The sequence below is a fragment of the Pseudomonas sp. PME37.24/025 genome, assembly GCF_055556615.1.
In genome coordinates, this window is sequence record NZ_JBVHNK010000005.1 from 173,015 (window position 1) to 230,685 (window position 57,671).

General features: G+C 60.4%; 47 protein-coding genes and 1 pseudogene (2 of these 48 running past the window's edge). 19 read left to right on the plus strand and 29 right to left on the minus strand.

The genetic code is table 11. From position 1 onward, the window contains the following. The 4 genes from ACZ3HH_RS11195 to ACZ3HH_RS11210 all read right to left on the minus strand — a co-directional run. Positions 1-2,938: the 5' portion of an MdtB/MuxB family multidrug efflux RND transporter permease subunit gene (locus ACZ3HH_RS11195; RefSeq protein WP_465804567.1), read on the minus strand. 167 nt of this gene lie to the left of the window's left edge; 2,938 of the gene's 3,105 nt are visible here — the first part of the coding sequence; it begins with the start codon at positions 2,936-2,938; the stop codon falls past the left edge of the window. Continuing rightward, positions 2,935-4,251, minus strand: a complete 1,317-nt coding sequence (locus tag ACZ3HH_RS11200) for an MdtA/MuxA family multidrug efflux RND transporter periplasmic adaptor subunit (protein WP_465804569.1) — start codon at positions 4,249-4,251, stop codon at positions 2,935-2,937. The genes ACZ3HH_RS11195 and ACZ3HH_RS11200 overlap by 4 nt, the downstream gene beginning before the upstream one ends. A gap of 168 nt (positions 4,252-4,419) precedes the next feature. Further along, positions 4,420-4,920: a thiol peroxidase gene (gene tpx, locus ACZ3HH_RS11205; RefSeq protein ID WP_414908139.1), complete on the minus strand. Its 501-nt coding sequence runs from the start codon at positions 4,918-4,920 to the stop codon at positions 4,420-4,422. Between the two features lie 253 nt (positions 4,921-5,173). Then, on the minus strand, positions 5,174-5,617 hold the full coding sequence (locus ACZ3HH_RS11210) for an SRPBCC family protein (RefSeq protein WP_465804571.1): 444 nt from the start codon (positions 5,615-5,617) through the stop codon (positions 5,174-5,176). A 186-nt stretch (positions 5,618-5,803) separates the two neighbouring features. Between ACZ3HH_RS11210 and ACZ3HH_RS11215 the strand changes: the two genes are divergently transcribed. Next, entirely contained in the window at positions 5,804-6,229 is a 426-nt protein-coding gene (locus ACZ3HH_RS11215) for a YciI family protein (protein WP_201060324.1), read from the plus strand. A 183-nt stretch (positions 6,230-6,412) separates the two neighbouring features. Here ACZ3HH_RS11215 and ACZ3HH_RS11220 read toward each other — a convergent pair whose 3' ends face one another. From ACZ3HH_RS11220 to ACZ3HH_RS11230, 3 genes are all read right to left on the minus strand, one after another. Next, entirely contained in the window at positions 6,413-7,090 is a 678-nt protein-coding gene (locus ACZ3HH_RS11220; RefSeq protein WP_465804573.1) for a DUF3313 domain-containing protein, read from the minus strand. Positions 7,091-7,316: 226 nt separating this feature from the next. After that, a complete protein-coding gene (locus ACZ3HH_RS11225; RefSeq protein ID WP_465804575.1) occupies positions 7,317-7,811 on the minus strand; it encodes a DUF934 domain-containing protein in 495 nt (164 codons plus the stop codon). Then, entirely contained in the window at positions 7,808-9,481 is a 1,674-nt protein-coding gene (locus ACZ3HH_RS11230; protein ID WP_465804576.1) for a nitrite/sulfite reductase, read from the minus strand. The genes ACZ3HH_RS11225 and ACZ3HH_RS11230 overlap by 4 nt, the downstream gene beginning before the upstream one ends. Before the next feature lie 290 nt (positions 9,482-9,771). Here ACZ3HH_RS11230 and ACZ3HH_RS11235 point away from each other — a divergent pair. After that, positions 9,772-9,897: pseudogene (locus ACZ3HH_RS11235) on the plus strand (cbb3-type cytochrome c oxidase subunit 3); the annotation flags it as partial. A gap of 117 nt (positions 9,898-10,014) precedes the next feature. Here the strand turns inward: ACZ3HH_RS11235 and ACZ3HH_RS11240 are convergent. Beyond that, positions 10,015-10,509, minus strand: coding sequence for a hypothetical protein (locus ACZ3HH_RS11240; RefSeq protein WP_465804578.1), 495 nt, complete (start codon positions 10,507-10,509; stop codon positions 10,015-10,017). A 234-nt stretch (positions 10,510-10,743) separates the two neighbouring features. Here ACZ3HH_RS11240 and ACZ3HH_RS11245 point away from each other — a divergent pair, with 234 nt between their 5' ends. Beyond that, positions 10,744-11,436 carry an aspartate/glutamate racemase family protein gene (locus ACZ3HH_RS11245; RefSeq protein WP_465804579.1) on the plus strand — a complete coding sequence of 231 codons (693 nt, stop codon included), beginning with the start codon at positions 10,744-10,746 and terminating at the stop codon, positions 11,434-11,436. A gap of 158 nt (positions 11,437-11,594) precedes the next feature. On the opposite strand, the gene ACZ3HH_RS11250 is transcribed toward ACZ3HH_RS11245, so the two are convergent. The 3 genes from ACZ3HH_RS11250 to ACZ3HH_RS11260 form a co-directional block, all read right to left on the minus strand. After that, positions 11,595-12,122: a GNAT family N-acetyltransferase gene (locus ACZ3HH_RS11250; protein ID WP_465804581.1), complete on the minus strand. Its 528-nt coding sequence runs from the start codon at positions 12,120-12,122 to the stop codon at positions 11,595-11,597. 816 nt (positions 12,123-12,938) lie between these two features. Then, a complete protein-coding gene (locus ACZ3HH_RS11255; protein ID WP_465804583.1) occupies positions 12,939-13,919 on the minus strand; it encodes a LysR family transcriptional regulator in 981 nt (326 codons plus the stop codon). Positions 13,920-14,004: 85 nt separating this feature from the next. Continuing rightward, the gene (locus ACZ3HH_RS11260) at positions 14,005-14,445 is read right to left on the minus strand and encodes a carboxymuconolactone decarboxylase family protein (protein WP_465804585.1); all 441 of its coding nucleotides are present in this window, start codon (positions 14,443-14,445) and stop codon (positions 14,005-14,007) included. Between the two features lie 206 nt (positions 14,446-14,651). On the opposite strand from ACZ3HH_RS11260, the gene pdxR reads away from it, so the two are divergent. From pdxR to ACZ3HH_RS11275, 3 genes are all read left to right on the plus strand, one after another. Then, positions 14,652-16,085, plus strand: a complete 1,434-nt coding sequence (gene pdxR, locus ACZ3HH_RS11265) for a MocR-like pyridoxine biosynthesis transcription factor PdxR (protein WP_465804587.1) — start codon at positions 14,652-14,654, stop codon at positions 16,083-16,085. Between the two features lie 123 nt (positions 16,086-16,208). Further along, positions 16,209-16,502 carry an antibiotic biosynthesis monooxygenase family protein gene (locus ACZ3HH_RS11270; RefSeq protein ID WP_367371728.1) on the plus strand — a complete coding sequence of 98 codons (294 nt, stop codon included), beginning with the start codon at positions 16,209-16,211 and terminating at the stop codon, positions 16,500-16,502. Between the two features lie 280 nt (positions 16,503-16,782). Further along, positions 16,783-17,202: a cupin domain-containing protein gene (locus ACZ3HH_RS11275; RefSeq protein ID WP_465804589.1), complete on the plus strand. Its 420-nt coding sequence runs from the start codon at positions 16,783-16,785 to the stop codon at positions 17,200-17,202. 191 nt (positions 17,203-17,393) lie between these two features. Here ACZ3HH_RS11275 and ACZ3HH_RS11280 read toward each other — a convergent pair whose 3' ends face one another. After that, entirely contained in the window at positions 17,394-22,301 is a 4,908-nt protein-coding gene (locus ACZ3HH_RS11280; RefSeq protein WP_465804591.1) for an NAD-glutamate dehydrogenase, read from the minus strand. Positions 22,302-22,805: 504 nt separating this feature from the next. Here ACZ3HH_RS11280 and ACZ3HH_RS11285 point away from each other — a divergent pair. From ACZ3HH_RS11285 to ACZ3HH_RS11330, 10 genes are all read left to right on the plus strand, one after another. Further along, positions 22,806-23,159 (plus strand): hypothetical protein, encoded by a 354-nt coding sequence (locus tag ACZ3HH_RS11285; RefSeq protein ID WP_465804593.1) that lies wholly within the window; start codon positions 22,806-22,808, stop codon positions 23,157-23,159. A gap of 289 nt (positions 23,160-23,448) precedes the next feature. Next, entirely contained in the window at positions 23,449-24,408 is a 960-nt protein-coding gene (locus ACZ3HH_RS11290; protein ID WP_007901181.1) for an AAA family ATPase, read from the plus strand. A 5-nt stretch (positions 24,409-24,413) separates the two neighbouring features. Beyond that, on the plus strand, positions 24,414-25,358 hold the full coding sequence (locus ACZ3HH_RS11295; protein ID WP_258621965.1) for a DUF58 domain-containing protein: 945 nt from the start codon (positions 24,414-24,416) through the stop codon (positions 25,356-25,358). Next, positions 25,355-25,849, plus strand: a complete 495-nt coding sequence (locus tag ACZ3HH_RS11300; RefSeq protein ID WP_007901179.1) for a DUF4381 domain-containing protein — start codon at positions 25,355-25,357, stop codon at positions 25,847-25,849. Before ACZ3HH_RS11295 ends, ACZ3HH_RS11300 begins: the two co-directional genes overlap by 4 nt. Continuing rightward, the gene (locus ACZ3HH_RS11305) at positions 25,842-26,921 is read left to right on the plus strand and encodes a vWA domain-containing protein (protein WP_465804596.1); all 1,080 of its coding nucleotides are present in this window, start codon (positions 25,842-25,844) and stop codon (positions 26,919-26,921) included. Before ACZ3HH_RS11300 ends, ACZ3HH_RS11305 begins: the two co-directional genes overlap by 8 nt. Beyond that, on the plus strand, positions 26,918-28,654 hold the full coding sequence (locus ACZ3HH_RS11310; protein ID WP_465804598.1) for a tetratricopeptide repeat protein: 1,737 nt from the start codon (positions 26,918-26,920) through the stop codon (positions 28,652-28,654). The genes ACZ3HH_RS11305 and ACZ3HH_RS11310 overlap by 4 nt, the downstream gene beginning before the upstream one ends. Then, positions 28,651-30,291, plus strand: coding sequence for a BatD family protein (locus ACZ3HH_RS11315; protein ID WP_465804600.1), 1,641 nt, complete (start codon positions 28,651-28,653; stop codon positions 30,289-30,291). Before ACZ3HH_RS11310 ends, ACZ3HH_RS11315 begins: the two co-directional genes overlap by 4 nt. A gap of 260 nt (positions 30,292-30,551) precedes the next feature. Next, the gene (locus tag ACZ3HH_RS11320) at positions 30,552-31,796 is read left to right on the plus strand and encodes an exonuclease SbcCD subunit D C-terminal domain-containing protein (RefSeq protein WP_465804601.1); all 1,245 of its coding nucleotides are present in this window, start codon (positions 30,552-30,554) and stop codon (positions 31,794-31,796) included. Continuing rightward, positions 31,793-35,434 carry an AAA family ATPase gene (locus tag ACZ3HH_RS11325; RefSeq protein WP_465804603.1) on the plus strand — a complete coding sequence of 1,214 codons (3,642 nt, stop codon included), beginning with the start codon at positions 31,793-31,795 and terminating at the stop codon, positions 35,432-35,434. Before ACZ3HH_RS11320 ends, ACZ3HH_RS11325 begins: the two co-directional genes overlap by 4 nt. Then, complete coding sequence (locus ACZ3HH_RS11330) at positions 35,431-36,027, plus strand: glutathione S-transferase (protein WP_465804604.1); 597 nt, start codon at positions 35,431-35,433, stop codon at positions 36,025-36,027. The genes ACZ3HH_RS11325 and ACZ3HH_RS11330 overlap by 4 nt, the downstream gene beginning before the upstream one ends. 155 nt (positions 36,028-36,182) lie before the next feature. On the opposite strand, the gene ACZ3HH_RS11335 is transcribed toward ACZ3HH_RS11330, so the two are convergent. From ACZ3HH_RS11335 to ACZ3HH_RS11375, 9 genes are all read right to left on the minus strand, one after another. Beyond that, positions 36,183-36,440 (minus strand): hypothetical protein, encoded by a 258-nt coding sequence (locus ACZ3HH_RS11335; protein ID WP_465804606.1) that lies wholly within the window; start codon positions 36,438-36,440, stop codon positions 36,183-36,185. Then, on the minus strand, positions 36,437-36,649 hold the full coding sequence (locus ACZ3HH_RS11340; protein ID WP_465804608.1) for a hypothetical protein: 213 nt from the start codon (positions 36,647-36,649) through the stop codon (positions 36,437-36,439). Before ACZ3HH_RS11340 ends, ACZ3HH_RS11335 begins: the two co-directional genes overlap by 4 nt. A gap of 115 nt (positions 36,650-36,764) precedes the next feature. Then, complete coding sequence (locus ACZ3HH_RS11345; RefSeq protein WP_277397061.1) at positions 36,765-36,890, minus strand: hypothetical protein; 126 nt, start codon at positions 36,888-36,890, stop codon at positions 36,765-36,767. Positions 36,891-37,096: 206 nt separating this feature from the next. Then, positions 37,097-37,276: a hypothetical protein gene (locus tag ACZ3HH_RS11350; RefSeq protein ID WP_007941320.1), complete on the minus strand. Its 180-nt coding sequence runs from the start codon at positions 37,274-37,276 to the stop codon at positions 37,097-37,099. A gap of 155 nt (positions 37,277-37,431) precedes the next feature. After that, complete coding sequence (locus ACZ3HH_RS11355) at positions 37,432-38,601, minus strand: lactonase family protein (RefSeq protein WP_465804827.1); 1,170 nt, start codon at positions 38,599-38,601, stop codon at positions 37,432-37,434. Further along, positions 38,594-38,890, minus strand: coding sequence for a DUF5629 family protein (locus ACZ3HH_RS11360; protein ID WP_465804612.1), 297 nt, complete (start codon positions 38,888-38,890; stop codon positions 38,594-38,596). The genes ACZ3HH_RS11355 and ACZ3HH_RS11360 overlap by 8 nt, the downstream gene beginning before the upstream one ends. A 308-nt stretch (positions 38,891-39,198) precedes the next feature. Further along, on the minus strand, positions 39,199-40,779 hold the full coding sequence (locus tag ACZ3HH_RS11365; RefSeq protein ID WP_465804614.1) for an aldehyde dehydrogenase (NADP(+)): 1,581 nt from the start codon (positions 40,777-40,779) through the stop codon (positions 39,199-39,201). 10 nt (positions 40,780-40,789) lie between these two features. Further along, positions 40,790-41,782, minus strand: a complete 993-nt coding sequence (araD1, locus tag ACZ3HH_RS11370) for an AraD1 family protein (protein ID WP_465804616.1) — start codon at positions 41,780-41,782, stop codon at positions 40,790-40,792. 156 nt (positions 41,783-41,938) lie between these two features. Continuing rightward, positions 41,939-43,261: an MFS transporter gene (locus ACZ3HH_RS11375; protein ID WP_465804626.1), complete on the minus strand. Its 1,323-nt coding sequence runs from the start codon at positions 43,259-43,261 to the stop codon at positions 41,939-41,941. Between the two features lie 193 nt (positions 43,262-43,454). Here ACZ3HH_RS11375 and ACZ3HH_RS11380 point away from each other — a divergent pair, with 193 nt between their 5' ends. Continuing rightward, on the plus strand, positions 43,455-45,191 hold the full coding sequence (locus ACZ3HH_RS11380; RefSeq protein ID WP_465804628.1) for an IlvD/Edd family dehydratase: 1,737 nt from the start codon (positions 43,455-43,457) through the stop codon (positions 45,189-45,191). A gap of 250 nt (positions 45,192-45,441) precedes the next feature. After that, positions 45,442-46,161 carry a FadR/GntR family transcriptional regulator gene (locus ACZ3HH_RS11385; protein ID WP_032835696.1) on the plus strand — a complete coding sequence of 240 codons (720 nt, stop codon included), beginning with the start codon at positions 45,442-45,444 and terminating at the stop codon, positions 46,159-46,161. 175 nt (positions 46,162-46,336) lie between these two features. Here the strand turns inward: ACZ3HH_RS11385 and ACZ3HH_RS11390 are convergent, their stop codons facing one another. From ACZ3HH_RS11390 to ACZ3HH_RS11425, 8 genes are all read right to left on the minus strand, one after another. After that, positions 46,337-48,721: an efflux RND transporter permease subunit gene (locus ACZ3HH_RS11390; protein WP_460146198.1), complete on the minus strand. Its 2,385-nt coding sequence runs from the start codon at positions 48,719-48,721 to the stop codon at positions 46,337-46,339. Between the two features lie 28 nt (positions 48,722-48,749). Then, positions 48,750-49,817, minus strand: coding sequence for a WD40/YVTN/BNR-like repeat-containing protein (locus tag ACZ3HH_RS11395; protein WP_465804631.1), 1,068 nt, complete (start codon positions 49,815-49,817; stop codon positions 48,750-48,752). A 1,075-nt stretch (positions 49,818-50,892) separates the two neighbouring features. Next, positions 50,893-53,550: an aminopeptidase N gene (gene pepN / locus ACZ3HH_RS11400; RefSeq protein WP_465804633.1), complete on the minus strand. Its 2,658-nt coding sequence runs from the start codon at positions 53,548-53,550 to the stop codon at positions 50,893-50,895. 10 nt (positions 53,551-53,560) lie between these two features. Beyond that, entirely contained in the window at positions 53,561-54,391 is an 831-nt protein-coding gene (locus tag ACZ3HH_RS11405) for a DUF2797 domain-containing protein (protein ID WP_465804634.1), read from the minus strand. After that, on the minus strand, positions 54,388-54,648 hold the full coding sequence (locus tag ACZ3HH_RS11410) for a YeaC family protein (RefSeq protein WP_465804636.1): 261 nt from the start codon (positions 54,646-54,648) through the stop codon (positions 54,388-54,390). Before ACZ3HH_RS11410 ends, ACZ3HH_RS11405 begins: the two co-directional genes overlap by 4 nt. A 30-nt stretch (positions 54,649-54,678) precedes the next feature. Next, positions 54,679-55,551, minus strand: coding sequence for a rhomboid family intramembrane serine protease (locus ACZ3HH_RS11415; protein WP_465804637.1), 873 nt, complete (start codon positions 55,549-55,551; stop codon positions 54,679-54,681). Continuing rightward, complete coding sequence (locus tag ACZ3HH_RS11420; RefSeq protein WP_177319041.1) at positions 55,548-56,522, minus strand: metallophosphoesterase; 975 nt, start codon at positions 56,520-56,522, stop codon at positions 55,548-55,550. The genes ACZ3HH_RS11415 and ACZ3HH_RS11420 overlap by 4 nt, the downstream gene beginning before the upstream one ends. Continuing rightward, positions 56,519-57,409 carry an NAD(+) kinase gene (locus ACZ3HH_RS11425; protein WP_007906781.1) on the minus strand — a complete coding sequence of 297 codons (891 nt, stop codon included), beginning with the start codon at positions 57,407-57,409 and terminating at the stop codon, positions 56,519-56,521. Before ACZ3HH_RS11425 ends, ACZ3HH_RS11420 begins: the two co-directional genes overlap by 4 nt. A gap of 124 nt (positions 57,410-57,533) precedes the next feature. On the opposite strand from ACZ3HH_RS11425, the gene ACZ3HH_RS11430 reads away from it, so the two are divergent. Then, a protein-coding gene (locus ACZ3HH_RS11430) for a DUF1853 family protein (protein ID WP_465804640.1) crosses the window boundary here: on the plus strand, positions 57,534-57,671 show its beginning. 813 nt of this gene lie beyond the right edge of the window; the window shows 138 of its 951 coding nt (coding positions 1-138); its start codon is at positions 57,534-57,536; the stop codon falls past the right edge of the window.

The following is a 57,671-nucleotide window of genomic DNA, read 5'->3' on the forward strand; positions in this document are numbered from 1 at the left end:
AACCGGTGGCCAGCATCAACGGTACCGCGCCGAACAACGCCGCCAACGTGGTCATCAGAATCGGCCGGAAGCGCAGCAGCGCTGCCTGATAGATGGCGGTTTGCGGGTCCATGCCTTGGTTACGTTCCGCCTCGAGGGCGAAGTCGATCATCATGATCGCGTTCTTTTTCACGATACCGATCAGCAGGATGATGCCGATGATCGCGATCATCCCCAGGTCATTGCCGCTCAACAGCAACGCCAGCAAGGCGCCGACCGCCGCCGAGGGCAAGGTCGAGAGAATGGTGATCGGGTGAATGTAACTCTCGTAGAGCACGCCGAGCACGATGTACATGGTCACCACCGCCGCCAGAATCAGCAGCAAAGTGCTCGACAGCGACGCCTGGAACGCTTCGGCCGCGCCCTGGAACTGAGTCTGCACGCCAATCGGCATGCCGATGTCTTTCTGCACCTGATCGATGATCTGCACCGCATGCCCCAACGCCACGCCGGGCGCCAGGTTGAAGGACATCATCACCGCCGGGAACTGGCCGATGTGGGTGATCGCCAGTTGCGCCTGACGCTCCTCGACATGCGCCAGGCTGGCCAGGCGCACCTGACCGCCATCGGTGGTCTTGACGTGAATCTGGTTCAGCGCATCCGGGCCGATCTTCTCGCCGGACTGCGATTGCAGCACCACGCGGTATTGGCTGGCCTGGGTGTAAATGGTGGAAATCTGCCGCTGACCGAAAGCGTCATACAGCGCATCGGTGATATTCGACACCGATACGCCGACCCGCGACGCCGCATCACGGTCGATCACCAGATACACCTGCAAGCCCTTGTCCTGCAAATCGCTGGCGACGTCGGTCAACTCCGGCCGTTGCGCCAGGGCTTCCACCAGACGCCCGCTCCACAGGCTGAGCAACTCGGAATCCGGCGAGGACATGCTGAACTGGTACTGCGTGCGGCTGACACGATCTTCGATAGTCAAGTCTTGCACCGGCTGCATGAACAGGCGAATGCCGATCAGCTTGTCCAGCTCCGGTTGCAGGCGCGCGATCACTTCGGTGGCGCTCAGGTCGCGATTGCTGTGGGATTTGAGGTTGATCAGCAATCGGCCGCTGTTCAGCGTCGAGTTGTCACCGTCGACTCCGATGTAGGACGACAGGCTCTCGACCGCCGGATCGGCCAGAATCACCTTGGCCAGTGCCTGCTGACGCTCGCTCATCGCCGTAAAGGAAATCGACTGCGGTGCCTCGGAAATCCCCTGGATCACCCCGGTGTCCTGCACCGGGAAGAACCCCTTGGGCACCACCATGTACAGGAACACGGTCAATGCCAGCGTGCCGATGGCGACCATCAGGGTCAGCGGTTGGTGCTTGAGAACCCACTTTAACTTGCGCCCGTAAGCCGCGATCATCCAATCAATTGCGGCGCCACTGGAGCGGTAGAACCGGCCCTGCTCTGCTTCCTTGGGCTCACGCTTGAGCAGCCGCGCGCACATCATTGGCGTCAGGGTCAGGGAGACGACAAGGGAAATCAGGATCGCTACCGCCAGGGTGATCGCGAACTCACGGAACAAGCGCCCTACCACGTCGGCCATGAACAGCAGCGGAATCAGTACCGCAATCAGCGACAACGTCAGGGAAATCAGGGTGAAACCAATCTGCTTGGCGCCCTTGAGCGCCGCTTGCAGCGGACTGTCACCCTCTTCGATAAATCGGGAAATGTTCTCCAGCATGACGATCGCATCGTCCACCACGAAACCGGTGGCGATGGTCAGCGCCATCAGGGTCAGGTTATTGACCGAAAATCCTGCGAGGTACATCACGCCGAAGGTGCCAATCAACGACAGCGGCACGGCCACCGACGGAATGATCGTGGCGCTGGCCCGCCGCAGGAACAGGAACGTGACCATCACCACCAGCGCGATGGCGATCAGCAGTTCGTGTTGCACATCGGTGACCGAGGCGCGGATGGTCTGGGTGCGGTCGGTCAGCACAGTGACTTCGAGACCGGCCGGCAGGTTATCGGTGATGCTTGGCAGCAAGGCCTTGATCCGGTCGACCACTTCGATGACGTTGGCGCCGGGCTGGCGCTGGATGTTCAGCAGCACCGCCTGATTTTCATTGGCCCACGCTGCCAGGCGTTCGTTCTCGGCACCGTCGACGATCTCTGCCACGTCCTTGAGCCGCAACGGCGCGCCGTTGCTGTAGGCGAGGATCAGGTTGGCGTAGTCCTTGGGTGACGTCAGTTGGTCGTTGGCGTCGAGCATCGACACCCGGGTCGGGCCGTCGAAGTTGCCCTTGGGCTGATTGACGTTAGAGGCGCCGATCAGAGTGCGCACGTCCGACAGGTTCAGGCCGTTGGCCGCCAAGGCCTCCGGGTTGACCTTGATGCGCACCGCCTGACGCTGGCCGCCGGCAATGCTGACCATGCCGACGCCGCTGATCTGGGCAATTTTCTGCGCCATGCGCGTGTCGACCAAATCATTTAGTTTGGGCAACAGCATGGTTTTCGAGGTGATGGCGAGGGTCAGCACCGGGGTGTCCGCCGGGTTGACCTTGTTGTACACCGGCGGTGCCGGCAGGTCTTTGGGCAGCAAATTGGTCGCGGCGTTGATCGCGGCCTGCACCTGCTGCTCGGCGACGTCCATGTTGATGTCGAGGCTGAAACGCAGCGTCAGCACCGAGGCGCCGCCGGAACTGGTCGAGGCCATCTGGGTCAGGCCGGGCATCTGCCCGAACTGACGCTCCAGTGGCGCAGTCACGGCACTGGTCATGACATCCGGGCTGGCGCCGGGATAGAGCGTCATGACGCGAATGGTCGGGTAGTCCACCTGGGGCAATGCCGACACCGGCAGCAGCCGATAAGCGATCACGCCGGCCAGAATAATCGCCAGCATGCTCAGGGTCGTGGCGACCGGGCGAAGGATGAACAGCCGCGAGATGTTCATGCGCCGCCCTTTTTCGCCTTGTCGGTGGACGCCGGGTCAGCCGGGGTCGCCGCCGATTTGCCTTGCAGGTGTTCGGTCGGGGTTGTCGGCACATCCTTGCTGTCGTTGACGACCTCCACTTCGCTGCCTTCTTTCAGGCGGTCGGTGCCTTCCAGTACCACCCGATCGCCAGCGGCCAGGCCTTCGGTGATCACCGTGTTGTCACCGTCACTGGCGCCGACTTTCAACTGGCGGATGGTGACCTTCTTGTCGCCGTCCATGGCATAGACGAACGTGCCGTTGGTGCCGAACTGGATCGCCGCCGAGGGCGCAAGCACCACGCCTTTGAGGGTGTCGGCCAGCAAGTGGACGTTGACGAATTGATTAGGGAACAGCGCTTGATCACGGTTCTCGTAACGGGCCTTGAATTTCAGAGTGCCGGTGGTGACGTCAATCTGGTTGTCCAGGCTCTGCAACACGCCAGTGGCCTGCAATTGGGTATCGCCACGATCCCAGGCTTCGGCGGGCAGCTTGGCGCCGTTACGATAGCGGGTCAGTACGGTCTCCAGGCTGTTTTCCGGCAAGGTGAACGCCACGCTGATTGGTTGAGTCTGGGTGATGATCACCAGCGCCGTGGTGTCGTTTGCCGCCACAAGATTGCCGACATCCAGTTGACGCAGGCCCACGCGCCCGGCGATTGGGGCGCGAATTTTGGTGAATTCCAGATTGAGCTTGGCGTCGTTGACTGCTGCCTGATTGGTCTTGACCGTGCCCAGGTACTGGCCGACCAATGCTTCGGCCGTATCCAGGGTTTGCTTGGCGATACTGTCTTCGCGATACAGGCCGCGATAGCGCTCGACATCGACCTGAGCGTTTTTCAGTTGCGCCTGATTCTGCAGCAAGGTGCCTTCGGCCTGGAGCAAGGCGTTCTGGTAAGGACGCGGGTCGATCTCGGCGAGCAGGTCGCCCGCCTTGACCATTTGCCCTTCTTCGAATGAAATCTTGATCAATTCACCGCCAACGCGACTGCGCACGTTAATGGTGTTCAGCGCGGTCACGGTGCCCAGCGCCTTGTAATACAGCGGGAAATCGCCTTTAACCGCTGGCGCCACGCGCACCGGCACCGGCCCGCTCGCCCCACCGAACCCCGGACGCATCCCCCCCGACCGACCTGTATGCCCGGCAACGGCTTTCTGCCCTGCGCCCTCCTTCGGGCTGCTGCCTGCGGGCCAGAATTTCCAGCACAGGCCAGCGATGACCAACAGGACAAGCAGGCCGAACAGCCAGCGACGAGGATTGCGGGAAGCGGAGGATTGCATGGAATGATCAACCATTGGGCGCGTGAGCTTCTTTCTACGGGAGGCTGAACGATAAGCACTGGCGGATATTAAGCAAAGCGCCTTTACCGGCAATTTACCTTTGGCTTACGTAACAGGAGGTTAGGGGACACAAATGAAAACGGCCTGGGCAGGGCCAGGCCGTTAACAATTATCAAACTTCGCTTATTTCAGAACGGCGAGCGCTGCTTCGTAGTTCGGTTCTTGACCGATTTCGCTAACCAGTTCGCTGTGCAGGACCTTGTCGTTTTCGTCCAGCACCACGACGGCGCGGGCGGTCAGGCCTTTGAGTGGGCCATCGGCAATCGCCACGCCGTAGTTCTCGATGAACTCGGCACCGCGCAGGGTCGACAGGTTCTGCACGTTTTCCAGGCCTTCGGCGCCGCAGAAGCGGGCTTGGGCGAACGGCAGGTCAGCGGAGATGCACAATACGACGGTGTTGGCGACATCATTGGCCTGGGCGTTGAACTTGCGCACGGAGGTGGCGCAGGTCGGGGTGTCGATGCTTGGGAAGATGTTCAGCACTTTGCGCTTGCCGGCGAAGCTCGCCAGGGTCACATCAGACAGATTGCCGGCAACCAGGGAAAAGGCTGGCGCCTTGGAACCGGCTTGTGGCAATTGGCCATTGACTTGAACCGGGTTGCCTTTAAGAGTGACTTGAGCCATGAACGGAGTCCTTCTGAACGTTGATGTAAAGAGTTTTGACGAGGCCGAAGTTAACCACGAAATGGCCTGACGACCTATGCAAAAACACAAATTGTCATGAGTCGTGGGGAGGCAAACCTACAATCCCGCAAACGACACAAAACCCTGTGGGAGCGAGCTTGCTCGCGATTACGGTGTGTCAGCCAGCTCATTACTGAATGTCAAACCGCTATCGCGAGCAAGCTCGCTCCCACAGGACCTCATACAGGCTGACTCAGCCCAGCAAACGCAGCATATTGCGGTGCCGCGCTTCGAAAATCCGCCGCATGTAGGCATTGACCACCAGCCATTCCAACGGCGCGCCACCCATGGCCGCATAGGTCACACGGTCGGTGTACAGCGTACCGCCCTCACCCGCTGCCACCCGATGTTCATGACGAAAGGCAGCCATCGGGCCCTTGAGCATTTCATCGATGAAATGGTGCTCACCCACCTCGCGGATCACCACCGTCCAGTTCGACGGGATCAGGTTGAACATCCAGTGCCGAAAGCGAAACTGTCGACCGGCTTCGATGCGCAGGTTGTTCAGATCGATATCGCCCAGCGGCGTGACCCGTTCCGGGAAAATCTTCGGGAAATTGACGCCTTCCAGGCAGAAGTCGAGCACTTGCCGGGGCGTGCGGTTGGGGATCAGGGTGGTGAGTTCCAGAACGGGCATGAATGATGGCATCCCATCGGCCAGGGGATTCGCAGACTACCATCACGCTAAAATCCTACCTATCCCCCCTGCCGGGATACGGGGTAGCAGAAGGTTTGTAGCGATTTTCCTTTGGCCGCTTTGTCGATTTAGCTCATGGCCAATCGACTAGACAATGAGTCATTCAAATCCAGCGGAGACAAGACCATGCGATTCATGATCATTGTGAAAGCCAGCCCGGATTCCGAGGCCGGTGTGATGCCCAGCGAAGAACTGATGACCGCGATGGGCAATTTCAACGAGGAACTGGCCAAGGCCGGCATCCTCATCGATTGCGATGGCCTGCAGCCCAGCAGCAAAGGCGCCCGTGTGCGTTTCTCGGGTGACCAGCGCACGGTGATCGACGGCCCGTTCGCCGCAACCAAAGAGCTGATCGCCGGCTATTGGCTGTGGCAGGTGAAGTCGAAAGAGGAAGCGATCGAGTGGGTCAAGCGCTGCCCTAACCCGATGCCGGGTACAGAGGCCGAGATCGAGATTCGCCAAGTGTACGAGGCCGAAGACTTCGGTGCCGAATTCACACCGCAGTTGCGCGAGCAGGAAGAACGAGTGCGTGCGCAGGCGAAGAAGCACTGAAGCGCACCTGATGCACCTACGCGAGATATCGGGTTTGTGGGGGGGGGGTAGTGGTGGTACCGGGAGACCGCTTCTCGCGAGCAAGCCCGTCCCACATTTGATCTCTGGTGTACACAGAATATGTGACTACAACAGATCCAGTGTGGGTGCGGGCTTGCTCGCGAAGAGGCCCTCAGCCCCGCATTACTTGGACTTGGACTTGAGCTTCAGATACGACTGATGCATATCCGATGCCCAGCCATCGATCACGTTTTTCACGTCACCGGCCTTCATCACCTGATCTGAGCTTTCCAGCGGTTTGCCGATGCCCTTGCGCACCACCTGGGCCACGACTTTGTTGTTGCCGCCATCGAGAAAAACCGCTTCGGTGGCCAGATTGGTTTCCTGGTCGCGAATGCCGCTGGCTGTACTGACTGCCGCCGCCACCAGGGCGATCGGGATCACTTCATAAGGCTGGAGGCTTTCGGTCTTGCTGGTGACAGAGGTGATCGCCGCACGCACCACCATAACGCCAGGGCCGGGGCCGCTGGCCAATGGCAGGGATTTACCCACCTCGCGTTTGAGCGCTTGATCGTAGTAGCTGGTGATGCCGTTCAGCGTGGTCTGAGGGATTTTCACCGTCGGTTGCGGTTTGGGATAGAGCTGAGTCGGTTCGATGTAGACACTGGTGAATTTGTTGATATCGAGTTTGGGGTCCATCCAGCGCATCACCACGGCGCCCGATGGCGACTTGGCTTCCTTCAGCTGACTGTAGTCTTTGAGAAAACCGGAATACTGGTCTGGCTCAACGACTTTGCTGGAGCAGCCCACCACCCCGATAGAGGCGATGCACAGTGTGCTCATCATTAACGCAAGCTTCATGCTGTAACTCCTGTCAGAAGGCCGGGCAACAATATTGCATAGAGGAATTACAGGTATAGCCAATGCCCGGCACTTTGTTTTCAAAAAACACAATATTCATCTATTGCCACAGCACATCGTTGATATTCGAAGGGCCCCTTCGCGGGCAATCCACGCTCCCACAGGATTTTCGTCGCTCAAAACTCTTAACTTACTAGCATTGGGACAGGCCTCCTCGCCACAGGCTTCAGCGCCGTCTGAACAATGGCCGCGGCTCAATCACCGAGCGCCCATAAAGCACACTCATCCCCGCCAATCCCTTCAGTGCATCTTCGGCGGATTTGTCTTCGCGCACGGCAAAACTGTCGAAACCGCATTGGCGCATGTGGCTGAGTTGATCGCGCAGTACATCGCCAATCGCGCGTAATTCGCCTTGCCAACCGAAACGCGTACGCAACAGATAGGCTTGGCTGTAGGCGCGCCCGTCGCGAAAACTCGGGAAGTCCAGGGCAATCAACGGCAGGTCGGGCAACCATGGAGCGACGTTTGTCACTTCGTCGTTGGGACCCAGCCAGACGCCCTCGAGCGCTGATGTCCTGTCGGCATTCAGGGCCAGCCACTGGGGTAACGGCAGTATCAGCGGTCCGGCCGGCAATGCCTCCGTTGTTCCACGAATCAACTGCCACGGATCGTCTCGCACCCACTCGGCGCCGCTGTCTTGCAAACGCAGCAGATTGTTCATGCCGACACCTCCAGCATTTTCGGATACACCCGCTCCTTGAACGGCTCCAGACCGATGCGCGCCAAGGTATCGACGAACCGTTCCTCGCTTTCCCGGTAGCGAACGAACGTGGTAATGATCCGTTCAATGACACCGGGCACTTCGGTGGCGCTGAAGGATGGGCCAATGACTTTGCCCAACGCGCTGTTCTTGCCCTGGGCGCCGCCTAGAGTGATCTGGTACCACTCGCTGCCGTTTTTATCGACGCCTAGAATGCCGATATTGCCGATGTGGTGGTGGCCGCAGGCGTTCATGCAGCCAGAGATATTCAGGCTGATATCGCCCAGGTCATGCAGGTAATCCAGATCCTCGAAACGCGCCTGAATCGCTTGCGCGATGGGGATTGATTTGGCGTTGGCCAGCGCGCAAAAGTCGCCGCCGGGACAAGCGATGATGTCGGTCAGCAAGCCGATGTTGGCGCTCCCCAGGCCTTGCTCGCAGGCCAGGCACCACAATGCGTGAAGTCCAGCCTTGGGCACGTCCGGCAGAACGATGTTCTGTTCATGGGCGATACGAATTTCGCCGAAACCAAATTGCTCGGACCACTGGGCCACCGCGTCCATTTGCTCGGCGGTGACATCCCCCGGCGGCGCGGTGATGCCGGGCTTGGTCGACAGCACCACGCTGGCGTAACCCGCCACCTTGTGCGGCTGAACATTGCGCGCCACCCAACGGGCGAACGCCGGGTTCTCGGCCAGGCGTGTACCGAAGTCCAGATCAGTGCCGGCCAGTGAACGGTAATCGGGGGGCACGAAGGCACTGGCGACACGCTCATATTCAACGTCGGTCAACTGCGCCGGACCGTCCTTGAGGTACTCCCACTCCTCCTCCACTTCTCTGGCGAACGCTTCGATACCCAAAGCCTTGACCAGAATCTTGATCCGCGCCTTGTACTTGTTATCGCGCCGCCCGTGGCGGTTATAGACCCGCAGCACCGCCTCGACGTAGGACAGCAAGTGCTGCCACGGCAAGCCTTCGCGAATCTGCAAACCGAGGATCGGCGTGCGCCCCAAGCCGCCACCAACGATCACCCGCAAGAGCATTTGCCCGCTGTCATCGCGATAAAGATAAAGGCCGATGTCATGCATCATGATCGCCGCGCGGTCCTGCTTCGCCGAGCAGATGGCGATTTTGAACTTGCGTGGCAGGAACAGGAATTCCGGGTTGATGGTCGACCATTGCCGCAGGATCTCTGCCAATGGGCGCGGGTCCATCAACTCGTCCGCCGCGACGCCGGCGAAGGCTTCGGTGGTGATGTTGCGCACGCAGTTGCCGGAGGTCTGGATCGCGTGCATTTCCACCTCGGCCAGGCGTTCGAGGATGTCCGGCACCTGAGCCAGTTCGATCCAGTTGAACTGCATGTTCTGCCGGGTGGTGAAGTGGCCGTAGCCACGATCGTAGTCCCGCGCAATGCTCGCCAGAATGCGCATTTGCTTCGCACTCAGCGTGCCGTAGGGAATCGCCACGCGCAGCATGTAGGCATGCTTTTGCATGTACAGGCCGTTCTGCAGGCGCAGGGGCAGGAACTCTTCTTCGCTCAATTCTCCGGCCGTGAAACGTTCGACCTGATCGCGAAACTGCGCAACACGCTCGAACACCAGGGCTCGGTCATAGTCGTCGTACTGATACATGTGGCTGCCACCTCATCAGGATTATCGGGCTCTGTGGCTGATGCCAGTCAGTCAGGTGCAGAACCTGTGGCTCGTTTTCGAGGGGGCAACTATGCGACAGCAGCGCAGCACGTTACAGATTCAGCTAAACACTAAAAAACCGTATCAGGGCTCGGCCTACGGCCGCAGGCGCGCGCTGCATCTGATCCGCATAAACTCGGTTTTTCTGAGTCTGTTTTGTGCACATCGCCTCGATGTGGGTCAACGGCATTACCCAGGGTTTGATGTAGCGCGATCAACGACGACGGCACGATGCCAGCCTGATTCCGTTCGTCGATGACCCTGAGGTGGCTCGGCGCGTTGAACAGGCCACCGGCAAGAAAGTGAACGCAGTGGCGCCGGAAGAGGTGAAGCCGGGTTGGGGCACGATCAATGTGGGAGCGGGCTTGCTCGCGAAGGCGGTGTGTCAGGCAACATTGATGCCGACTGACACTCCCTCTTCGCGAGCAAGCCCGCTCCCACAGTGGTTATGTGTTGGTCACAAATAACACGCTTCAGCCGCGCTCGCGGGGAATCAGGCTCTGCAGCTGCTGCGCCAGGAAGTTCGCATCGAAGGCAAAGGTATCCGGGTCTTTCAAGCCATTGGTCTTGCGCCACTGCCAACTGCTGGAGGGCGGCAGGCACACCAGCGAAATGCTGCCATAACGCGCGGCGGTCAAGCCCATCACTGCCAGGGAAATCTGCCCACCCGCGCCCATCACGTCCGGCACGAACTCCACCGGTTTACCGGCAATCACAATGGACAGTTTCTCGGTCTTGAACGTCGACGTCTCCGCCGGCACGCTCGACCCGGACGCGACATACGCCTCGCGGCTCACTTCCAGCAGATTCGGCGTCAGAACCGGTGCCAGCCACTGCTGGATCTGATCGAACAACTCACCAATGCGCGTCGCCCACACGGCCGATTGCGACTCAAACAGTTGCTTCTTGTGCGCTTCGCTATCTGCATAGTGGCGAAGCATCTCGCCCAGTTGCTGTACATCGTCCATTGCGGTGTTCCTTTGGTTGAAGCGGTGCTGCGGACTTTGAGCATGGCAGATGCCGACCGCTCGCGTACAGAAAAGGTGCGAACGGCTACAGAGGCTCGGTAGATGAAAAAGCACCATGACACTTCACCGAAAGATGAACGGTACAGTTGATTTTCGCTGGTATCCGCCGTTGCACAAACGGAAACTCCCTTCAGGCCTGACCTATCAACACAGGCCATAGCCCGAGGAAATCCAATGCGCACCATCGGCCTTATCGGCGGCATGAGCTGGGAGTCCAGCGCCGAGTATTACCGTCTCATCAATCAGCAGGTACGTGATCGCCTCGGGCCGTTGCGCTCGGCGAAATTGCTGATGTACAGCGTCGACTTCGGCCCTGTCGAACAGGCTCAGCATGCCGGGCGCTGGGACGATGCGGCGGCGATTCTGGTGGATGCGGCCCAGCGTCTGCAGGCGGGTGGCGCCGAGTGCGTGGTGCTGTGTACCAACACCATGCACAAGGTGGCCGGGCAGATTCAGGCAGCCATCGATATTCCGTTCCTGCACATTGCCGACCCGGCCGGTCAGGCTGCACTGGACGCCGGTGCGCTGCGAGTGGGTTTGCTGGGCACCGCGTTCACCATGGAACAGGACTTTATCAAGGAGCGTCTGACGGCCAAGGGCCTGACGGTGCTGGTGCCGGACGCCGAGGAGCGCCAAGCCGTGCACCGAATCATCTATGACGAGTTGTGTGTCGGGGTAATCAGTGAGGCGTCACGCCAGGTCTATCAACGGGTGATCGAATCGCTGACCGAACGCGGCGCCCAGGCGATAATCCTCGGCTGTACCGAAATCGGCCTGCTGATCAAACCCGAGCACAGCGCCCTGCCCTTGCTCGACACCACCGAACTGCATGCGCGGGCGGCGGTGGCGTTCGCGTTGGGTGACTGACTCGGCTTTGGCCTGATGCCGGTAAGTCAAGGCGCAGAACCTGTGGGAGCGTGGCTTGCCCGCGAAGAATTCACCGCGGTTTTTCAGGTATTACGCGTCATCGTTCTTCGCGGGCAAGCCACGCTCCCACAGGATTTTCGTCGCTCAAATTTCGTGACTTACCGGCATTGGCCCTCGGGCGTGCGACGCAGGCGCGCCATGCTCAGGGTATCGACCAGCCGACCGTCACGCACGGCGTAATCGCGAAACAGGCCTTCGGTTTCAAAGCCGAATTTTTGGTAGAGGCCGATGGCTGCTTCGTTGTCGGCGTACACCGAGAGTTCGACCCGTTGCAGGTTCATCCAGTTGTCGGCGATGTCCAGCGCTGCTGCCAGCAGTTTCGAACCGACGCCCTTGCCCTGCCACGCCACGGCGACACCCATGCCGAAGCTGCCGGCGTGGCTGCGGCGGATTCGCGAAAACTGTTCCAGGCCAATATTGCCGATGACCGAGCCCTGATGCAGTGCCACCAGTTTCACCGCGCGTTCGTTGTCCGCCATCAGGCGTTGGCGCCAGACCTCGGTGGACTGAAACGGCATTTGCAGCACCTGCCGGGCCACGGCCGGGTCGTTGTAGAGCGCGGTGACGCCCTCGATGTGGTGTTCGCTGAAGCGTTCGAGGTGAATAGCGGGGTCGTGGTCAGGCATGGCGGTGTTCGTCCTTGATCGGTGTGTGGCCGATCACTCTAAACCGCAATCCCCATGAGTGGCGAGATCAAAATGTGGGAGCGGGCTTGCTCGCGAATGCGGTGTGTCATTCAACATCCATGTCGACTGAATAACCGCTTTCGCGAGCAAGCCCGCTTGTGTCTAGGCGGCAAGATAGACTCTGGGGCGAGAGGGGTGGATGCTCGGCACCGCACGCTCGCTGGTGCAAGCCTCCATCGACGGTTTGCACAACGCGCAAGCAGGCGGTGACGCATGAATCCACACATTCCGATGACTCACAATGACGGTGACATTACGGTGCTGCGTCGCCAGGTGGCGGTGTTTTTTTGCCCCCATTAATAAAAGAGCGGCATGGTTGGACGGTTGACGCGACAACCACCTGCTAGAGTAGAAAGCATACCAATCGACTATCCGGCACCGGAGTCGTACACCGCCACCCGGACTTTCGACTTGAGCAACGACGTTATTGGCCGGACTGAATGTCACCTTCGGAAATGAGGAAATTTCTATGAGAGGTTTGCTTCGCGCCGCTGGATTCAGCCTGATGGCGCTTTTCGCAAGTTGTGGGGTCGGTGCTCAGACAGTGCACAGTCATGCGGCGCCTGCCTTCACCACCACACCGGCCGATATCCAAGCGGATAGTCAACGAGATTGATCGTTCCCATGTTCCACGCAGAGCGTCGGGACGGGCTTGCTCGTGAGGGCGACCTGTACCGTCGACATTGATGTCGAATGTGAGGGCCCCTTCGCGAGCAAGTCGGATCGCCGCACCGCCGCTCCCACATTAGTTAGTCGTCAACTCTCGAACCACTCCCGCCGCTCGTTGAAGGTGTTGTGGATCAGCCCGACGATTCCCTGCACCTCGGCCTCATTCCGCGAGTCGGTATTGACCGCCATCCACACCTGGCGCTGCATCGGTTGCTTGAAAAGCCCGGGCAATGCCACCAGCGCCCGGTCGAATTGGCTCATGTAGTGCGGCAACAAACCGATGCAGGCGCTGCAACGGATCATCTCCAGCATCAGCTCGTAGGAATGCAGCTGCACCACCCCCGCCAGGCGCTGCTCCACCAAACTGTTCCACGGGCCAAAAGTGGCGATATGGCGGTCGTGCTGCCATTGCACCAGCATGAAATCGGCCAGGTCACCCAGGCTGTCCGGCCGCGCCGCGACCCGTGAATACCGTTTGGCGATGTGCGGCATATAATCCAGCCGCGCGAGACGCTGGGGCTCACTGATAGCGAAACTGGGGCCTGGCAACGGCGAATCGGTGCCGGCCAGCCACACCACCACATCGGCACTGATCGCTCGCAGGGACAGTTCGCTGTCCAGGGAAATGATGTCCAGACGCACACTGGCGTTGCGCCGCAGCAGCGAGACCAGATCACGGCCGAGGATGTCGTGCAGGATGGACTCCGCCACGGCCAGGCGAATCAAGGGTTGTTCGATCACCGGCAAGTCGCGTTCACGGGCCAGGGCAATCAACTGCGCCTGAAGCTGCAAGCCGTCACGACTGAGGGCAAAGCCATTGCCCGAATGGCTGAACAGCGAACACTGCAATTGCGCTTCAAGTTGCGCCAATTGTTTACGCAATTGAGTCGACTTGATGTTGAGGCTGCGGGCCGCTTGCATGAAACAGCCGCAACGGGCACTGACCATGAACGACTGCACCAGCACTGAATCAATGCCGGCTACCCGCGAGTGCTGGGATTCGCGCTGTTCTACGGGCCAGCGGTACTCGGCCATCCCCTGGCGCGAGGTGGATTCCATGAATGACATTGATGACTCCCTGTCGATCTGTCCTTGAGCGTTTTATCCTGCTGACTGTTCATGAACCTGATATGACAATCGGGCAAAAACCGGATCAACCGCTGGGCGTTTGCCGAAAGCTCACCGCCAGGCGATTCCAGCTGTTGATGGTGCTGACGGCCATCGTCAGATCGACCAGTTCACCTTCGCTTAACTGTTCCCGGGCCAGTACGTAAACGTCATCCGGCACGTGGCTTTCCGAGAGCAGGGTTACCGCTTCGGTCCAGGCCAGGGCAGCGCGCTCCCGAGGGTTGAAGAAGCTGCTGTCGCGCCAGACCACGATTGCATACAGCCGGCGATCGCTCTCGCCGAAGCGACGCGCGTCCACCGAGTGCATGTCGGTGCAGAAGGCGCAGCCATTGAGCTGCGAGGCGCGGATTTTGATCAGGTTCAACAAGGCCGGCTCAATGCTCAGGTCGCGGGTCAAGGCCTCCATGGCGATCATGGCTTTCATCGCTTTGGGGGATGCGCTGTAGTAATCCAGACGGGAGTTCATGGGGCGACCTCGTGGATCGGATAGATGACTCCAAGGTAGAGCCTGATCCGCGGGCGTCACAGGTCCAATTCGTCGAAAAACCCATGGACCGCCCGGCAGCAGGCCAATCGCAGGTTTTTCGCCCACGCAACTTCTGTGCAGCCATTCATGCGGGTAATCTGGCGCGACGCACAGTCGCCTCAACCGCCCCAGGAGCCCCCGCCGGTATGGAACTTCACGTTGTCATCAACGGCCGCAAGGACCTGGCAGGCCAGTTGTACCGGCAACTGCGCGACGCCATTGAATCCGGCCGTCTGGCGGCCGGGGCGCAGCTACCGCCCAGCCGCTTGCTGGCCGAACAACTGGGGATCTCGCGCAAGACCATTTCCGACACGTATGCGCAACTGACCTACGAAAACTTCCTCACCGGGGTGATCGGCAAAGGCACTTACGTCAATGCCCGGGCGGCGAAAACCGTTCGCAAGCAGAGCCATTCGGAGCTGGCGAGCTTTGATGTCATCGAACGCTGGCGCAGCCTGCCGACATTCTTGCGCCACCCGACGCTGGAAGGCTCGCTGCGTTACGAGTTCATCGGTGGCGCCACCAGCAAGGGCCAGTTTCCGCAGGACGATTGGCGCCGTTGCACTTCCCATGCCTTGCGCCAAATGGCCGGTTCCAAAGGTTTCTATAGCCTGCCCGAAGGCCTGCCGGCGCTGCGCAATGCTATCGCACGGCACATCGCGTTTTCGCGTGGGGTCAATTGTCAGGACGAAGACGTGGTGGTGTGCAACGGCGCGCAACAGGCGCTGGACCTGATTTCCCGGGTCCTGACCCAACCGGGCAGTTTGGTCGCCATGGAAGACCCCGGCTACCCGCCGGCGCGTCTGTTGTTCGGGAGCCATGGCGCGACGGTGGTCGGCGTTCCGGTGGATGCGCAAGGCATTCAGGTCGAGCACATTCCCGATGGCACCCGGCTGATTTACGTCACTCCTTCCCACCAGTTCCCGCTGGGCATGCCCATGAGCCAGCCCCGCCGAGAAGCCCTGCTCGCAAGGGCCTATGAGCTGGGGGCGATCATCATCGAAGACGATTACGACAGCGAATTCCGCTACGAAGGCCGGCCCACCGACTCGCTGCAAAGCCTGGATGAGCGCGGCATCGTCGCCTACGTCGGCACTTTCTCGAAGACTCTGTTGCCGGAATTGCGGCTCGGTTATGCGATTTTGCCGCCGGCGATTCTCGAAGCGGTGATCCGCGCCAAGCAGCTCACCGACCTGCATACCTCCACCCTGCCCCAATGGGCGCTCGCCAAGTTCATCGCCGAGGGCTGTCTGCTCAAGCACATCCGGCGCTGCCATACGATTTACGCCGGGCGCCGTGAACGGATCCTGGCGCGCATGGCGGGCGATCTTTCACCGTGGTTTGAAGCGGTCCCGACCACGGCCGGGTTCCACATGGCGGTGCTGTGTAAGGTGCCGGTGGATATTCCATTGGTAATCGAATTGGCAAAAAAAGTCGAAGTGGGGCTCTATGCCCTGGACGACTTTTTTTACCAGCAAACGCCGCGGGCCGGGCTTTTCCTGGGGTTCGGCGCGATCGAAACCCTGGACATCGACATTGCCCTGGACCGCTTAAGGGACATTTTGCAGCAGCTTGGCTGAGGGATTGGTCTGCGGCTTTATCTGGCGATTGGCTATTGGCGGTCTGGGGGTGCAGGCCTATCCTGATTGGGCGTTATCCCTCAATGAGCAGGATTCGTCCGGCCTGATTCAGGAGTGTGAGCAATGTCCAACGAAGTGATCAACACCGTAAAGGTGCAGGCTGCCGCCGGCCGTTCGGACGAACTGGGTAAGCAACTGCAAAAAATTGTCGACACCCTGCGCGAACTTCCGGGCTGTGACTCCTATATGGTCGACCGCTGCCCCGAGGACGACACCCGCTGGACGGTCAGCGCCCGCTGGCAATCGGAAGCGGCCATGCACTCGCATTTCAACTGCCCCGAAGTGCAAGGCTTTATCGGCCTGATCGACAGCCGACTGGCTAATGCCGTCGACTTCAACAGCTTTCCAATCGTCTGACAAACACCTGTGGCGAGGGAGCTTGCTCCCGCCGTCCGGTCCGCGCTCGGGCGCAGCAGACGTAATCCGGCGAACGCAGTCTGCCTGGTCCTGCGCGTCCACCGGTTTTGGGGCCGCTGCGCAACCCAGCGGGAGCAAGCTCCCTCGCCACAGTTCATCATCCTTTAGCCCTGCGCACTCTGTGATTGGCCCCCTCACCTTCCCGAAAATTGGCCGTTTGATTGCTCGATAGCGCGGCTTACTGTGGTCCCTGACGACTCACCACCTCAGGTAATCAACCATGAATGCGCTTCGTTTTTTTGCTGCTCCTCTCGCCGCCCTGACGCTGAGTGTTTCAGCCCCGGCATTCGCCCACGACACCGCCCCCCCGTCAGAAAAAGTCACCGTCCTGCAGGACCAGATGCTGAAAAACGCACCCGGTAAAAAAGCCTTGATGATCGAAGTCGATTACGAGCCCGGTCAATCGTCCATCGCCCATAAACATCAGGGCACGGCCATGGCCTATGTGCTTTCGGGGGAGATCATTTCGCAAGTCAAAGGTGAAAAAGCGATCACCTACAAGGCGGGCGAGTTCTGGTACGAACCGGCCGGGTCGGAACATCTGGTCTCGAAAAACGCCAGCGCCACTCAACCCGCCAAGCTGTTGGTGTTCATGGTGTTGGCCCCGGATGAGAAAGTGTTGATTCCCTTGGAAAAGTGATCGCGGAGGTGATGCTGACGGCCTCATCGCGGGCAAGCCCGCTCCCACAGGTGACCGGGTTATTCCAGAAGCATGCGATCCACTGTGGGAGCGGGCTTGCCCGCGAAGAGGCCCGACCAGCCACCACAAAACCTTCAGACAAAAAAAAGCCCCATCTCTTTCGAGACGGGGCTTCTTCATTCAGCGCCTGATCAGGCCGCCGGTTCCAACTCAGCGCTGGCAGTGCTAGTGGCAGTGACTGGCACCACCGCTTGACCGCTCAACGCCAGGTCCAGCAGTTCGCGGTTGGCCACCGCGTACATGGCGTAGTCAGTGCCGCTGGCGGCACGGATTTCCACCAGCATGGCGCGCCAGCGTTCGATCATGCCTTCGTGCTCTTCCATCCACAGCGCCAGGCGTGTTTCCACGTCCTGGGTGCCGTCGCCCTGTTGCAGGACGGAGATGGTGATCGCACGTTGTTGCCAATCGACGTCATCACGGAACGCTTCACGGGCCAGGGCTTGCCAGTTGTTTTCAACCGGCAGAGCACTGATCTGTTGCAGGTACCAGGTGATGTCCAGCGCGCTGCCCACGGCGAAGTAGGCCTTGGCCACGTCGGCTGCGTTCTGGCCGGTCACGTCCGAAGCTTCGATGATCGGCAGCAAGGTGTACAGGTGAGTGGTGCCTGCAACCATGCGAGCCAGCAACTCAGGCACGCCAGCAGCGACGTAAGCCTGGTAGCGAGTCTGCCAGCCTTCGCGGGTCGGGCCTTCCAGCAGTTCGTCGAGCTTGAGGCCCAACGCCGCCAGGTGCGGACCGAAGTGTGCGACGTCACGGGCGGCATTCTGCTCGTTGCGACGGCTGCGCAGGAACCAGCGCGTAGCGCGACGGCCCAGACGCATCAGCTCGTCCATCAGCTCCAGTTGCACATCAGCGGAGACCTGGTAGTCCAGGGCTTCTATCTGCCGGAACCAGTGCGGGAGATGGAAGATATCCCGAACTATTACATATGCCCCCGCAACATTCGCCGGGCTCATGCCGGTCGACTCTTTGAGTCGTTGAACGAAGGTGATGCCCATGTGGTTGACCAGATCGTTGGCGATCTGGGTGCTGACGATTTCGCGCTTCAGACGGTGACGGCGCATGGCAGCGGAGAACTTGCTGACCAGCGTCGGCGGGAAAGCGGTTTCCATGTCGCGGGTCAGGTAGTCGTCGTCCGGCACCAAGGAGTTGAGCAGCGCTTCCTTGAGGTCGATCTTGCTGTAGGAGATCAGCACCGACAGCTCGGCACGGGTCAGGCCGTGGCCTTCCGCGAGGCGTTCGTTGATCGCTTCTTCCGCCGGCAGGAACTCGATGGCGCGATCCAGCTTGCCGCGGCCTTCCAGATCGTTCATCAGGCGCTTGTATTCAGCAATCCGCACGAAGGCACGGCGCGCCGCCAGGGACAGGGCCTGAGTCTGCTTGTAGTTGTTGCCAAGCACCAGGTTGCCGACTTCGTCGGTCATGCTCGCCAGCAACTGGTTACGTTGCTTGTCGGTCATGTCACCTGCGTGTACCACTTCGTTCAGCAGGATCTTGATGTTCACTTCGTGGTCGGAGCAGTCCACACCACCGGCGTTGTCGATGAAGTCGGTGTTGGAACCGCCGCCATTGAGGCCGAATTCGACACGACCCAGCTGGGTCATACCGAGGTTACCGCCCTCGCCCACGACTTTGCAGCGCAGTTCGTTGCCGTTCACGCGCAGTGCATCGTTGGCCTTGTCGCCGACATCGGCGTGGCTTTCGGTGCTGGCTTTCACGTACGTACCGATACCGCCGTTCCACAACAGGTCTACCGGTGCCTTGAGCAAGGCATTGAGCAGTTCGGTCGGGGTCAGCTTGTCAGCCTGAATGTCGAAACGCTCTTTCATCTGCGGGGAAATCGCGATGCTTTTTGCGCTGCGCGAGAAGATCCCGCCGCCTTCGGACATGATGCTGGTGTCGTAGTCAGACCACGCCGAACGCGGCAAGTCGAACAGACGCTGGCGCTCGGCGAAGCTGTTGGCAGGCGCAGGATTCGGGTCGATGAAGATGTGCAGGTGGTTGAAGGCAGCGACCAGTTGCAGCTTGTCGGACATCAGCAAGCCGTTACCGAATACGTCACCGGCCATGTCGCCGACGCCCACTACAGTGATGCTGTCTTCCTGAACATTGATGCCGCGCTCGCGGAAGTGGCGTTGTACGCCGACCCACGCGCCCTTGGCGGTAATGCCCATTTTCTTGTGGTCGTAACCGGCCGAGCCGCCGGACGCAAAGGCGTCGCCGAGCCAGAAGCCGTAGTCGATGGCGATACCGTTGGCGATGTCGGAGAAGGTTGCAGTGCCCTTGTCCGCCGCCACTACCAGGTACGGGTCATCGTCGTCATGACGCACGACGTTGGCCGGCGGTACCAGCGCGCCGTCTTTCAGGTTGTCGGTGATGTCCAACAGGCCCGAGATGAAGATGCGGTAGCAGGCGATGCCCTCGGCCGCGATCTCGTCACGGCTGCCGCCCAGTGGCAGGCGACGCGGCAAGAAGCCGCCCTTCGCGCCCACCGGCACGATGACCGAGTTCTTCACTTGCTGGGCTTTTACCAGGCCCAGGACTTCGGTACGGAAGTCTTCTTCACGGTCGGACCAGCGCAGACCACCACGTGCAACGTTGCCAAAGCGCAGGTGCACGCCTTCAACACGAGGCGAGTAAACGAAGATTTCGAACTTCGGAACCGGCTTTGGCAGTTCTGGAATCTGGTGCGGGTTGAACTTGAAGCTGAAGTAGGACTTGTTCTGACCGTTGGCGTCGGTCTGGTAGAAGTTGGTCCGCAGGGTTGCTTTGATCAGGTCCAGGTAACGACGCAGGATGCGGTCTTCGTTCAGCACCTGAACATCGTCCAGTGCGCTCAGAATCGCGTGTTCCAGACGTTGCTGCTTGTCTTCCAGATCGTCAGTGCCGAGCTTGCGCGCCAGGTAGAAACGAGTCTTGAACAACCGGGTCAACTCGCGAGCGATGTCGGTGTGGTTGTTCAGGGTGCTGGCGATGTAACCCAGGTCGAAGCCCAGACGGATCTGCTTCATGTAACGGGCGTAAGCACGCAGCAGCGCCACATCGCGCCATGGCAGGCCGGCGGTCAGCACCAGGCGGTTGAATGCATCGTTCTCGGCATCGCCACGCACGATGTGGACGAAAGCGTCCTGCAAGGTGTCGTTGAGTTGCTGGATGTCGAGTTCCAGGCCTTCAGCGGCGGTGAACGCGAAATCGTGAATCCAGAATTCGCGGCCACTGTTGTGACGCAGGCGATACGGGAATTCACCCAGCACGCGCAGGCCGAGGTTTTCCAGGATCGGCAACACGTCGGACAACGCCAGCGGCGTATCGGCGTGATACAGCTTGCAGTGCAGCTCGCGCTGACCGGAGACCTGACCCAGTGGCTGATAGAAGCTCATCACCAGCGGATTGGATTCTTTCAGGCTCAGCAGGTGCTGCATGTCGACCACAGCCGAGTGGGCTGCGAAACGCTCGCGGTAACCGGCCGGGAAGCCTTTCGGGAAATCGGCCAGCACGTTGGTGCCTTGGGCTTCGCCGAAGCTCTCGACCACCAGGCTCGCGTAGTCGTCCTGCCAGCTGCGGCAGGCCTGCACCACTTCTTTTTCCAGCAGAACCGGGTCGATGTCCAGACGGTTCTTCGGATCGACCCGCAGAATCAGTTGCACACGGGCCAGCACGGACTCGGAGAAGAAGGTCCAGAACTCGCAGTCCGAGGCTTTCAGGCGATCCATCAGCACTTGCTGGATCTTCTGGCGCACTTCGGTGGAGTAGATGTCGCGCGGCACGTAGGCCAGGCAGTAGCAGAAGCGGCCGTACGGGTCTTTGCGCAGGAACACGCGGATCTTGTTACGTTCCTGGATCTGCACGATCGACATCACGGTGGTGAACAGCTCGTCCACCGGGGTCTGGAACAAGTCATCGCGCGGCAGCACTTCCAGCACCTGGGCCAGTTCCTTGCCCAAGTGAGCCTTGGCCTGGAAGCCCGAACGCTGTTCGATGATCTCGACCTTGCGACGGATGTAAGGAATGACCCGCACGCTTTCGCCATACACCGAGGAGGTGTACAGGCCCATGAAGCGGCATTCTTTAACGACTTTGCCATTGGCATCGATCTGGCGGATCGACACGTAATCCGGGTACGCCGGACGGTGTACGCGGCTTGGGTGTGCAGCCTTGGCGAACGACAGTGGCGTTGGTTCACGCAGGTAATTGACGGCGTAGTCTTCGATGCGCAGATCATCGACGGTCAGGCCGGCGCGCAGCAGTTTGGTCAGGCCGAGGAACGAATTCTGGTCATATTCGATGTGACCGCCGTTCTGGTCTTCGCCCACCACGAATTCTTCGTAGCCCAGGAAGGTGAAGTGGTTGCCCACCAGCCATTCCAGGAAGCTCTTGATTTCGGATTTTTCGTCGGCGTTGATGATGAACTGGCTGTTGTCGATGCCTTCGATCAGCTCCTGGACCTTGGCTTTCATCGGCTCGAAATCGGCGACCGCGACGCGGACTTCGCCGAGAACCTGCTCCAGCTCTTTGGTCAGGACGTTCAGTTCGGCCGTGTTGGCGCAACGGTCGATTTCCAGGTACATCAGCGATTCTTGCAGAATGCCTTCGCCCTGGGTGCCTTTCGGCAGGATTTCCAGCAGCTCGCCCTTGCTGCCGCGACGCACGCTCAGCACAGTGGTTTGCAGGGTGTGAATGCTGTAGCCGCGACGGTTCAGCTCGGTACGCACCGAGTCCACCAGAAACGGCAGGTCGTGGTGCAGCACTTCGACCGCGGTGTGGGTCGACTGCCAGCCGTGGCGTTCGTAATCGGGGTTGTAGACGCGCACTTGCGGATGCGCGTGATCGAAGCGCTCAAGCAGGCGCCACGCAGAAAGGGTGCAGCCGGCGAGATCGGACAGCCGACGCTGGGTCAGCTCGTCCAGGGAAATAATGCCGAAAAATTGTTCGGCGAACAGCGCCACTTGTGGCAGTGCCTGTTCACTGATGTGCTGCGCCAGTGCCGCTTGCAGTTGGTGCTGGAAGTCGGCTTTGCTGGCTGCGGTGAAGAACGCCATCTGTGGTACTCCGCTTGGGCTTGTTATTGATGGAAGCGTCGCGTGCAAAACCCCTTTCGGGGCAATCCGTCACCCTGTTCCTGATTCTCGGGCAGAGGAAACAGAATGACAGGTGGATGAAGCTGGACGAGACACTCAGGTCACATTCACCTTCCATTGAATGGGCATCTGCAAAAACGACTGCGCGATCTATAGCGCAATGCCTTTACGGGTGCTCATCCGTAGCGCAGCTTAACGAGTGCAGCAAGGGCCGTGCTTGCAGCGCTGCGACATATTCGGTCATCGGCACGTAACTCGCGGCATGTGCCTCGAACAACACTAGCAGTCATGCTGGAAAATAGGCACTTTATGCCCGGCTTTACCGCACCCTCGTGCCAAAAATGACTGAGGACGCTCCGGATGTTCACGTCACATCTTCTGACACTCAGCCGAGCAGAAATTCCCCGGGGCTGGCAGAATTGCCTTTTGTTACGTTCACCACGCTCGCCGAGCCAGGATTTTCCCATGCAAATGACAACTGATCTCTTGATCGTCAACCCGTGCGACGAAGAAGAAGACAACTTGGCCATGCTCTGCTGCACCAGCGCCGACGGCGAAATGTTCCTGATGAGCCGTTTTCCGGACGAGGATGAGCTGGAGATCATCTTCCACGACAAACCTTCGGCCCTCAACGGTGTGAAAGTCACCCTCAGCCCTGACCGCCTGCTGATCGAAATCGCCGCTGCGGACGCCGATGTGCTCGATGGCGATGATTCGCTGGAAATTCTGCACAGCACTGATGCGCAGGATCTGGCGGAAGTGGAAGAAACCTTGCAGAACATCCTTAAAGGCACCGGCACTTACATCAGCCAGCTCTGATGGCGTTCGGGCGGGCCTCATCGCGGGCAAGCCCGCTCCCACAGGGTCTGATGTGTTGCAAAGATTGCAAGCACACCACTGAAACTTGTGGGAGCCGGGCTTGCCCGCGATGAGGCCAGAACAGCCACCGCCCGGCCCGGCCTACAAAATCCCAACAAATTTGCCCATCAATTCCCGCACTTTGCACAAAATGCCGTTAGTCGCCGCCCCCCGCGATGGATTAAAGTAACGCCCCCAGCCCTGGCGTTATTCGAACGTCTTCGGTCACCCTTTCCAGGAACAGTCATCGATGGAACATCGTGAAGCGCTGCTCGCGCTGCGAACCTTTCTTTCAACGCAGATTCTCGGCCAGGAAAAACTCATCGAGCGCTTGCTCATCGCCTTGCTCGCCGACGGCCACATGCTGGTCGAGGGCGCCCCGGGGCTGGCCAAGACCAAAGCCATCAAAGAGCTCGCCGAAGGCATCGAAGCACAGTTCCATCGCATCCAGTTCACCCCCGACCTGCTACCGGCCGACATCACCGGCACGGAAATCTATCGCCCGGAAACCGGCAGCTTCGTGTTCCAGCAAGGTCCGATTTTCCACAATCTGGTGCTGGCGGATGAAATCAACCGTGCCCCGGCCAAGGTTCAGTCGGCCCTGCTCGAAGCCATGGGCGAACGCCAGGTCAGCGTCGGGCGCAGCACCTACGACCTGTCGCCGCTGTTTCTGGTCATGGCCACGCAAAATCCCATCGAACAGGAAGGCACCTACCCGCTGCCCGAAGCCCAGCTCGACCGTTTCCTGATGCACGTAAAAATCGGCTTCCCTGACGCCGCGGTCGAGCGCCGGATTCTGCAACAGGCTCGTGGCGAAGCGCTGCATGGCGAAACCAAGCCCGAGCGCCGGGTCAGCCAGCAGGCGATCTTCGCCGCGCGCAAGGAAATCCTCGGGTTGTACATGGCCGACGCCGTGGAGGAATACCTGGTGCAACTGGTCATGGCCACACGCACCCCGGCCAAGTTCGACCCGGAAATGGCCGAATGGATCGCCTACGGCGCCAGCCCGCGTGGCTCCATTGCCCTGGACCGTTGCGCCCGGGCCCACGCCTGGCTCGCCGGTCGCGACTTCGTCAGCCCGGAAGACATTCAGGCGGTGCTGTTCGATGTGTTGCGCCACCGCATCATCCTTTCCTTTGAAGCCGAAGCCGCTGGCATCGACCAGGACCGGGTGGTCCAGCGGATTCTCGACGTCGTAGCCGTCGCTTGACCCCGATGAACGCCCTCCTGCCGCCCGAGCCGGGCATCCGCATCAGCCTTTCCGAGCTGATCAAGATGCGTCATCGCGTGCGTGAAGTGCAGCTGTTTTCCACGCCGAGCCAGCGCAGCCCGCTGATCGGCCTGCATCACTCCAAACTGCGCGGGCGCGGGGTGGACTTCGATCAGGTGCGGGTCTATCAGGCCGGTGATGACGTGCGGAGCATCGACTGGCGCGTCACCGCCCGAACCCAGGAGCCTCACACCAAGCTGTTCCACGAAGAACGCGAGCGACCGATTTTCATCATGGTTGAACAGAGTCGCCGGCTGTTTTTCGGCTCGGGGTTGATGTTCAAATCGGTGCTTGCCGCCCAGGCCGCGAGCCTGATTGGCTGGGCCGCGCTGGGCCATAACGACCGGGTCGGCGGGCTGGTGTTCGGCGACGACGAGCACTACGAAATCAAACCGCGGCGCAGCAAGCAGAGCCTGCTGCAATTGCTCAACCGCCTGGTGCGGGTCAATCAGTCGCTGCACACCGAGCGCGAGCCGGACCGCGACGCCTTCGGCATTGCCCTGCGTCGCGCCCGGGAAGTATTGCGCCCTGGCAGCCTGGTGATCGTGATCTGCGACGAACGCGCCTTGTCCGACGGTGCCGAGCAGCAGTTGAGCCTATTGTCACGTCATTGCGACCTGTTGCTGCTGCCGGTGTCCGATCCGCTGGATCACGCCCTGCCCGCTGCCGGGCTTTTACGCTTCGCGGAACGCGGTGCGCAGCTGGAACTCGACACGTTGAATTTCGACTTGCGCCAAGCCTATCGCGCACAAGCGGAGGCGCGTATCGCCCGTTGGGAGCTGCTGGCGCAGAAGTTGCGGGTATTGCTGATGCCTTTGAGCACCCAAAGCGAAATGGTCGAGCAACTGCGCGAATACCTGAACCCACAGCGTCCGGGGAAAGGTCGATGAGCAGCCTCGATCAACTGCAACCGCTGATTTCCCCGCCACCGATCGGCTTCTGGCCGCCGGCGCCGGGTTGGTGGCTGCTGCTGTTATTGCTGCCATTGATCGGTTTCGGCCTGTGGCAGTTGCGCCGTTTTATTCCGAACAAGCGCCCTATCGTCCGCGCCGAACAACCGCTGGACCCTGTGCGTCTCGCGGCGCTGGCCGAACTCGCCCGGATGCCCAAGCCCTATGACGGCGCCCCGGCCGGTGCCTGGCTGCAGCAACTCAATGGCTTGCTCAAACGCCTGTGCCGCAACCATTACCCCTACAGCCAGAGCCACACCCTTAACGGGCGCAAATGGCTGGCGTTCCTTGACAACCGCTGCCCGGCCGCAGGCCTTACGCGCTGGATGGTACTGGTGGAAGGCGCCTACAAACCCGAATGCAAACTCGACGACAAGGCCATCGCCGGCCTGACTCAAGCCGTCGACACCTGGATTCGCAAACATGTTTGAGTTCGCCTGGCCGTGGATCTTCGCCCTGCTGCCACTTCCGTGGCTGATGCGGGTGCTGTTGCCAGTCGCCGACAGTGGCGAACCGGCGCTCAAAGTCAGCTTCCTCAGCGACCTCGAAGGCCTCGCTCGCCGTCGCGCCCGGGCGAATCTGCCGGCATGGCGTCAGCAAGCACCGTTCATTTTGCTGTGGCTGTTATTGCTGATCGCCGCCGCGCGCCCGCAATGGCTGGGCGAACCCCTGCCGGTTGCCGCCAGCGGCCGCGATCTGTTGGTGGCGGTGGATGTATCCGGCTCGATGGACTTCCCCGACATGCAGTGGCAGGACGAAGACGTCAGCCGACTGTCGCTGGTGCAGCATTTGCTCGGTGACTTTCTCGAAAGTCGCGACGGCGACCGGGTCGGGTTGATCCTGTTCGGCAGCCAGGCCTATCTGCAAGCGCCACTGACCTTCGACCGGCACACCGTGCGCATTTGGCTCGACGAAGCGCGAATTGGCATCGCCGGCAAGAACACCGCCATCGGCGATGCCATCGGCCTGGCCCTCAAACGCCTGCGTCAACGCCCGGCACAGAGCCGTGTGCTGATTCTGGTCACCGATGGCGCCAACAATGGCGGCGAGATCGCCCCACTGACCGCCGCACGACTGGCGGCCAACGAAGGCGTGAAAATCTACCCGATCGGTATCGGTGCCGACCCGGAACAAAGCGGCACCCTGGGATTCCTGGGCATCAACCCGAGCCTGGACCTCGACGAACCGGCCTTGAAAGCCATCGCCCAAGCCACCGGCGGCCAATACTTCCGCGCCCACAACGGCGAAGAATTGCAGGCGATCAAGCGCACCCTCGACCAACTGGAACCCGTGACTCAACAACCCACCCAAGCCCGCCCGGCCCAAGCGTTGTATCACTGGCCTTTGGCGATGGCGCTGCTGTTGAGCATGCTGCTGGTGATCCGCGAGCGCTGGCCGGACAACCCGTTGCAACGGTTGTTTACCAAAGAGCGGTTTCTGCCATCGCAACTGCCCGACTGGCGTCAGCGACTCAAACGCCTGCGACTGCGGAGGCGTCGATGATTGCGCTCTGGCCGCACTGGTTCCGTCCCTGGTGGCTGCTGTTGTTGCCGTTGCTGGGCTGGTTGCTCTGGCAACTCTGGCATCGGCAGAAACGCGCCGGTCGCTGGCAAATGATTCTGCCCCCGGCCTTCCATGCCGCGTTGCTCAGTGGTGGCAGCGGTCGCGAAAGCAAACTGCCGTGGGTCGCTCTTGGTCTGGCCTGGGTACTGACCGTGCTGGCCCTGCTGGGGCCGAGCTGGCAGCGCGTCGAACAAACCAGTCAGAAACCCGCCGACCCGCTGGTGGTGTTGCTTGAGCTGACCCCGGAAATGCTCGCCACCGACATTGTGCCGAACAGGCTGGAACACGCCCGGCGCAAACTGTTCGACTTGCTGCAAAACCGTAGCGACGCGCAGACCGCAATCATCGTCTACGCCGGCAGCGCCCACACCTTGGTGCCGCTGTCGGATGACCTGTCGACCAGCCGCAACCTGGTGGATGCGCTCAAGCCGTCGCTGATGCCCCAGGCCGGTCATCGTGCCGATCTCGCGGTGGCCAAGGCCCTTGCACTGCTGGATCAGGGCGCACTCGGCCAGGGTCGGATCCTGCTGATCGGTTCGTCGCTGACGGAACAGGAACGCCAAGGGATTCGTCAGGCGCTGGACGACAAGTCCACGCCATTTCTGATGCTCGGTATCGGCACCGCCGAAGGTGCGCCGGTCGCACAGGACGACGGCAGTTTCCTCAAGGATGACCTGGGCGCAATTCTGGTGCCGCGTCTGGACGGCCCCAGCCTGAAGGCCTTTGCCAACGGTCTGGGTGGACGTTACCGCCAGGCGCGTCTGGACGATGCCGACCTGCGCGGCCTCGGCCTGCTCGACGGCCCACGGGATCTGCGCAACGACGGCCAGACGCTGCGTCTCGACACCTGGGCCGATCAGGGTTACTGGCTGCTGCTGCCACTGTTATTGCTGGCCGCTTGTGCCGGGCGCCGCGGCTGGCTGTTCTGCCTGCCGCTGCTGTTCCTGCTGCCGCAACCGAGTTACGCCTTCGATTTCGAAGACCTGTGGCTGCGTCCCGATCAGCAGGGCCTGCACTTGCTCAAACAAAAGCGCCCGGCCGAGGCTGCGCAGCATTTTGAAGATGCTCAATGGCAAGGCGTGGCGCTTTATGAAGCCGGCGACTACAGTGGCGCCGCTCAGCGGTTTGCCGAAAGCAATGACGCCCACGCCCACTACAATCGTGGCAACGCCCTGGCCAAAAGCGGTGAGCTGGAAGCGGCGCTAGACGCTTACGAACAAGCGCTGGAACGTCAACCGGATCTGCGCCCGGCCCTGACCAACAAGGCACTGGTGGAAAGTCTGCTCAAACAGAAGGCCTCAACGCCGCCCGTCGAGCCGGACAAAACCGCCGAGGGCAAAACCGAAACCATCGCCCAGGAACCGCCGCCGGGCAGCGCCACCCAACCCAGCAATGGCGAGCCGAAAACCGACGCTGAGCAAACCACGCCGGACGCCGAGCAGCCGCCCATGACGCCACCGCAACCGGGCGCCAATGAAGTCCCGGGCAGTGAGTTGGGCGATGAGCAAAACACCACGCCTCCGCGGCACCCGGCCAGCGACATGATCGAAGGCGAACAGCGCCAGGCGCTGGAGCAATGGCTGCGCAAGATCCCGGATGACCCCGGCGAACTGCTCAGACGCAAATTCTGGTACGAACAGCAACAACATCAGGATCAGGAAAAAACTCGATGACCCGCTTCACCGCCTTTTTGCTCGCACTGTTGCTCTGCACCGTTCAGGCCCAGGCTGCGGAGCTGGTCGCCAGCGTCGATCGCAGTCGCCTGAATTCCGGCGAGACGGTCGAACTGACTCTGGAAACCAGCGACGTGACCCAGTTCGGCAAACCCGACCTGACCCCGCTGGAACCGCTGTTCGAAGTGCGCGGCACCCGCCAGGTCAACCAACTGAACACCCTCAACGGCGACACCCAAGCGACCACGCGCTGGATTATCACCCTGCTGCCCCGGCAAAACGGCAGCGTGGTGATTCCGTCGCTGCAACTGGGCGACGTCCAGAGCCAGCCGATTACCGTGCAGGTGATCGAGAGCGAAACCCAGGACAGCAGCAACACACTGGCGCCAGTGTTCATCGAGGCCAGTCTCGACCAGAACAGTGTCTATGTGCAGGCCCAGGCGATCCTGACCTTGCGCATCTACCATTCGGTGTCCTTGTACGACGACAGCAGCCTGACTCCGTTGCAGATTCCCGATGCGCGCATCGAACAGCTGGGCGAGTCGCGCACCTACGAAAAAGTCATCAACGGATTGCGCCATGGCGTGATCGAAATGCGCTACGCGATCTACCCACAACACAGCGGTGAATTGACCATTCCGGCACAGATGTTCAGTGCCACGCCGGTCGATACCCGGCCGTCTCAGGACGCAACACCTCAAGGGCCGAAACCGGGCAAGCAGATGCGCGTCAAATCTGCCGAGGTCCCGCTGATGGTCAAGGCCAAACCCGGCACGTATCCGGCTGATGTGCCCTGGCTGCCGGCCCGCAGCCTGAGCCTGAGCGAAAGCTGGAGCCCGGAGCCGGACCATTTGCAGGTCGGCGACTCGCTGACCCGCAGCCTGACCCTGAACGCCGAAGGCCTCGCCAGTTCCCAATTGCCACCGTTGCCCGCCACCGAGATCAACGGCCTGCGGCGTTACCCGGATCAACCGGTGCTGGGCAACCAGAGCAGCGAACGCGGCTTGATCGGCAGTCGCGAGGACCGTGAAGCCCTGGTGCCGACCCGGACCGGCAACATCGACTTGCCGAGTGTTGAAGTGGTCTGGTGGAACACCTTCGAGGATCATCTGGAACACAGCAGCCTGCCGGCCCGTACGCTGCAAGTGGCGAGCAATCCGAGCCTGATCGTCGATACACCGGCGGGCAGCCCGCAGGCGATGTCCGGCACCAACAACGAAGCCCTCTGGTGGTGGAAACTCAGCACTGTGATTCTGGCCTGCACCACCCTGCTGGGCTTCGGCCTCTGGTGGCGCGCCCGCTCGCAACCGGCGATCCTGCGTGCCGCGCAAACCGGCCCGAGCCCACGCACCTTGCTCGACGACCTCAAGCGCGCCTGCCAGGCCAACGACACTCATGCCACCCGCCAGGCCCTCGACGCCTGGGCCCGGCAACAACCGGAAACCCTGGCCGACATGGCGGCGCGTTTTGTGCCGCTGTCCGATGCGCTGGACGGCCTGAACGGCGCGCTGTACAGCGAAACCGGCCAGTACTGGCAGGGCGAAGATCTCTGGCGCGCGATTCGTGCGATTCCGACGGCCGAAGGGGTTCAGGATCTGGTTGGCGATACCGGGTTGCCGCCGCTTTATCCGAAATAATCAGCGCCCCCTGTGGCGAGGGAGCTTGCTCCCGCTGGGCTGCGAAGCGGCCCCAAAACCATATCACTCGTTTCTTCTGACATAACACTGCAGCCATTTTGCGTCTGCTACGCAGCCGAACGGGAGCAAGCTCCCTCGCCACAGGTCTTCGGTTCGATCAGATCCATCGCGCCATCCTATGTGTTTGCCAGTAAACTCTCCTCCCTTTAGTCGCTGTCATTTTCCTCGCGACCATCACCTTATTTCCTACGGAGTACGCCTTGCGTCTGTTTCACACCTCCGACTGGCACCTTGGGCAGAACCTGCATGGCCAGGAGCGCGATTTCGAGCACGCCTGCTTTCTCGATTGGCTGCTGCGTCAGCTGAAGCTGGACCAGCCTGATGTGCTGCTGATCGCCGGCGATATCTTTGACACGGTCAACCCGCCGGTCAAAGCCCAGGAACGCCTTTACGATTTCATCGTCAGTGCCCACGAACAGCAGCCGTTGCTGACCATCGTGATGATCGCCGGCAACCATGACTCCGGCTCGCGAATCGAATTGCCTGCGCCGTTGATGCGGCGCTTGCGCACTCACGCCCTCGGTCGCGTGCTGTGGCTCGATGACGGTCAACTGGATGCCGAACGCCTGTTGCTGCCGTTGCCTGATGCCAGCGGCGAAATCGCCGCCTGGTGCCTGGCGCTGCCGTTCCTGCGCCCCGCCGAAGTGACCGGTGCGCATTTGGGCGATAACTATTTGCGTGGCATCGGCCAGGTCCATGAATGGCTGATTGAAGCGGCCAACGCCAAGCGCAAGCCGGGCCAGGCGCTGATCGCCATCAGCCATGCGCACATGGCCGGCGGTTCGGTTTCGGAAGATTCCGAGCGCAGCCTGATCATTGGCAACGCCGAAGCCCTGCCCGCCAGTCTGTTCGGGCCGAGCATCAGTTACGTCGCCCTCGGGCATTTGCACAAACCGCAGAAGGTCAACAGTGAAGAGCGGATCCGCTATTGCGGCTCGCCGATTCCGTTGTCGTTCTCCGAGATCAATTACCAGCATCAGATCCTCGACATTCAGCTCGATGGCGAGACATTGGTCAGCGTCGAACCGCGCCTGATTCCGCGTTCCGTCCACTTGCAACGCCTCGGCTCCGCGCCGTTGGCGGAAATCCTGCTGCAACTGGCCGACCTGCCCAACATCGACCTGCTCGCCGATATCCAGCGTCAGCCGTGGCTGGAAGTGCGGGTCCGTCTCGACGAACCGCAACCGGACCTGCGCCATCAAGTGGAAACGGCGTTGCAAGGCAAGGCTGTGCGACTGGTGCGGATTGCCGCCGAATACGCCGGCAACGGCAGCCGCGACGGCGTCGATGACGGCACAACCTTGATTGAACTGGATCAGCTTTCGCCCCAGGAACTGTTCAGCCGCGCCTGGCAGGACAATTACGGCAGTGAGGTCGACGAGCAAACGCTCAAGGACTTCGCCGAGCTGTTGCAAGACGTGCAGATGGAGAGCGAACAGCCATGAAAATTCTCGCGATCCGCCTGAAAAACCTCGCCTCCCTGGCCGGGCCGTTTGAAATCGACTTCACCGCGGAGCCCTTGGCCAGTGCCGGTCTGTTCGCGATTACCGGGCCGACCGGTGCCGGCAAAAGCACGCTGCTCGACGCCCTGTGCCTGGCGCTGTTTGGCGCCGTGCCGCGCCTGAACAACACCGGTCGCGACGCCAAGGTCCCGGATGCCGATGGCGAAATCGGCACTGGCGACCCGCGCACGCTGCTGCGTCGTGGCACCGGTGAAGGTTATGCCGAAGTGGATTTCGTCGGCATCGACGGTCGCCGCTATCGCGCTCGCTGGGAGGCCAATCGCGCTCGGGAAAAGGCCGGCGGCAAGCTGCAAGCCAGTCGCCAGAGCCTGCGCGACATCGATCAGGATCAACTGCTCGCCAGTCAGAAAGGCGAATACAAAGCACAGCTCGAAGCCGCGCTGGGCCTGAACTTCGAACAGTTCACCCGCGCCGTCATGCTGGCTCAAAGCGAGTTCAGCGCCTTCCTCAAGGCTGACGACAACGACCGCAGCGAACTGCTGGAGAAGCTCACCGACACCGCGCTCTACACCCGTCTCGGTCGTCGGGCTTTTGACAAGACCAAAGAAGCTCGCGAAGCCCATAAGTTGCTGCAGGATCAGGCCACCGGAGTCACACCGCTGTCGCCGGAAGCCCGGGCCGAGCTGGATGAGCGCTTCAACGACGCTCAGCAGCAACTCAAGACCCAGCAGGCGCAGCTCAAACAGTTGGAGTTGCAACACACCTGGCTCAAGGAACTGCGCCAGGTGCAGGACGCGCAACAGAGTGCCACCGAGCAACTGCACTCCGCCCAACAACACTGGCACAGCCTGGCCGGCGAGCGCTTGAAGCTGACCCGTCTGGAACAACTGGCTCCGCAACGGCATCAGTTCGCACGCAAGACCGAACTCACCGCCCAGCTCACGCCATTGGCAGCGCAGATTCAGCAGCACACACAACAGCAAAGCGAGCTGATCGAGCGACAGACTCAACTCGAACAGAGCCTGAGCACCGCCCAAACGGCGCTGACCCAAGCGCAAAACCAACACACCGCCAGCGCGCCCCTGCTGCGTCAGGCCTTCGAGGAGCAAAGCACCCTAGCCCGCCTGATCAAGGACGCCAGCCTCAGTGCCGACCTCAAACAGCAGGCGGAACAGGCCTGCACTCAGGGTCAGGGCACGATTCAGGGTTTGCTCGAGCAACAGAAACAGGTCGCCGAACGGTTGCAGCGGATTGCCGGTGAGCTTGAGCAAAGCACTCATCTGGCGCCGTTGAGCGATGCCTGGAACGCCTACCGCGATCGCCTGCAACAGCTGATGCTGATTGGTAATCGCCTGAACAAGGGGCAGGCAGAACTGGCCGCTCTGGAGCAAAGTGCCGCCCACGCTGCCGAGGAACTGGCCACCCAGCGCCAGAGTCTTGAAGTGCTGTACAAAGAGGCCGGCGCCGAGCCTGAAGCAGTGGCCGAGCAGATTCAGATCCTCGGCAGCCTGCTGCAGGACAACCGCAAGCAACTGCGGGCCTTTGAAGAGCTGACGCGACTGTGGGCCAGCCAGCAGGAACTGGACAAGCGCGGTGCCGAGCTTCAGCAGCGGCAACTCTCCGCTCAACAAGACCGCGATCGTTTGACTCAGGACGGTGTGAAGACCAAGGCCGAACTGACTGTCGCCGAACAGACCCTGACTGTCACCCGCGAACTGCTGGAGCGTCAGCGTCTGGCGCGCAGTGCCAGCGTCGAAGAACTGCGCACGCAGTTGCAGGACGATCAGCCGTGCCCGGTTTGCGGCAGCCCGGACCATCCTTATCATCAACCCGAAGCCTTGCTGCAAAGCCTCGGCCGGCATGATGAAAGCGAGCAGGCCAACGCTCAGAAAGCCGTCGACCTGCTCAAGGAAAAACTCACCGATCTGCGTGCCGAAGTCGGCGGTTTGATTGCTCAGCAAAAGGAATTGCTGCAACAGCAAGAACAGCTCGCGACTCAGCAACAAGGCCTGACGCCAAGCCTGGAAGCGCACCCACTGTCCGCGCAACTGTTGGCGCAGGACGCAAGCAAACGCGATACCTGGCTGACCCAACAAAGCAGCCAGCTGAACCAGAGCATCACGCAGGATGAACAACGGCAAACCGCCCTGCTCACCCTGCAACAGGATGCCGCACGCCTGGCGCAACAACTGCGCAGCGCCGAAGCGGCGAGTCAGCAAGCAACACAACACCTGATCAACCAGCAACGCGAGTTGAGCAGTGATCGCCAACGCCTGGACGAAGAACTGAAGGCGTTCAGCACTCTGCTCCCGGCCGACACGCTGGAGGCCTTGCGCAACGAACCCGCCGCGACCTTCATGCAGCTCGACCGGCAGATCGCCCAGCGTCTGCAACAACTTGACCAGCAGCGCGAAGAACTCAGCGAACAGCAACAGCGCCAGCAGACGCTGGACAAAGAACAGTACCAACAGCAGACCCGCACCCAGCAACAGGAAGCTGCGCAGCAGCAGTTCACGGCGCTGGCCGGGCAGCAACAAGCTTGCCAGGAAAAGCTGACTCAACTGCTGGGCGAACATGCCAGCGCCGAACAGTGGCAGCAGCAATTGGATCAGGCCGTCGAGCAGGCGCGTAGTGCCGAAGCGACGGCCAATCAGGAATTGCAAACCGTGCGCACAGGGTTGGTGCAACTGGCCGCTGAACTCAAAGCGCAGCAGGAACGTTCCCAGGCCCTGGAAACTGAAGACCGCGAGCTGAGCGGCAAAATTGCCGACTGGCGCGCGCAGCATCCAGAGCTGGACGACGGTGGACTGGAAGATCTGTTGAGCGTCGACGACCAACACGTCAGCGAACTGCGTCAACGTTTGCAGCAGAGCGAAAAAGCCATCGAGCAAGCCAAGGTGCTTTTGCAGGAGCGCGATCAACGCTTGCTCGATCATCAGGCGCAGCACAACGGCAATCTCGATGCAGAACAGCTGGCCACGGCGCTGGCCGAGCTGCAAAACCTGTTCGCCGCCAGCGAACATCGTTGCGCCGAATTGCGCGCCGAACAGGCCGAGGATCAGCGTCGACAGAATGCCAATCAGGCACTGGCGCAACAGATTGCCGACGCCTACACCGAGTACCAGCGCTGGGCGCGATTGAATGCGCTGATCGGTTCGGCCACCGGCGACACCTTCCGCAAAATCGCCCAGGCCTACAACCTCGATTTGCTGGTGCATCACGCCAACGTCCAGTTGCGACAACTGGTACGACGCTATCGCCTGAAACGTGGCGGCAGCATGCTCGGGTTATTGGTGATGGACACCGAGATGGGCGATGAACTGCGCTCGGTGCATTCGCTGTCCGGCGGCGAGACGTTCCTGGTGTCGCTGGCGTTGGCGCTCGGTTTGGCGTCGATGGCTTCGAGCACGCTGAAAATCGAATCGTTGTTTATCGACGAAGGCTTCGGCAGCCTCGATCCGGAATCCCTGCAACTGGCCATGGACGCCCTCGACGGTTTGCAAGCGCAGGGCCGCAAGGTCGCGGTGATTTCCCACGTGCAGGAAATGCATGAACGGATTCCGGTACAGATTCAGGTTCACCGTCAAGGCAACGGCCTGAGTACGCTGGAGGTGAAATGAATACGCTGTATTCGTTCCGCCGCTGCCCCTACGCCATGCGCGCACGCATGGCGCTGTGCTATTCGGGGGTTGAGGTGCAGATCGTCGAGGTCAGCCTCAAGGCCAAACCCGCCGAAATGCTCGCGCTGTCGAGCAAAGGCACGGTGCCGGTGCTGAGTGTGGATGGACGGGTGATCGATGAAAGCCTGGAAATCATGCGCTGGGCATTAGCGCAGAACGATCCGCAGGACTGGTTGCTCAAGGATGATCCGCACGGACAACAACGCAGCGCCGCACTGATCGAAGAGAACGATCAGGTGTTCAAGGTGCACCTGAATCGCTACAAGTACGCCGAGCGTTATCCCGAGCAACCGATGGCGTTTTACCGGTCAGAGGGCGAGGTGTTCTTGCGCAAGCTGGATGAATTGCTGGAGGGGCGCGACTACCTGTTGGCCGGGCACCCGAGCCTGGCGGATATCGCACTGATGCCGTTCGTGCGGCAATTCGCCCACGTGGATCGCGGGTGGTTCGCGCAGACGCCTTATGTGCGATTGCAGGCGTGGTTACAGCGCTTCATCGAGTCAGAACTGTTCACCGGCGTGATGCAGAAATAACACCGCGCACTTGTGGCGAGGGAGCTTGCTCCCGCTCGGCTGCGTAGCAGTCGTATATCAGCCGATGAAAGCTGTCTGAAACAATGAGTGGCAGGTTTTGGGACTGCTGCGCAGCCCAGCGGGAGCAAGCTCCCTCGCCACATTAGATTGGGGATTCATGCCAATACCGAGCACATCCCCAACGCCGAGCAATCCACCTGGAACGGCCCGAAGAATTCGCCATTGGATTTGATCGGCGGATTCCCCACCAGCAGCTCCAGAGCCTTGGCAGTCTGAATGTTGTGGGTGATGTTGTGGTTGCATTCGATGGCCCGCGCCACCGACCCCGCCGAGCCCTGCCCGATCCCCAACAAGGAAGCGCCATTAGTCATGAATGCCAGGAAGGCGATGACCCAGAGTTTGCGTCCTTTCATGCCCCCACCACTCCCGCCACGTCGGCATGATCGACCCTTACGTTTTGAGCACGGTGTTCGAATTGAATGGCGGGATAAGCGACCTGGATCGGTGTTTGAAGGCTTTGTTGCGATTGAGCCGAAAGGCTGACGAGCAACACCATGGCCACGTAAAGACCGATGGCCAGGTAGGCGCCGTGTTTGGCAGAAGTGATGATTGCGCTGGCCATGGTGTTCTCCGTGGGCATGTTTCAGTGCCCACAGAATCGATCAAAAAACAGAAGATAACTAGCGACCTTTATGCATAGTAGCTATCAGTTTTATTGATCATGAACCCAGCGTGTTTCAGTCCTCGATAAAGCTCATCAAGCGCTCGCGGGCCGCATCCGGCTCGCTGGGAACGGGCTCGGCGGCCGACAGAATCGGGGTGGAATAGAGAAACAGGAGAACCACTGCCAGACGCATCGCCATGCTGTCGATCCTTATAGGGGAAGGAGTCAAAAAATCAGCGTCAAATTTAAACACATGGCCATGTGATATCAAGCAATACATTGATAGCAATATGATGCTGTCGTAAACGCGTTATGCAGGAGCGACATCACTTCGGCGCTTTTCGATGCTTACAGCTCGATCTGCAAGTGACTTCGCTCCTGCATAAAAGGTGCAGGGCTTACATTTCAGTGTTGGGCTTTGTGGTCCAGCGCGGCGTAGAAGTTGGCGCTCTGTTGCAGGTATTTCTGGGTATAGCTTTGGGTGTGGGATTTTTTGTCGCTGATTTCAACGTTGGCGCTGGCTGGCAGTGCAACGGTGGCAGAGATAGCGGAAGCGGCGATGACGGAGAAGAGATTGAAGTTCATGGCGGTATTCCTCGATTCAGTTGGCTTGCTTGCCCGGAGGGGCCGTGAAGCAAACTTAACTCCCGAGGGTCGACGCCTTGAAATGCTTTGTAGCATTAGCCGATATCAGTCTCATTAATAGAAGGTTGCAGGCCCCATCAACCGGGGCCTGCGGTCTATTGACGCACCAGGAACTTGAGATCGCTCGGGGCATCCATCGGCAGTTTCTGCACGGTGTTACCCAACAAACCGGTCTTGGCATCGCGCTCGACGACGACAATCTGGTTGCTCTTCTGGTTGGCAATCAGCACGAACTTGCCACCCGGATCGAGGCTGAACTCGCGCGGGTGATCACCGTCCACGGAGCGGCGCTGAAGCTCCTTGAGGTGCCCGGTCGCCGGGTCGATGGCGAACACCAGCAACTGATTGGTGGTGCCACGGTTGCTGACGTAAAGGAACTTGCCGTCAGCCGAGGCGTGAAGCGCAGCCGCAGCCTTGCCCGATGTCGGCAGACCCGCCGCCAGATCGACCATCTGCGTTTGCTCAAGCTTGCCGTCCCGGTAATCGAACACCGCGACCTGCGCGCTCATTTCCATGGTCAGCCAGGCGTGCTTGCCATCGGCACTGAACAGCAAGTGTCGCGGCCCGCTGCCGGGTGGCAACTGGACGGACGCGGGTTTGGCGGCGGTCAACGGCAGTTCCGGGTTGGCCTTGGGATCGAAGCGATAGACGAAGATCTTGTCGGCTCCCAAGTCGTTGGAAAACACGTATTGGCCATCCGGCGATGAAACCACCGAATGCACATGCGCTGACTTCTGCCGCTCAGGGTTGACCCGGCTGGACGGATGACTGCTCATCTGCACGACGGGTTTTAGCTTGCCATCGGTGCCCACCGGTAACACCGCCAAGGTGCCGCCCGGATCTTCAGCCACTGAGTAGTTGCTGACAAACACATGACTGGCGTCGCCGCTGACGCTCGAGTGCGTCGGCTCGTTGCCCAGGGTTTGCACCTGACTGATCAGGCTCAACTCATGGGTCTTGGGATCGATCGCATAGCTGCTGACGCGACCCACCGGATCGGCCTGCCCCGGGCCGTTTTCGTTGACCGCGAACAGGCGCTGTTGATCCTTGGACACGGCGAGCCAGGACGGGTTGGCGCTCTTCACCACTTGCAGGGGTTTGGCGTCGATCTGCCCGGTGCGGCTGTCGAAGTTCAGACGATAAATCCCCTGGCTCTGGCCGGCGGTGTAGGAACCCACCAGCAACTCGTAACTGTCCGCCGGGGCCGCTTGCACACCCAGTGTGGCGACGCTGCCGGCCATCAACAGTGGCCAGAAGTTACGCATCCTCATTCGTTTCGTCCTCATCGTCACCACCGCCGAATGCTTCCATGGGCACCAATCGGTGCTCGCCGGAATCGCCGGTAATGATCCAGCTCTTCAAGTCGGGATCAAACGTTGCCGCCGCGATCTGCGCCGGGGTGAACTCCCAGTGCTTGGCTGCTCGGCCGTCCATGCATTCGATGTGCAGGTTGTCGTCTTCATCAAGGGAGAATTCGAAGGCATGCAACCCGTCGATTTCCAGCATGTCGCAGTGTTCGAGGGTGTTGAGCAAGGTGTCGTTTGCGGCAGTCATGGCAGTCAATCTTTGAATGGGAAAAAGGCAATGATAGCTCATGCACTAAAGGATCGTTCCACTCGACCCCTGTGGGAGCGAGCCTGCTCGCGATGATGGCAGCACATCCAACATCAAGGTGACTGCCAGACCGCTATCGCGAGCAGGCTCGCTCCCACAATGAGCCAGTCTCGGTCACAATATTCGCGAACGACGGAATACATGTGGGAGCGGGCTTGCCCGCGATGGCGGCAGTACATCCAACATTTTGGTGATTGTCAGATCGCTATCGCGGGCAAGCCCGCTCCCACAGGGGTTGTGATCAGCCGTTAGAGGGCATCACGCGATGGCTTGCCATCGACCAGGCGCTGAATGCGCAGCGGATTGCCATTCTTCAGTGCTTCCGGCAGCAGGCTGTCGGGGTAGTTCTGGAAGCACACCGGGCGCAGGAAACGGTCGATGGCCAGGGTGCCCACCGAGGTGCCGCGCGCATCGGAAGTCGCCGGATACGGACCGCCATGAACCATCGCGTCGCAGACTTCCACGCCGGTCGGATAGCCGTTGAGCAGGATCCGACCGACCTTCTGCTCCAGCAATGGAGTCAGCTCGCCGAACTGTTCGAAGTCTGCCGACTCACCGATGATCGTTGCCGTCAGTTGCCCATGCAAACCGCTCAACGCGGCACTGAGTTGCGCCTGATCCGCCACTTCGACGAACACCGTGGTCGGGCCGAACACTTCCTCTTGCAGCACTTCATCGCCATCGAGCAACAGGCTGACATCGGCCTTGAACAGTTGCGGTTGCGCCTGATTGCCTTGTTGCGGGTTGCCGGCCAAATGCTCGATTTTCGGATGTACGAGGAGCTTCTGCAGGCCTTTGCCATAGCTGCCCAACGTACCGGCATTGAGCATGGTTTGCGCCGGTTGATCGCCGATCAGCCCCGCCACCTGTTGCACGAACGCACTGAACTGCGGCGAGCGAATGCCGATCACCAACCCCGGATTGGTACAGAACTGCCCACAACCCTGCACCACCGAAGCCGTGAGGTCACGGGCGACGCTTTCAGCACGCGTTTGCAACGCTTGAGGCAACACGATCACCGGGTTGATGCTCGACATCTCGGCAAACACCGGAATCGGCTGCGCCCGTGCCGCGGCCATGTCGCACAGCGCACGGCCACCCTTCAGTGAGCCGGTAAAACCGACCGCCTGAATCGCCGGGTGCTTGACCAGCGCTTCACCCACCCCGCCGCCGAAGATCATGTTGAACACACCGGCCGGCATGGCGGTTTTCTCGGCGGCGCGGATCACGGCGTCGGCCACCCACTCGGCGGTTGCCATGTGGCCACTGTGGGCCTTGAACACCACCGGGCAACCGGCGGCCAATGCCGAAGCGGTATCACCGCCCGCCGTGGAAAACGCCAGCGGAAAGTTACTCGCGCCAAACACGGCGACCGGCCCGAGACCGATGCGGTACTGACGCAGATCCGGACGCGGCAATGGCGTACGTTCAGGCAGCGCGCGATCAATCCGCGCTCCATAGAAATCACCGCGCCGCAGCACCTTGGCGAACAGACGCATCTGGCCGCTGGTGCGCCCACGCTCACCTTGAATACGGCCCGCCGGCAACGCGGTTTCGCGGCAGACCACGGCGACAAAGTTATCGCCCAACGCGTCCAGTTCATCGGCAATCGCATCGAGAAATTGCGCACGTCGCTCAGCGCTCAGGCTGCGATAGGCCGGGTAAGCAGCGGCGGCAGCCTTCGCGGCGGCGTCGACTTCGTCAAGGGTGGCCTGATAGAAATCGTGAGGCAAAGCCTCGCCAGTACTGGCGTCGACGCTCCGGAGTTTGACGGCGCCGGTAGCGCTGCGCTGACCGCCAATGTAGTTGTGACCAAGAATCCGGGTCATGGGTGTCTCCTTAAAGTGTGCCGACGGTGCCAGGTTCGAACGCCGCTTCAACGGGCTCAATGCCGTTGATCAAGGGCGCGCCGAACTCGGCCTGACTGATCTCGAACACGTCACCCGGTTGGGTGCGGATGCCGTCAGCGAAAGACAGGGTCGCGGTGCCGAAGAAGTGAATGTGCACGTCGCCGGGGCGCAGGAACTGGCTGTATTTGAAATGGTGGTACTCGAGGTTTTCCAGGCTGTGGCACATGTTTGCTTCGCCACTGAGGAACTCGTTCTGCCACAACACTTCACCATCGCGCAGGATGCGGCTGGTGCCGGCCAGATGCTGGGGCAACCCGCCGACCCGAAGCTCGGGGCCATAACTGCAACTGCGCAATTTCGAATGGGCCAGGTAAAGGTAATTCTTGCGCTCCATCACATGGTCGGAGAACTCGTTGCCCACGGCAAAACCGAGGCGATACGGCTTGCCGTCGTGGCCGATCACATAGAGACCGCTGAGTTCAGGTTCCTCCCCGGCATCTTCGGCAAACGGCGGCAGCGGGAACGGTTGGCCCGGTCGCACAACGATGCTGCCGTCGCCCTTGTAGAACCACTCAGGTTGCACGCCGGCCCGGCCGGCTGCGGGTTTACCGCCCTCCACCCCCCACTTGAAGATGCGCATGGTGTCGGTCATCGCGGTTTCGTCGCCGCCCTGCTGATGCATTTTGTCCCGGGCCGACGCGCTGCCCAGATGGGTCAGGCCGGTGCCGCTGACCAGCATGTGCGCCGGGTCCGGGTGATCCAGCGGCGGCAGGATTTGCAGATTGGCCAGCAGTGCCGAATAGTCGTGACTGATGCCCAGCCCCAGGGTTTGAACCTGTTGCTCAAGATTGACGCCCGCCTCGATCGCCGCCAGCGCCAGATCCCGCACCGTGCGCGCAGCCTGCACTTCGCGCACCAGGCCGTTCTCGACCACGCCGACGCGGCGTTCGCCGTTACTCAATTCGAACTGAACTAAACGCATGATTTTCTCCTTTAAACAAACTCGAAAACGCCACAAAACCAATGTGGGAGCGAGCCTGCTCGCGATGAGGCCATTCAGTCCGACATCAATGTTGAATATCAGGCCGTCATCGCGAGCAGGCTCGCTCCCACAGTTGATGGGTGTTAATCCTCAGATTCAGGTGCGGGTAGCCCCACGCGCACTGGCTGCAAATTCATCGGCCGGCAGTACGTGTTTACGCTCCAGCAGCCGATAAACCACACCCGTCAGCACCAGGCCGAACACCATCACGCAAGACAGGAAGTACAACCCCGACGCCAGGTTGCCGGTGTATTCCTTCAGCGCACCGATCACGAACGGACCGATGTAGCCACCGAGGTTACCCACCGAGTTGATCAACGCGATCCCCGCCGCCGCACTGGCGCCGGCGAAGAAGCGGCCCGGCAAGGTCCAGAACACCGCGGTGCAGGAAAACAGCGCGAACGCCACCAGGCACAGCGCCGCCAATTGCAGCACCGGCACCGTCAGCCAGGCGCTGAGGAACAGACCGATGGCGCCCAACACATACAGCACCGCCAGATGACCGTAGCGATCATTCAAGCGATCGGAACTGCGCGGCACGATCAGCAAACCGATGATCCCGAAGATGTACGGCACGGATGACACGAACCCGGTCACCAGATCAGTGCCACCGAACTGTTTGATCAACGTTGGCAGCCACAAACCGAGACCGTAGATGCTCAAGGTCACCGGCAGATAGAACAGCGCCAGCAGCAACACACGTTTGTCCTTCAGCGCATGCAGCGGATTGCCGTGGCGGGTCTGGCCGTACTCTTCCAGGTCCTTTTTCAGCTCGCCGGTCAGCCAGTCTTTCTCAGACTGGTCCATCCATTTCACCTGTTGCGGGCCGTCCGGCAAGTAACGCAGCACCGGCCAGGTCAGCAGGATCGCGGGTGTACCGATGACGATAAACAGCCACTGCCAACCGTGCAGCCCAAGAATCCCGTCCATGCCCAGCAAGCCGCCGGACACCGGGCCGGTGATCATCATCGCGATGGGTTGGGAAAGGATGAACAACCCGAGGATCTTGCCGCGATGGCGAATCGGGAACCATTGGGTGATGTAGTACAGAACGCCCGGGAAGAAACCGGCTTCGGCCGCACCGAGCAGAAAGCGCATCACATAGAAGCTGTTCGGTCCCTGGACGAATGCCATGCCGATGGTGATGGCGCCCCAGGTGACCATGATCCGCGCGAACCAGCGCCGGGCGCCGAAGCGGTCGAGCATCAGGTTGCTGGGGATTTCCAGCAGGAAGTAGCCAATGAAGAACAGCCCGGCACCCAGGCCATAAGCCGCGTCACCCAGGCCGATGTCGGCGCCCATGTGCAGCTTGGCGAAACCGACTGCGGAGCGATCCACATAGGCGATCAGGTACAACAGGATCAGGAAGGGAATCAGTTTCAGCGTGATGCGACGAATAAGCCGCAGTTCCTGGCTCATGAGTTCGGTCTCCGATTGTTGTTGTTATAGAACCTCGGGGGACGCCTCTCGCAGAAAACCGCCAGGGCCATCCCTCCGTTGAAAACGACTATATAGTAATACTATTTAACCAACAACACTTCCAAACAGCCGAAATTGCGCCTATGTTACGCCGTAGCTCGAACAATATAGTCATACAATAAGAGAACCGATCATGTCTGATAAGAAACCCACCCTGCGCTCCGCCCAATGGTTTGGCACTGCCGACAAGAACGGCTTCATGTACCGCAGCTGGATGAAGAATCAGGGCATCGCCGACCACCAGTTCCACGGCAAGCCGATCATCGGCATCTGCAACACCTGGTCGGAACTGACCCCGTGCAACGCGCATTTCCGTCAGATTGCGGAGCACGTCAAACGTGGGGTGATCGAGGCTGGGGGCTTTCCCGTGGAATTCCCGGTGTTCTCCAATGGCGAATCGAACCTGCGCCCCACCGCCATGCTCACCCGCAACCTGGCGAGCATGGACGTCGAGGAAGCCATACGCGGTAACCCGATCGATGGCGTGGTGCTGCTCACCGGTTGCGACAAAACCACCCCGGCGCTGCTGATGGGTGCAGCCAGTTGCGACGTGCCAGCAATCGTCGTCACCGGTGGGCCGATGCTCAACGGCAAGCACAAGGGCCAGGACATCGGCTCGGGCACGGTGGTCTGGCAGCTCAGCGAACAGGTCAAGGCGGGCACCATCACCATCGACGATTTCCTCGCGGCCGAGGGCGGCATGTCACGCTCGGCCGGCACCTGCAACACCATGGGCACGGCCTCGACCATGGCCTGTATGGCCGAAGCACTCGGCACTTCCCTGCCCCACAACGCGGCGATTCCAGCAGTCGATGCGCGCCGTTATGTGTTGGCGCACATGTCGGGCATGCGCGCGGTGGAGATGGTGCGCGAAGATTTGAAACTGTCGAAAATCCTCACCAAGGAAGCCTTCGAAAACGCCATCCGGGTGAACGCCGCCATCGGCGGTTCGACCAACGCGGTGATCCACTTGAAAGCCATCGCCGGGCGCATCGGTGTCGATCTGGACCTGGATGACTGGACCCGCATCGGTCGCGGCATGCCAACCATCGTCGACCTGCAACCCTCCGGGCGCTTCCTGATGGAAGAGTTCTACTACGCTGGCGGCTTGCCCGCGGTACTGCGTCGCCTCGGCGAAGCCAACCTGATTCCGAACCCGAATGCCCTCACCGTCAACGGCAAAACCATCGGCGAAAACACCAAGGACGCGCCGATTTACGGCCAGGACGAAGTGATCCGCACCCTCGACAACCCGATCCGTGCCGACGGCGGCATCTGCGTGTTGCGCGGCAACCTGGCGCCACTCGGTGCGGTGCTCAAGCCCTCCGCCGCGAGTGCCGAATTGATGCAACATCGCGGGCGTGCGGTGGTGTTCGAGAATTTCGACATGTACAAGGCGCGGATCAACGATCCGGAACTGGACGTGGATGCCCATTCGATTCTGGTGATGAAAAACTGCGGGCCCAAGGGTTATCCGGGCATGGCCGAAGTCGGCAACATGGGATTACCGGCCAAGCTGCTGGCCCAGGGCGTGACCGACATGGTGCGGATTTCCGACGCACGCATGAGCGGCACCGCGTACGGCACAGTGGTTTTGCATGTGGCACCCGAAGCTGCTGCTGGCGGGCCTTTGGCGACTGTGAAGGAAGGTGACTGGATCGAGCTTGATTGCGCCAACGGGCGTTTGCACCTGGACATTCCGGATGCGGAGCTGGCGGCGCGCATGGCGGATCTGCAGCCGCCACAGCAATTGATCGTGGGCGGTTATCGTCAGCTGTACATCGACCACGTGCTGCAGGCGGATCAGGGTTGCGACTTCGACTTCCTGGTCGGGTGCCGAGGATCCGAGGTACCGCGTCACTCTCACTAGACCCTCTGGATTCTGCAATCACAGCAGAACCTGTGGCGAGGGAGCTTGCTCCCGTTGGGCTGCGAAGCGGCCCCAATACAGGCAGTCGCGATTTGTCAGGTAGACCGCGCCGACCGATTTGCGACTGCTTCGCAGCCGAGCGGGAGCAAGCTCCCTCGCCACAAGGTATTCACAAGCTCCATATCTGATGAATACCCGCGCGCCTGCTATCATGCGCGGCACCCCATCGCACAGGATCGCGCCGTTCCCCATGGATTACCGCAAACCCTCCGACCGCAAAAGCATGCATTCGCGCATCGTCCAGGAACTGGGCATGCAGATCGTCTCGGGACGTTTCAAACCGGACGACAAACTGCCCGCCGAAGCCCTGCTGTGCGAGGAATACGCGGTCAGCCGGCCGGTGCTGCGCGAAGCCACCCGCGTATTGGTCGCCAAGGGCCTGGTGTATTCCCGCCCGCGGGTCGGCACGGTGGTCAAGCAGCGCAAGGAATGGCACATGCTCGACCCGGACGTGCTGCACTGGCTGATGCAAAGCAGTCCGCAAAATGAATTCTTTGATCTGCTGACCAGCGTGCGCAGCATCATCGAGCCGGCCGCCGCCGCATTGGCCGCGCAGTTCGCCACGGATGAAGACATCGCCTCCATCGGTGAAGCCTACCAGCGCATGGAAGCGGCGCCGACCCCGGAAGCGTTGTTGCAGCCGGACCTGGATTTCCATAGCCGGATCGCCGACGCGACGCATAACGACTTGCTGGCGAACCTGTGCAACATGCTGTCGGTGGCGATTGCCGAAGCCTTGAAGCATTCCAACCAACGGCCGAATCTGCATGAATTGGCGATGCCACGGCACAAGGCGATCCTGACCGCTATCGAGAATCGTGATGCGCTGGGCGCGCGGCATGCGACGCTGGTGCAGCTGGATGATGCGCGTAGTGCGTTGAATGTGGTGCTGGGAACCGATCCCTCATAACCACCACTGAACCCTGTGGGAGCGGGCTTGCCCGCGATTGCGGAGTGTCAGACGATATAGATGCTGAATGATCCGCCGCCATCGCGGGCAAGCCCGCTCCCACAGGGACTGATGTGAAGTTTGAGATGAAAAAAAGCCGCAACCTTGGTTGCGGCTTTGTTGTTTCAGCGACCGGTCAGTGAGCGAACAGCGAGTTGCCCTTCTGCCCTGCCAATTTCTCCGGTTTGATCAGGAACCGTGCCAGCGCTGGCAGCAGCCACAATGCGCCGAACATGTTCCAGAGCAGCATGAAGGTCAACATCAGGCCCATGTCGGCCTGGAACTTGATCGCCGAGAAGATCCAGGTGCACACGCCGATCGCCAGGCACAGACCGGTGAACAGCACGGCTTTACCGGTGGACTTCAGCGTCTGGTAGTACGCCTCTTGCAGTGGCAGACCGGCACGCAGGAAGCTTTCCAGACGGCTGTAGATGTAGATCCCGTAGTCCACGCCAATCCCCACCCCGAGCGCCACCACCGGCAAGGTCGCCACTTTTACGCCGATGCCCATGAACGCCATCAACGCGTTGCCGAGTACCGAAGTCAGCACCAGCGGCAACACGATGCACAAGGTCGCCGCCCAGGAACGGAAGGTGATCATGCACATGGTCGCGACGCAGATGTACACCAGAACCAGAATGGTCAGTTCGGAGCGCTTGATCACCTCGTTGGTGGCCGCTTCGATCCCGGCATTACCGGCGGCAAGGATGAATTCCAGACCTTCCTTGTTGTTGTCTTTGGCGAAGTCCTGCACCGCATGCACGGCGCGGTCCAGGGTTTCGGCCTTGTGGTCGTTGAGGAACACCAGCACCGGGGCCAAGGAGCAATTGTTGTTGTACAGGCCATCGGCACGGGCGATGGAGTTGTTCAGCACGTCCGGGTTGCGCGACAGGGTTTCCCATTTCAGGTTGCCCTCGTTCATGCCCTTGATCATCTGCTTGGACACGGTCACCAGCGAGATCGCCGACTGCACGCCCTCGGTGTTCTGCATTTTCCACATCAGCTCGTCGATCGGCGCCATGGCCTCATAACGCGAGCAACCTTCGGACTTGGTCTTGACCATCACCACCAATACGTCGGAACTGGTGGAGTAGTTATTGATGATGAAGCTGTTGTCCTTGTTGTAGCGCGAGTCCGGACGCAGCTCCGGCGCGCCCTGGTCGAGGTCGCCGATTTTCAGGTTCTGGCTGTACCAGAGGCCACCACCGAAAGCGATCAGTGCCAGGGCAATGGAAATCGGGGCGACTTTGGGGCTGGCAAAGTTCGACAGCAGGCGCCAGAACGGATGTTCGCGGTGCGCGTCTTTCTTGCTGCGTTCGACGGCGCGTTTGCTGATACCGACGTAGGAAATGGCTACCGGCAGCAGGATCAGGTTGGTGAACACGATCACCGCCACGCCGATGGACGCGCCGATGGCCAGTTCACGAATCACGCCAATGTCGATGATCAGCAGCGTGATAAAGCCCACCGCATCCGCGAGGATCGCGATCATCCCCGGCAGAAACAGCTGACGGAATGTGCGACGTGCCGCAGTCAGCGCGTTCTCCGCCTCGCTGGACTGCAAGGCGATACCGTTGATTTTCTGCACACCGTGGGAAATCCCGATGGCGAAGATCAGAAATGGCACCAGCATCGAGTACGGGTCAAGCCCGAAGCCAAAGAAGTGCATCAAGCCGAGCTGCCAGACCACCGCCACCAGCGTCGTGCTCAAAACCGCCACGGTACTGCGCATGCAGTTGGTGAACCAGTACAGCAGGATCAGGGTAATGACGAAGGCGACGCCGAAGAACATCACCACCATGACCAGCCCATCGATCAGGTCGCCGACTTTCTTGGCGAACCCGACGATGTGGATCTTCACGTTGGGGTTCTGGGCTTCGAACTTGTTGCGGATCTTGTCTTCGAGCTCGTGAGAGAACTGGCGGTAGTCCAGCGCCAGCAACTTGCCCTGGTCCTGCGGGTCCGGGTAGGACTCCAGCAGCGGGATGTCGACGATGCTCGACTTGAAGTCGTTGGCCACCAGGCGCCCGACTTGCCCGGACTTGAGCACGTTGTTACGCAGCAGGTCGAGGCTTTGCTGGGAGCCGTTATAGCTCTGGGGAATCACTTCACCACCGGCGAAGCCCTCCTCCGTCACCTCGGTCCAGCGCACGCTCGGGCTCCACAGCGACTTGAGGCCGGAACGGTCGACGCCGGAAATGTAGAACACCTCGTCGTTGATCTGACGCAGGGTCTCCATGTATTCCTTGGAGAAGATGTCGCCATCGGTGGCCTCCACGGAAATCCGTACCGTGTTGCCCAGGTTCGCCAGATCGTTGCGGTGCTCCATCATTTTTTCAATGAACGGATGCTCGAGCGGGATCATTTTTTCGAAACTGGTGGACGGCCGGATCAGCGTTGCCTGCCAGAACAGGAAAACACTGACCAGCAGGCAGATGACGATGACTGCCGGGCGGTTGTTGAAAATCAGGCGCTCAAGAAACGTCGCCTTGTCCTGATGAGGAGTGCTTAAGGATGTCATAGACCCGCCTTCTTATTATTTGCCCGGCTCATTTGGACGACCCGTTTTTTCCATTCTCTGCGCCGGTGGGCGAAGTGACGCGAACGCCACCCTGTCCTGCCAGAATCAGATTGCCGTTGCCTGCCGCAGTCACCGCCGAAACGGAAATGCGATCCGGGCGATTGAACACGCTGAAGGTTTCGCCGTCATCGGTGCTGCGAATCACGCTGCCGCCATTACCGACGATCACGATGGAACCGTCGTCGAGCAACGTGGCGCCAGAAAGGCCGAACTCCAGTGCACCGCGTGCAGCCTTGAGTTCGACCTGCTCCCACGTGCTGCCGAAATCGGTGGAACGGTAGAGATTGCCGCGCAACCCATAGGCCAGCAGCGTGGCCGGTTGCGCGGTGCCGATCACACCGAACAGCGAGCCTTCGTAGGGGCCTTCAAGCTTTTCCCAGGTCTGCCCTTCATCGGCGGAACGGAACATGCTGCCCTGCTCGCCGACGATGAAAATGCCGGAATCCTTGACCGCGGCAATGGCGTTGAGGTGGTACTGGTCTTCGTTGTCCAGGCGATCGCTGACATCTTCCCAGTTTTTACCGCCGTCGGTGGTTTCCAGCAACGCACCGTATGCGCCCACGGCAAAGCCGCTGTTAACGTCCTTGAACCAGACGTCGAGCAGCGGCGATTCGCGTTTCAGGTCTTCGAATTGTTTGGTCCAGGTGATGCCGCCGTCTTCGCTGGCGAGGATCTGCGCATCATGGCCAACGGCCCAGCCGTGTTTGTCATCGATAAAAAACACCGCCGTCAGCAGTTGCCGGGTTGGCACCTTGGCCTGGGTCCAGGTGGCGCCCTGGTCATCGGAATACAGAATGTGCCCACGATCGCCGACCGCCACCAGGCGTTTGCCGGCGTGTACGACATCGAGCATCAGGCCTTTGCTGGCCTTGGCGGATTCAACGGAGTAGACCACGTCGGCGGCCGACGCGGCAGCGGCCAGCGCAGGCGCCGACAGCACGGTACAGCCCAGCAGCGAGAGCGCTGTAGCCAGCAACGCGAACCTGCGTAACGCCGGCGGGCGGCCAATACTCACACCCATGACAGGCTCACTCATAGACCTTCCCCCACATTATTATTGTTAGGTCGTTCAACCTTTCAGGGCGCCGTAGGGGTGCTTCGGGATTGACCTATTCAGGAAGCATAGTCCTGAAACCCGCAATCCAGAGCCCCTTCGGAAGCTGGCTTATCCTATCGGGGTTTGGAAAGGTCTGACAATCGACGCCGCGTTATGTTTTGTTAACTGGGGGGGATATGGGTTGTGGGTGAATGAGGAGGTATTCGCTGGGGTGATTGGGGTTTGGGGTTTGGTGTACATATCCGTTTCTGCGGTCACGGCGGCTATTGGTTCCGCTCTTACAGCGGGTCAATTTGGAAAAGCGCCAAAGTAACCAAAGCGCTTTTGCCCCTGTCGTTCGGTGCCTCGCCTAGGCTCGGCATGCCCTCGCTCCGGTCCTGCTCCGTGGGCCCGCCGCGATCGGCCATCCATGGCCGTGCGCGGCTAACCCGGCATCCATGCCGGGTTGCCCACTGCGCAGAACCTCCTCTCGGCCTCTCGAGGGGGCATGCACCGCAAAAGCCAAAGCGAGGCGGCCTACCGGCCGGCCTGGATGGACGCGCGTACGCATTTTCCCGTAGGAGCTGCCGAAGGCTGCGATCTTTTGATTTTGCTCTGGCTTTGGCTTTGGCTTTGGCTTTTGATCTTGATCTACCCGCCCCTTCGGGAGGCTGAGTGGAGGTGTTCATCTGGGGATTGGCGCGCAGCGCCGTTCGACGCAGTCGAACCCATCGCATGTAGGTTGAAGCGAAGCCAACCGTAGGGCGATGCCCCCAGATGGATACCGGAGCGAAGGAACGCCGAGCCTTAGCGAGGGGCCGGACGCTTGGGGCGAGACCTTTTGGTTCCTTTTGGGGCGTTTGCCAAAAGGGACTCGCCGTAAGGGCGAAACCATAAGTAGTCGTTACCGCAGAAACGGATATGTACACCATCAAAAAATCCCGGTCGCAGGCAAGCCAGCCCCCACAATTTGGTCGGTGTACATCTGCAAGAGACAGGTCGGTTATCAGGCCGCCTTCGCGAGCAAGCCCGCTCCCACAGGATCCAAATGAACCCTGAAGGAGCAAGGCCAAACTCAGGCCAGGCTTTTGCTGACCACTTCAAACACATCGCTGGATAGTTGCCCCGAAGCGCGAATCCGCTCCAGCTCACCTTTCATCAACGCCTGACGAGCGTCGTCGTATTTGCGCCAGCGAGTCAGCGGCGCCAGTTGGCGAGAGGCGATCTGCGGGTTAAACCCGTTCAACTCGATCACCAGATCCGCCAGGAACCGATACCCGGAACCGTCGGCTGCGTGGAAGTTAATCAGGTTCTGCCCGGCAAACGCGCCGATCAGTGCCCGCACCTTGTTCGGGTTCTTGATTGTGAACGCCGGGTGTTGCATCAAGGCTTTGACCCGCTCAAGACCACCCGGCAACGTGCTGCCGGCCTGAACGCTGAACCACTGATCCATGACCAGCGGATTGTCCTTGAAGTGCTCGGCGAAGCTCGCCAACGCCGTGGTTTTCTGCTCTTCGAACGGCGAATTCACCACCACCGCCAACGCCGTCAGACGCTCGGTCATGTTGTCGCTGGTGTCGAATTGTTCAAGGGTTGCCGCCAACACTTGCGGCTTGCCGCTGAGCATCAAGTACGACAGCGCAATGTTTTGCAGCGCGCGGCGGGCGAAATGCTCGGCCTCGGCCACATACGGCGTTTTCTTCGAGAGATCGCGATTGGCCTGATAACGCAGCCACAACGCCTCGAACAAGCCTTCAGCCAATTGCTTACGGGCAAACTCGCGGGCCGTGTGAATGGCGTCTACGTCAGCCACTTCACTGATCTCAGTCAGATACGCCTCGCCCGGCAACGAGAGCATTTCGGCGACCATCGCCTGATCAAGCGTATCGTCGGACAGCACAGTACGCAGCGCTGAAACCAAACGCTGATCCAGTACCAGCGCTTCACCCTTCTGTTGCTGTTCGATCAACTCTTGCAGCACCTGCACCGACAATTGCTGACCGGCATCCCAACGGTTGAAACCATCACTGTCGTGCTGCATCAGGAACATCAGCTGATCGCGGTCGTACGGGAAGCTCAGTTTCACCGGCGCCGAGAAGCCACGCAGCAACGAAGGCAGCGGCTTTTCAGCAATGTCGATGAAGGTGAAGGTCTGCTCGGCTTCAGTCACCGAAATAACCCGCGAAGTGCCTTGAGCACTGGCTTCACCAACAAGACGCAGGGCAATTTCGCCGCCCTTGCTGTCCAGCAGACCCAGTTCCACCGGAATCACGAACGGAAGTTTTTCCACCTTGTCCGGGGTTTCCGGGCAGCTCTGGCGGAAGGTCAGGCTGTAGGTTTTCGCCGCGGCGTCGTAGGACTCGCTCACCGCCAAACGCGGTGTACCGGCCTGGCTGTACCAGCGTTTGAATTGAGTCAGGTCAACGCCGTTGGCGTCTTCCATGGCCTTGATGAAGTCGTCGCAGGTCACGGCCTGGCCGTCATGGCGTTCAAAGTACAGGTCGCTGCCTTTGCGGAAGCCTTCGGCGCCAAGCAAGGTGTGGATCATGCCGACCACTTCCGAACCCTTTTCGTACACGGTCAGGGTGTAGAAGTTGGAAATCTCGATGAAGCTGTCCGGGCGCACGGCGTGGGCCATCGGGCCGGCGTCTTCGGCGAACTGGTGGGTACGCAGGTAAGCAACGTCCTGGATGCGTTTGACCGTGGCCGAGTTCATGTCGGCGGAGAAGCCGGAATCGCGGAACACGGTGAAGCCTTCCTTCAGCGACAACTGGAACCAGTCGCGGCAGGTCACGCGGTTGCCCGACCAGTTGTGGAAGTACTCGTGGGCAACGATCGCTTCCACACGCTGGTGCGCGGCATCGGTAGCGGTTTCGGCGCGGGCCAGCACGGCGCTGGAGTTGAAGATGTTGAGGCCCTTGTTCTCCATGGCGCCCATGTTGAAGTCGTTGACCGCGACGATCATGAAGATGTCCAGGTCGTACTCGCGACCGTAAACCTCTTCGTCCCAGCGCATCGACTTCTTCAGACTGTTCATGGCGTGCTGGCACTTGTCGATGTTTTCCGGCTCGACGTAGATGCGCAGCGCCACGGAGCGCTCGGTCATGGTGGTGAAGGTGTCTTCGACGCACCACAGGTCACCGGCCACCAGCGCAAACAGGTACGCCGGTTTCTTGAACGGGTCTTCCCAGGTCGCCCAGTGCCGGCCGTCTTCGCCGGGACCTGAGGCAATCGGGTTGCCGTTGGACAGCAGCACCGGATAGCTGTGCTGCTCGGCGACCACCGTGGTGGTGAACGTGCTCATCACGTCCGGGCGGTCGAGGTAATAGGTGATCTTGCGGAAACCTTCGGCTTCACACTGGGTGCAGAACATGGTGCCGGATTTATACAGGCCTTCCAGCGCGGTATTGGTTTCCGGGTGGATCTTGACGCTGGTGTCGACCGTGAAGCTTGTGCTGGTCGGTTGCAGGGTCAGGTGATTCTCGGTCAATTGGTAGTCGGCGGCGCTTAGTTCGCGGTCGGCCAATGTCACCGACAGCAGGTCGAGTTGCTGACCGTCCAGCACCAGCGGCGGCAGGCCCGGGCCACGTTCAGGATTGCGGCGCATCACCAGTTGCGCATGGACCAGGCTGTGGTCCTCGAACAACTCGAAGGTCAGGTGCGTCTCGTCGATCAGGTACTCAGGTGCCTGATAGTCCTTCAGGTAGATCATCTTCGGTTGTTCGGTGCGCATACTGGAATCCTTACTGATGCACGGCGAGCTGGTAGGCCGTGTATTTACGAATATTGATCACGCCGGTGTCGAAAATCAGGTACTGCCCCTTGATCCCCAGCAGCGTGCCTTCGGCAATCGGGTTCTTGTCCAGGTTGAAGCTGACAATCTTGGCCGGGTATTGCTCGACCGGATAGCGGATCTCGAGCGGTTCGACATCGGTAATGGTCTGGATTGCTTGCAGGCCAAATCGTTCCTGCAAACCTTGCAAACCTTCCGCACAACTTTCAAACAGCTGATCACGAACCTGCGCCAGGTCCACCGACACCGCATCGCCCTTGAGCAACGCACGCCAGTTGGTCTTGTCGGCTACCTGGCTGCGAAACAGGTCTTCGACGAAGCCCGATTGCTGGCGGGTCGCGACGCGCACGATCGGCAAGGCCTGGCTGGCGCCCTGATCGAGCCAACGGGTGGGCAGCTGCGTAGCGCGGGTAATGCCGACCTTGATCCCCGACGAATTGGCCAGATACACCACGTGATCAGTCATGCAGAACTTTTCGCCCCACGCAGGCTCACGGCAGGTGCCGGCGTCGTAGTGGCAACGTTCCGGGCTCATGATGCAAATATCGCACTGGGCCAGTTTGGTCATGCACGGGTAGCAGTAACCCTGGCTGAAACTGGTTTTGGTCTTGCGTCCGCAATGGGTGCAGTGGATCGCCCCCAGGTACTCCAGGCGCACTGTGGTGCCGATCAACGGATTGACCGGTACCTCGGCGTCGCCCAGACGAAAAGCGTACTGAACGTTCGGCCCGTCAAGGCGTGCCGACATTTTGCTGATTGCACCGCGGCCAATCTCGATCAATGGATGGCATCCGATTTGAACAGAATGTTTGGCACTTCAATCGACTTCGACTCGCATTCCTGCGGGCCCATGTAGCCGGTGCGCTCTTCCTCGGGCAGGTTCTGGATTTCCCAGGCGATCATCGCTTGCAGAGACAGTTCGCGCTGCTCGGCGGTGAGTTTGCCGCCGTCGGACCATTTGCCGATTTCCACCGCCAGTTTCAGGTTCTGGTAGATATCCGGGGTGATGTTTTTGATCATTTCGTTAAAAGAGGACATCAAGGGCTCCGCGCTCTTTAATCACATAGCTTATTTGGAAGTCAGTTTACGGCGGTTGTACAAACCGCCCAACAAACCGGTGAAGCATCCGATGAGTAACCCGCTGACGTGGGCCGCGTTGGCAATCTGACCGAAGCCGATCATCGAGACCAGCCCGGACAGGCACACCAGCAACCACACCAGCATCATCACCAGCACGCCGCGTGGCAGGCGATACGCCGGGTTCGGCGACAGGACCTGGAAGATCCAGCAATGCCCGAGCAGGCCGTACAGCACCCCGGACAACCCGCCAAACAGGCTCGGACCGCTGAAAAGGTATTGGGTATAGTTGGACACCAGACTGAACAGCAACGTCAGGCCGATCAGGTTGATGCTGCCTTGCCGCGACTCGATGCGCCGCCCCAGTTCCCAGTACCACATGCCGTTCATGGCCAAGTGCAGGATGCCGAAGTGGATCAGCATCGGCGTCACCAGACGCCACCACTGCCCCGCCGCCAGGCTGTCAGCCAATGGCGTGAAATGGATGTACTCACCGACCACACGAAAATCGAGGAAGGTCAGCCAGCGTATCGTTTCTAGGTTTTCGCCCAGCAGCGTCACCATGCCGACGATCAGGCTCAGCAGCAGCACCAGCGCCGTAGCCTTGCTGTAGCGCAATTGCTCGACGAAGCCCGGACGCTGCCGCGTCTGCGCGATCGGGATATCCAGTTGCTGATCGGGGTCGCCCGCCGGAAAGCGTTCGTACAATGAGCGTACGTCTTCGCTGATGTTGGCCGGCACCCACAGCACCTGCTCGCCCGCCTCTTCGCTGACCCGATGGGGCACTTGCATGCGCTGCAGCAGTTTGACGAACCCGCTCAAATCCACCGCCAGAGGCAGACGCAATACTGCTACCGCCGTCATTGCAGCACCTCCGGCCGCTCGACATCGACCCAGACAAATTTATGCGGGTCGAGACGGGTTTCCTGATCCAGACGATAAGCGACCAGTTTGCCGTAGAGCACCGCGCTGTAATCCAGGCACGCCAGGTTCGGACGAATCGGCGCCGGCTTGCCGCTGCGCCAGTAGTGACCGACGAACAACAATGGTTCATCGACGCCGTAGCGCAGCAAGTTGTCTTTTTCGCTGGACGACAGCGGCGTGCGTGCCACCGGCTCAGGCAAGGCGTCGGGCTGGAACACGATATCTCCGTAGGTTTGCGGGTCGTCTTCCCAGAATTTGGTGCGGAAAAACGAACGCGTCAGGCCGTCGCCGCTGGTCATGGTCAAACCGTGGGGCAAGCGCATGTCGGTGCCGCGCAACAGGCGATCGAACACGGTGCAGGCAAAACTGCCCGGCACCGCGGAGGCCTGGAGGAAGTGCTCATCGATGCAGCCGTCGGGGAACAACCCGCGCAACGGCTCGATCAGGCCGGCATCCCAGCAGGCATGCACCACGCGGAAACGCCCGGCATCGACGAACAATGGCAGCTTATAGAACCATTGCAGGAAGTCATGCCATTCCGCGGGATGGTCTTCGAACTGGGTCAGGGTTTCCTTGAGCAGGCGCGCGTGGCGTGGCGTATGTTCACGCACGAACTGCTGGCCACTGCCCGGCAGCGCTGGCGTGCTCCAGCCAAGGGCGTTGAATTCATGGTTGCCCATGATGCACAGCGCCTGCCCGGCCTCGACCATGTCGTGGACGATGTGCAGCGCCTCGCGAATCCGTGGGCCGCGGTCGATGATGTCGCCAAGGAACACCGCCATGCGCGACGGATGCCGCCAGACGCCAGCCTGTTTGTGGTAACCGAGCCGGTCGAGCAAGTGCTCAAGGGTCAGAGCGCAACCGTGCACGTCACCGATCAGGTCGTAGCTACGCGCGGGATCGAGCATCAGTCGCCTCCACCACCCAACTTGCTGCCCCAGCCGAGCTTGGTCCGGCAAACTTCATAGTAGTTGTGATCGAGCGGATGAATCAGCCGCAGTTTCTGTGCTTTCTTGCTGATGGTGATGGTGTCACCGGGCGCGCAGGTGAAGTGATTTTGCCCGTCACAGGAGACTTGCGGGTAAATCTGCATATCTTTGGACACGACGATTTTCAGCTCACTGTTGCCATCGACCACGATCGGCCTACCTGACAAGGTATGGGGGTACATCGGCACAATCACAATAGCGTCGAGCTTGGGATGCATGATCGGGCCACCCGCCGACAGCGCGTAAGCGGTCGAACCGGTCGGCGTAGCGACGATCAGGCCGTCGGCCTTCTGACTGCAGACGAACTGGCCGTCGATGTACAACTCGAACTCGATCATCCGCGTCGATTTGCCGGGGTGCAGCACCACGTCGTTCAGCGCATCGCCCTGGCCGATGGCCTCGGCGTGGCGACGGACTTCGGCTTGCAACAGGAAGCGGTTTTCCACCAGATAGTGGCCGTCGAGCACTTCGGCGACTTTGACTTCCAGCTCATCGGGACGAATATCGGTCAGGAATCCCAGGCTGCCCCGGTTGATGCCGAGCACCGGAATATTGTGTCGGGCCAGCGCCCGGGCGGCGCCCAGCAGGCTGCCGTCACCACCGACCACAATCACCATGTCACACACTTCACCGAGCATCTTGCGCGACGAAGTTTGCAGGCCATGACCCGGCAGGACTTCGGCGATGGTGTCTTCGAGGATCACGTGCAGGTGACGATCGAGCAGAAACCGTTTCAGTCGGCGGACGGTATCCAGCACCTGAGAACTGCCCAGGCGACCGATGATGCCGATATTACGAAATTGCTCCATGGGGCTCCTATTGGGACGCGGAGGGCCTGCGACGGCGAAAAACACGATTATGGGCGAAAGCGCGGCGTAGACAAAACCCTTTCAGCCACGACGGTGCACTCGCGTTTCGGGCTATGCTCGCAAGATGATCCTATTTCCAGATTTGCTCCAGTTACCTCACCAGTTGCGCCACCCTGAAGTGCGCGACCTGGCTTGGGTCATCCTCGCGCCGCCGATGCTCAGCGTCACCCCGTGGCCGCAGCGCCATCCGCTGGCCGGAAGC

What these genes read in the sequence shown, in the direction of transcription:
- ACZ3HH_RS11200 (WP_465804569.1), bottom strand. Translation starts at nt 4,251, where the DNA reads ATGGTTGATCATTCCATGCAATCCTCCGCTTCCCGCAATCCTCGTCGC.
- tpx (WP_414908139.1), bottom strand. Translation starts at nt 4,920, where the DNA reads ATGGCTCAAGTCACTCTTAAAGGCAACCCGGTTCAAGTCAATGGCCAA.
- ACZ3HH_RS11210 (WP_465804571.1), bottom strand. Translation starts at nt 5,617, where the DNA reads ATGCCCGTTCTGGAACTCACCACCCTGATCCCCAACCGCACGCCCCGG.
- ACZ3HH_RS11215 (WP_201060324.1), top strand. Translation starts at nt 5,804, where the DNA reads ATGCGATTCATGATCATTGTGAAAGCCAGCCCGGATTCCGAGGCCGGT.
- ACZ3HH_RS11220 (WP_465804573.1), bottom strand. Translation starts at nt 7,090, where the DNA reads ATGAAGCTTGCGTTAATGATGAGCACACTGTGCATCGCCTCTATCGGG.
- ACZ3HH_RS11225 (WP_465804575.1), bottom strand. Translation starts at nt 7,811, where the DNA reads ATGAACAATCTGCTGCGTTTGCAAGACAGCGGCGCCGAGTGGGTGCGA.
- ACZ3HH_RS11230 (WP_465804576.1), bottom strand. Translation starts at nt 9,481, where the DNA reads ATGTATCAGTACGACGACTATGACCGAGCCCTGGTGTTCGAGCGTGTT.
- ACZ3HH_RS11240 (WP_465804578.1), bottom strand. Translation starts at nt 10,509, where the DNA reads ATGGACGATGTACAGCAACTGGGCGAGATGCTTCGCCACTATGCAGAT.
- ACZ3HH_RS11245 (WP_465804579.1), top strand. Translation starts at nt 10,744, where the DNA reads ATGCGCACCATCGGCCTTATCGGCGGCATGAGCTGGGAGTCCAGCGCC.
- ACZ3HH_RS11250 (WP_465804581.1), bottom strand. Translation starts at nt 12,122, where the DNA reads ATGCCTGACCACGACCCCGCTATTCACCTCGAACGCTTCAGCGAACAC.
- ACZ3HH_RS11255 (WP_465804583.1), bottom strand. Translation starts at nt 13,919, where the DNA reads ATGTCATTCATGGAATCCACCTCGCGCCAGGGGATGGCCGAGTACCGC.
- ACZ3HH_RS11260 (WP_465804585.1), bottom strand. Translation starts at nt 14,445, where the DNA reads ATGAACTCCCGTCTGGATTACTACAGCGCATCCCCCAAAGCGATGAAA.
- pdxR (WP_465804587.1), top strand. Translation starts at nt 14,652, where the DNA reads ATGGAACTTCACGTTGTCATCAACGGCCGCAAGGACCTGGCAGGCCAG.
- ACZ3HH_RS11270 (WP_367371728.1), top strand. Translation starts at nt 16,209, where the DNA reads ATGTCCAACGAAGTGATCAACACCGTAAAGGTGCAGGCTGCCGCCGGC.
- ACZ3HH_RS11275 (WP_465804589.1), top strand. Translation starts at nt 16,783, where the DNA reads ATGAATGCGCTTCGTTTTTTTGCTGCTCCTCTCGCCGCCCTGACGCTG.
- ACZ3HH_RS11280 (WP_465804591.1), bottom strand. Translation starts at nt 22,301, where the DNA reads ATGGCGTTCTTCACCGCAGCCAGCAAAGCCGACTTCCAGCACCAACTG.
- ACZ3HH_RS11285 (WP_465804593.1), top strand. Translation starts at nt 22,806, where the DNA reads ATGCAAATGACAACTGATCTCTTGATCGTCAACCCGTGCGACGAAGAA.
- ACZ3HH_RS11290 (WP_007901181.1), top strand. Translation starts at nt 23,449, where the DNA reads ATGGAACATCGTGAAGCGCTGCTCGCGCTGCGAACCTTTCTTTCAACG.
- ACZ3HH_RS11295 (WP_258621965.1), top strand. Translation starts at nt 24,414, where the DNA reads ATGAACGCCCTCCTGCCGCCCGAGCCGGGCATCCGCATCAGCCTTTCC.
- ACZ3HH_RS11300 (WP_007901179.1), top strand. Translation starts at nt 25,355, where the DNA reads ATGAGCAGCCTCGATCAACTGCAACCGCTGATTTCCCCGCCACCGATC.
- ACZ3HH_RS11305 (WP_465804596.1), top strand. Translation starts at nt 25,842, where the DNA reads ATGTTTGAGTTCGCCTGGCCGTGGATCTTCGCCCTGCTGCCACTTCCG.
- ACZ3HH_RS11310 (WP_465804598.1), top strand. Translation starts at nt 26,918, where the DNA reads ATGATTGCGCTCTGGCCGCACTGGTTCCGTCCCTGGTGGCTGCTGTTG.
- ACZ3HH_RS11315 (WP_465804600.1), top strand. Translation starts at nt 28,651, where the DNA reads ATGACCCGCTTCACCGCCTTTTTGCTCGCACTGTTGCTCTGCACCGTT.
- ACZ3HH_RS11325 (WP_465804603.1), top strand. Translation starts at nt 31,793, where the DNA reads ATGAAAATTCTCGCGATCCGCCTGAAAAACCTCGCCTCCCTGGCCGGG.
- ACZ3HH_RS11330 (WP_465804604.1), top strand. Translation starts at nt 35,431, where the DNA reads ATGAATACGCTGTATTCGTTCCGCCGCTGCCCCTACGCCATGCGCGCA.
- ACZ3HH_RS11335 (WP_465804606.1), bottom strand. Translation starts at nt 36,440, where the DNA reads ATGAAAGGACGCAAACTCTGGGTCATCGCCTTCCTGGCATTCATGACT.
- ACZ3HH_RS11340 (WP_465804608.1), bottom strand. Translation starts at nt 36,649, where the DNA reads ATGGCCAGCGCAATCATCACTTCTGCCAAACACGGCGCCTACCTGGCC.
- ACZ3HH_RS11345 (WP_277397061.1), bottom strand. Translation starts at nt 36,890, where the DNA reads ATGGCGATGCGTCTGGCAGTGGTTCTCCTGTTTCTCTATTCCACCCCG.
- ACZ3HH_RS11350 (WP_007941320.1), bottom strand. Translation starts at nt 37,276, where the DNA reads ATGAACTTCAATCTCTTCTCCGTCATCGCCGCTTCCGCTATCTCTGCC.
- ACZ3HH_RS11355 (WP_465804827.1), bottom strand. Translation starts at nt 38,601, where the DNA reads ATGCGTAACTTCTGGCCACTGTTGATGGCCGGCAGCGTCGCCACACTG.
- ACZ3HH_RS11360 (WP_465804612.1), bottom strand. Translation starts at nt 38,890, where the DNA reads ATGACTGCCGCAAACGACACCTTGCTCAACACCCTCGAACACTGCGAC.
- ACZ3HH_RS11365 (WP_465804614.1), bottom strand. Translation starts at nt 40,779, where the DNA reads ATGACCCGGATTCTTGGTCACAACTACATTGGCGGTCAGCGCAGCGCT.
- araD1 (WP_465804616.1), bottom strand. Translation starts at nt 41,782, where the DNA reads ATGCGTTTAGTTCAGTTCGAATTGAGTAACGGCGAACGCCGCGTCGGC.
- ACZ3HH_RS11375 (WP_465804626.1), bottom strand. Translation starts at nt 43,261, where the DNA reads ATGAGCCAGGAACTGCGGCTTATTCGTCGCATCACGCTGAAACTGATT.
- ACZ3HH_RS11380 (WP_465804628.1), top strand. Translation starts at nt 43,455, where the DNA reads ATGTCTGATAAGAAACCCACCCTGCGCTCCGCCCAATGGTTTGGCACT.
- ACZ3HH_RS11385 (WP_032835696.1), top strand. Translation starts at nt 45,442, where the DNA reads ATGGATTACCGCAAACCCTCCGACCGCAAAAGCATGCATTCGCGCATC.
- ACZ3HH_RS11390 (WP_460146198.1), bottom strand. Translation starts at nt 48,721, where the DNA reads ATGACATCCTTAAGCACTCCTCATCAGGACAAGGCGACGTTTCTTGAG.
- ACZ3HH_RS11395 (WP_465804631.1), bottom strand. Translation starts at nt 49,817, where the DNA reads ATGAGTGAGCCTGTCATGGGTGTGAGTATTGGCCGCCCGCCGGCGTTA.
- pepN (WP_465804633.1), bottom strand. Translation starts at nt 53,550, where the DNA reads ATGCGCACCGAACAACCGAAGATGATCTACCTGAAGGACTATCAGGCA.
- ACZ3HH_RS11410 (WP_465804636.1), bottom strand. Translation starts at nt 54,648, where the DNA reads ATGTCCTCTTTTAACGAAATGATCAAAAACATCACCCCGGATATCTAC.
- ACZ3HH_RS11415 (WP_465804637.1), bottom strand. Translation starts at nt 55,551, where the DNA reads ATGACGGCGGTAGCAGTATTGCGTCTGCCTCTGGCGGTGGATTTGAGC.
- ACZ3HH_RS11425 (WP_007906781.1), bottom strand. Translation starts at nt 57,409, where the DNA reads ATGGAGCAATTTCGTAATATCGGCATCATCGGTCGCCTGGGCAGTTCT.